Consider the following 57,365-nt stretch of genomic DNA (forward strand, 5'->3'; position numbering starts at 1 on the left):
TCGCCGCCCTCGCGGAGGCGTTCGGCTACGGCTGGGCCGATCTGCAGTGGTTCACGATCAACGCGATGAAGTCGGCGTTCATCGATTTCGACCAGCGCCTGGACCTGATCAACAACGTGATCAAACCCGGGTACGCCGCCCTGGTCTGACCCCTTCGGGCATTTTCCTTTCCCGCCGCAGCCCTGCACGCAGCGCGACAGGGCAGCGACGTCACGGCGGGTTAGGGGACGGCGGGCGCGTGGTGGTGGCGGGGGCTGGTGGGTCGCGGTGGGTGGGTGGTAATGGGTCGACGGTGACCGGTGCCGGTGAGCCGAGCTCGGCGTGCCCGTGGCGGGTCGGCCGTGGTGACCGGGGCTTGGTTTGCCGGTGATGGCGGGCCGGTGGTGGTGGGCCGGTGGTGGCGAGCGGCGGCTGGTGAGCCTGCGGATCGGTGGCGGTGGGTCGGCGGTGGTGGGCCGGTGGTGGCGCGTCGGCGGTGGCGCGTCGGCGGTGGTGGTTCGGGGGGTGGCGAGCGGCGGCTGGTGAGCCTGCGGATCGGTGGCGGTGGGCCGGTGGTGGCGAGCGGCGGCTGGTGAGTCGCGGGTCGGCTCGGTTCCTGTCGAGTCGCAGACCCGGCTCGACCGGCTACCGGCGGCCCATCCGGCGGCGGTTCGCCCCTCGCCCGTGTGAATGGCCATGCCCGCCCGCCTGGCTCCGTTCGCCCTGCCCGGCCCGGCTCCGCTCACCCCGGCCAGCTCAATCCGCCCGCTCCCGCGGGGCGCGGTGCCGTCCCAGCGCCACCCGTCGCCCTCATCGCCCGCCGCCACCCCGCGACCGCCGCCGCCTCCCGCCTGAGCCGCATCTCGGCCGGCCACCATCGCGACCACCCATCGCCCACCTCAGCAGCACCGCCACACCCGAAAACCCTTGCGGTACTTAGCACCAGTAACTAAAGTCCAAAATGTAAGAAAACCATCTCACCATACGGGACAACGATGAGCGACACCGCGACACTGGGCACGGAGAGCAAACGACGCTGGGGCATCCTCGCGCTCGGGCTCGCCGCTCAGACCGCCAGTTGCTCGTTCCTCTACGGGATCCCGTTCCTCGTCCCCCAGATGCGCGCGGCCGACGGCCTGTCGCTCGCGCAGGCGGGCACGGTCGTCGCCGCGCCGAGCATCGGGTTGTTGTTCACCCTGATCGCCTGGGGTGCGCTCGCGGACCGCTACGGCGAGCGGCTCGTGATGGCCATCGGGCTCGGGGTGTCCGGGCTGCTGTTGCTCGCGGTCGGGCTCACCAGCCCGTCGCTCGGGGTGATGTTCGGGCTGTTCCTGCTCGCGGGCGCGAGCACGGCGTCGGTCAACGCCGCCAGTGGCCGGGCGGTCATGGGCTGGTTCGCGCCGTCCGAACGCGGGGTCGCGATGGGCATCCGGCAGACCGCGCAACCCCTCGGCGTGGGCGTCGCGGCGCTGGCGCTGCCGCCGCTGGCGCAGCACTGGGGCTTCCACACCGCGATGCTGTTTCCCGCGTGCTTCGCGCTGCTCGTCGCCGGCCTGGTCGCGTGGCTCGTCCTCGACCCGCCGCGGCCCGCGAAGAAGGCCGGCGCGGCGAAGGCGCTCTCGCCCTACCGCCGGCCGACGTTGTGGCGGCTGCACGGCGCCAGCTCGCTACTGGTGGTGCCGCAGTTCGCGGTCTCGGCGTTCGCGCCGGTGTACCTGGTCACCGCGCACCACTGGAGCCCGCTGGCCGCCGGGTGGTTCCTCGCCGCGGTGCAGGCCCTGGGCGCGGCGGGACGGCTGGCTTCGGGCTGGTGGTCCGACCGCGTCGGCAGTCGCCTGCGCCCGATGCGGCAGCTGGCGGTGTTGAGCGCGGCGGTGATGTTGCTCGTCGCACTGGGCGACGTGACGTGGCTGTGGCTGGTGCTGCTGGCGCTGGTGCTCGCGGCGGTCATCACCGTCGCGGACAACGGGCTGGGCTTCACGGCCTCCGCGGAGCTGGCCGGCATCGACTGGGCGGGCCGCGCGATGGGCGCGCAGAACACCGCGCAGAACGTGGCATCATCGCTGACCCCGCCCCTGCTGGGGCTCGTCATCGGCGATTCCCGTTACGCGCTGGCGTTCTGCGTGGTCGCGGTCTTCCCGTTGCTGGCGATCGGCCTGACCCCGGTCCGCGCGGAACGGGGCTAGCGTTACTTCCCGTGCACCCGCAGGCGGTTCTCGAAGGACTCGACCAGCTTGCGCCACTCGCTCTGCTCGGTGTCGAACGGCGCGCTCGGCGCGAGCCGGTTCGGGTCGGGCCGGAGCACGAAGGACACCAGCCAGCCCAGACTCTCCGAAGAGGACAGTGCGGTGGCCACCGTGTCGTCGTCGGCCCAGTCGCCGGCGTCGGTCAGCAGTTCCACGGCCAGCTCGAGCTGCGTCGGGTCGATGGAGTCGGTGCCCTCGGCGAGGTCCTCGGCCAGCCCGGCGAGCACGTAGGTGTTGTCGGAGTCGACGTCGATCTCCAGCTCGCCCGCCGCCGCCTTCGTCAGCACTTCGTCCCAAGTGGACACCTGCGCGAGGTCGGTGTCGGTCAGCTCGCCGCTGTCCGCCAGCGCCCTGCCCAGCGCCTTGGTCGAGCCGTACACGTCGATCCGGCCCTCGCTGCCGAGGAACACCGGCTCGTCGTCGAGGTAACAACGCAGCGTGTAGTACTCGCTGTCGGACGTGACGATCTTGATCGGGTCGATGCCGACCTCGGCCCAGAAACCCGTCGGCTCTTCCTCTTCGTCCTCTTCCTCGACGTCCTCGCCGACGGTGTCGAGGTCCTCGTCCTCCGCCTCGACCCCGGCCTCCGCCTCGGCGGACTCCTCGAGGAACGCGGCGAGCTCCTCGGCGGTCTGGTCCAGGATCGCGGCGTCGACGTCGGGCACCTTCACGAGGCTGTCGATCGCGTCGAGCACGGTGTCCCACTTCTCCGACACCGCCTCGGACAGGTCTGTCCACAAGCGCTCGCCCTCGCGGCCGGTGAACGGCAGCCGGCCCTGGTCCAGCAGCGAGAAGCCCTCGGTCGCGTCGAGCACCTCGTGCACCTCGTCGAGCTCGCAGACGTCCGCGAGCGACCGCACGATGCCGACGATCTCCGCCAGCTCGCTGATCGTCCACGAGTCCGGCTCCTCGGCGACCAGCTCGGGCACGCCGACCAGGTCGTAGGAGTGGTCGTCGTCGGGGATCAGCTCGGGCACGTTCAGCGCGGGCACGACCGACCACGCCGGGTGGTCGATCAGGTCGTGCTGCTCGGCCGTGCGGACGAACGCCGCCAGGTGCGCGGCATCGGGGAAGGCGTACAGGTCCTCGTCGTCGCCGAGGAAGGCCTCCCATTCCTCACCGTCCTCCCGCCAGCGCGGGGCCCAGAGGGTGACCAGGTCCCCCTGCGGCAGCCCGAGTTCAATCGGGACGATGTCCTGTGCCATGCCAAGCCTCCGGTTTACCACCTGTGTGCAGCGAAGCCTACGGGTTTGCGGGTGAAGCCGCGATGGGCCCCATGACCTGGGCGCCGGGGATGGCACGATGGGACACATAATGACACTCGCAGATCTCCTACCAGCGGATCCTGATCCCGACGCGTTGTTCGAAGCGTTCTCCTCCTGGACGGCCGAGCGCGGCATCGAGTTGTATCCCGCACAGGAGGAGGCGCTGATCGAGGTCGTCTCGGGCGCCAACGTCATCCTCTCCACGCCCACCGGTTCCGGAAAGAGCCTGGTCGCGGTGGGTGCCCATTTCACGGCGATGGCGCACGGTAAGCGGTCTTATTACACAGCGCCGATCAAGGCACTGGTTTCGGAGAAGTTCTTCTCGCTGATCGAGATCTTCGGCGCGGACAACGTCGGGATGATGACGGGTGACTCCAGCGTCAACCCGGACGCGCCCATCATCTGCTGCACCGCGGAAATCCTGGCGAACATCGCGTTGCGGTTCGGTGCGGACGCGCCCGTCGGGCAGGTCGTGGCGGACGAGTTCCACTTCTACTCCGAACCGGACCGCGGCTGGGCCTGGCAGGTGCCGCTGATCGAGCTGCGGCACGCACAGTTCGTGCTCATGTCGGCCACGCTCGGCGACGTGTCCTTCTTCGAGAAGGACCTGACGAGGCGGACGGGCCGCCCGACGGCGGTGGTGACCTCGGCGGAACGGCCGGTCCCGCTGACCTACCGGTACGCGCTGACGCCGTTGCACGAGACGATGTCCGACCTGCTGCACGGCGGGCAGGCGCCGGTCTACGTCGTGCACTTCTCGCAGGCCGCGGCCGTCGAGCGGGCGCAGGCGCTGATGAGCATCAACGTGACCACGCGTGCCGAGAAGGACGCGATCGCGGAGGTCATCGGCGACTTCCGGTTCTCGGCCGGGTTCGGCAAGACGCTGTCCCGGCTGGTGCGCCACGGCATCGGTGTGCACCACGCGGGGATGCTGCCGAAGTACCGGCGGCTGGTCGAGCAGCTCGCGCAGTCGGGGCTGCTCAAGGTGATCTGCGGGACGGACACCCTCGGCGTGGGCATCAACGTGCCGATCCGGACGGTGGTGTTCTCGGCGCTCACGAAGTACGACGGGGTGCGCCAGCGCCACCTCAAGGCGCGCGAGTTCCACCAGATCGCCGGGCGCGCGGGTCGCGCGGGGTTCGACACCGACGGTTACGTCGTCGTGCAGGCGCCGGACCACGTGGTCGAGAACGCGAAGCTGCTGGAGAAGGCGGGCGACGACCCGAAGAAGAAGCGCAAGATCGTCCGCAAGAAGGCGCCCGAGGGGTTCGTCAACTGGACGGAGAGCACGTTCGACCGGCTGATCGCGTCGCAGCCGGAGCCGCTGACGTCCAGTTTCCGGGTGAGCCACTCGATGCTGTTGAACGTGATCTCGCGGCCGGGCAACGCTTTCGAGCACATGCGGCATCTGCTGGAGGACAACCACGAGGACCGGCCGGCGCAGCGCAGGCACATCCTGCGCGCGATCGCGATCTACCGCGCGCTGCTGGCGGCGGGCGTCGTCGAGCGGCTGGACGAGCCCGACGAGGAGGGCCGCACTGTCAGGCTCACCGTGGACCTGCAGTTCGACTTCGCGTTGAACCAGCCGTTGTCGCCGTTCGCGCTCGCGGCGATCGACCTGCTGGACGTGGAGTCGCCGTCGTACCCGCTCGACGTCGTGTCCATCATCGAGTCCACTGTGGACGACCCCCGGCCGGTGTTGTCGCAGCAGCTGTTCAAGGCGCGGGGCGAGGCCGTGGCGGCGATGAAGGCCGAGGGCATGGAGTACGACGAGCGGATGGCGCTGCTCGACGAGGTCACGTACCCGAAGCCGCTGGAGGAGCTGCTCAACGCGGCGTACGAGACCTACCGGCGCGGGCATCCCTGGGTGGCTGACTATTCGTTGTCGCCGAAGTCCGTCGTGCGCGACATGTACGAGCGCGCGATGAATTTCGTGGAGTACATCAGCTTCTATTCACTCGCCAGGTCGGAGGGCTTGGTGCTCCGCTATCTCGCGGACGGGTACGACGCCTTGCGCCACACCGTGCCGGACGAGGCGAAGACCGAGCCGCTGCAGGATCTGATCGCGTGGCTGGGCGAGCTGGTGCGGCAGGTGGACTCGAGCCTGCTGGACGAGTGGGAGGCGTTGCGGCACCCCGGGGATCCGTCGGCACACGCGCCTTCACTGCCCGAGGGGCCGCCGCCGGTCACCCGGAACGAGCGGGCCTTCCGGGTGCTGGTGCGGAACGAGCTCTTCCGGCGCGTGGAGCTGGCGGCCCGGCGTGCGTACGAGGAGCTCGGTGCGCTGGACGGGGCCTCGGGCTGGGACGCGATCGAGTGGGAGGCGGCGCTCGAGGCGTACTTCGAGGAGTACGACGAGCTGGGCATCGGCCCGGACGCACGGGGCCCGGCGCTGCTGATCATCGAGAAGGAGGCGGAGATCTGGCGCGTGCGGCAGATCTTCGACGATCCCGAGGGAAACCACGACTGGGGCATCAGCGCGGAGGTGGACCTCGCCGAGTCGGACGAGGCAGGCGCAGCAGTCGTGCGCGTCACGGCGGTGGACCAGTTGTAGGGAGCCCGCTCAACCACTTCGCGAAGGCGACCCGGCAACGGCAGCCGAGAATGCCCGCGCGCAGCCCGCTCCCTAACCCCGATCCCCGCGTCCTTCAGCGGTCGGCACGCCGGGTCAAGGCATCTTTCCCGCCTTGACCCGGTGGGCCGACCGTTGAACACTCCGCGATCGGGGTGGGATGGGGCGTTCCCCAGCCACCTGCGCGCAGCGCGGCTTTGAAGATCAAGAGAAAGCTTGCGTCGTCGCTGCCCGAAAGCAAAAGCTTGCGGCTCCACCCCGAAGTGATCCCGCGAGTTCACGCCACGGGATGACCACCCGACTCTGGGGGTTTCCGGGCAAAAAAGAAGCCGGTTCCTGCCCCGTCGGGGCAGGGCAGGAACCGGCATACTGCCACCCTCAGAACCGGCGGCGCCTCCCCTCGGGCGCGGCGCCGGTCGGCGGCGCGGTCTGTTCCGGCGGCGGGTAGTTGCCTGCCACCGCCTGTTCCGGCGGCGGATAACCACCAGCCGTCGCGTTCGGATAGATCACCGGGTTGTTCAGCGGAGTGGCGGCGTCGGCGGGCGACTGCGCCGAATACGCCGGATCCTCGTACCCCTCCGGGCGGGACGGACGGCGGGCCGGGCGCGGTTCGGGGACCACATCGGACTTCGGCGGCTTCGGTGCGCGCCGGACCAGGCCCAGCAGGCCGAGCAGCCCGAACAGGCCCAGCAGCCCCCACATCCCCTTGTTGTCGTTCGTGCTGCCCTGGTCCTGCTGCTGGTCGTTCTGCTGCGGCTCCGGCTGCGTCCCGGCGTACTGCACCACGGGCACCGCCGCGTGCAGCGGCGCCGCCTCCGCGACCACCGGTCCGAGCGGCAGGACCACACCCAGTATCGCCGCCGCCATCCACCTGCGAACGTTCATGGCACTCCTCCACCGCACGCCGGGGCTGGTCCCCGGGCACCCGGCCACGATTACCCGGGCGTGCCGTGAAAGACGCCTTCGTCACCTTTGTGAGTGCCTGAAGCCACACGTGTGAGCGACGCCTCACCCCAGGTGAAACCTGTGGGCCGAAGTACAAACCACGCCCGAGCTGCGGCTACGCGCGTGTAGCATCCGGGCATGACCGATCTTCGCTCCCGGGTGATCGGGTGGGTGGGGCGTAAATACATCGAAAGAAAGCAGAAGAAGGGCGTCGATCTGCTTTCACTGCTGCCCGAGTCCACCCTGATGCCGTTGCGCCGCACCGAGCTCGACCCGGTCGCGGAGCTGGGCGCCAAGCGCGAGACCGAACCCGTCACGCGGCTGAAGCTGCCGTTCGGGCTGCGCGCGTGGCTGGTCACCGGCTACGACGAGGCCAAGGAAGTGCTCGCCGCCGCGGGCAAGTTCAGCAACGACTACACCAATCTCGTCGGCACCGCGGCGATGTCGGCCGACCAGAACCCCGGTGGCCTCGGCTTCGCCGATCCGCCGGACCACACGCGCCTGCGCAAGCTGCTGACGCCCGAGTTCACCATGCGCAGGCTCAGCCGCCTCACCCCGCGCATCGCGGAGATCATCGAGGACCAGCTCAAGGCGATGGCCGCGAGCGAGGGCCCGGTGGACCTGATGCAGTCCTTCGCGCTGCCGATCCCGTCGCTGACGATCTGCGAGCTGCTCGGCGTCTCCTACGAGGACCGCGCGGACTTCCAGCGGCTGAGCACGGTGCGGTTCGACCTGTTCGCCGGCGCGGGCGCCTCGTTCGGGGCGATCTCCGAGTCGCTGGCCTACCTCATGGACATCGTCAAGAAGCAGCGGGAATCGCCTGGTGACGGGCTGCTCGGCATGCTCATCAAGGAGCACGGCGACGAGATCTCCGACGTCGAGCTGGCCGGGCTGGCCGACGGCGTGCTCACCGGCGGCCTCGAGACCACCGCGAGCATGCTCGCGCTCGGCGCGATCGTCCTGCTGCGGGACCGCGAGACCTTCGAGCTGGTGCGCGACGACGACGAGTCGATCAACAAGTTCGTCGAGGAGCTGCTGCGCTACCTGACCGTGGTGCAGGCGGCGTTCCCGCGGTTCGCCAAGGAGGACGTCCAGATCGGCGACGCCCGTATCGCCGAGGGCGACATCGTGTTCGTGTCGCTCAGCGGCGCGAACCGGGACGCCAAGCTGGGCGAGAACATGGAGGGCTTCGACCCGAAGCGGGACTCGTCGTCGCATCTGGCGTTCGGCTGGGGCGTGCACCGGTGCATCGGCGCGGAGCTCGCGCGGATGGAGCTGCGTGCGGCGTATCCCGCCCTGGTCCGGCGCTTTCCCGAGATGCACCTGGCCGTCGCGCCCGAGGACCTTTCCTACCGGCAGACGTCCGTCGTCTACGGGGTCGACACGCTGCCGGTGCGGCTAACGCGCTAGCCGCCGCAGCCGTTCGGCGGCCGGGGTGTCGGTGATCAGCGTCGAGACCAGGCCCGAGCGCAGCACCGCGTCGATCGCCTCCGCCTTCGGCGCAGTGTAGCCGAGCGCGATGACCTCGGGCACGCGCAGCAGCTCCTCGGTGCTGATCGCGAGCACGTGGTGGGCGAGCCCGGTCGACAGCGGCTTGCCCTCACCGTCGAACAGCCGCGCCGCCACCTCCGCCTTCGCGCCCCGCGCGGTGATCGCCTCGCGCTCGTCGGGGTGCACCGAGTCGTACACAGTGGACTCTCCCGGCAACCACGCGCCGATGCTGACCACGGCCTTCGTCAGATGCTTGAACTGCCCGAACGTCTCGGCGATCCCGGGCTGCCGCCGCAGGATCTCGGTCGTGCGGCGGTCGGGCAGCACGAGCGGGCCGTAGATGGGGTAGGCCTCCGCGCCGGAGGTGGCGGCGAGCCGGCTGACCGTCTCCACCGACCGGTCACGCGTGTCGATGCCCGCCTGCACCCCGCACAGCTGCACCACCGGGCACTTCGCGAGCTTCCGCACGGCCTCGGTGGTGACGTTCACCGAACGCGCCCACGACAGCCCGAGCACGTCGTTCTCCGTCACGATCTCCGACAGCAGCCGCGCCGCGACCGCGCCGATGCGCCGCCGGACCTCAGGGCGATCGCCATCGCTGGCCGTGCGGTCCAGCACGAAGCACTGGTCGAGCCCGTAGGCCGACCGCACGTCGTCGGACAGCTGCACGTCCACCGGCACCGGCAGGTCGAAGTCGATTTGCACCAGGCCGCTCTCGCGTGCCCAGTCGAGCACCCGCGCCACCTTGAAGCGGCTGATGCCGAACTCCTCGGCGATCTCGATCTTGGACCGGCCCGCGACGTAGAACCGGTGGGCGATGACCGCCGAGGTCATCGTGTCGCTGAGGCTCCTTCTGGTGCTCATCTGAGCAATATAGCGTGAAGACGGTTGACGAGATATGGACGAAAGACCTCTAATGCTGCTGCGTGCATCTGAACACAGCGTCGTGAAGCGCTCATTTGAGCGCGAGGAGAGGTGAGCCGAAGTGCGGGCCGCGATCGTTGACCAACCGGGTTCGATTCGGGTCGGTGAGGTGCCCGATCCCACCCCCGGGGAGCGCCAGGTGGTGATCAAGGTCGGTGCCACCGGGATCTGCGGCACGGATCTGCACATCGCCGACGGGCACTTCCCGCCCACCCCTTACCCGATCGTGCCTGGCCACGAGTTCGCGGGCGAGATCGTCGAGCTCGGGCCGGACGTGCCGGGCGGCTGGCAGGTCGGCGACCGCGTCGCGGTCGACCCGTCGCTGTTCTGCGGGTACTGCGACCCCTGCCGGGCCGGGCACGGCAACCTCTGCGAGAACTGGGGTGCGACCGGCGACACCGTCGACGGCGCCTTCGCCGAGTACGTCTCGGTCCCGTCGGCCAACTGCTACCGCCTGCCGGGCCACCTGAGCTGGCAGGAGGGTGCGCTCGTCGAGCCGGTCTCCTGTGCGGTGCACGGCGTGCGGCGGATCGGCGTCGAAGCGGGAGAGCGCTTTCTCGTCGTCGGCGCCGGCACGATGGGCCTGATCATGCAGCAGCTGCTGCAGCGTGCGGGTGCCCGCGTGACGATGGTCGACCGCAACACCGCACGCCTGCCGCGTGCCAAGGACCTCGGCGCGCACGCCGTCGCCGGCGATGTGTCCGAACTGGACGGTGAGCGGTTCGACGCCTCCGTCGACTGCACCGGCGCGGTGCCCGCGATGGAGGCGGCCTTCGACGCGCTCCGGCGCGGCGGCCGATTCCTGGTCTTCGGCGTCGCACCCGCCGAGGCGCGGATAGCGCTTTCTCCGTTCCGCATCTACAACGACGAGATCACCGTGGTCGGGTCGATGGCGGTGCTGCACAGCTACGGTGCGGCCCTCGACCTGGTCGCAACGGGCGCGGTCGACACGCACGCACTGCTCACCGATGCGCTCCCGCTCGAGAAGTTCCCGGAGGCGCTGGAGCTGATGCGCAGCGGCGCCGGGTTGAAGGTGCAGGTACTCCCGGGAGCGACCAATGGGTAAACGCCTCGCGCTACTGGCCGTCGCCGCGCTGCTCACCCTCACCGGCTGTGCCGGGGCGGGGGCGATCGGCGCGGGCGGCCGGACGCTCGTGATCGCGATCGTGTCCAACCCCCAGATGAACGACGCCGTCGCGCTGTCCGACCAGTTCGAGGCAGCGAACCCGGGCGTCAAGCTCAAGTTCGTGTCGCTGCCGGAGAACGAGGCACGCGCGAAGATCACCGCCTCGACCGCGACCCAGGGCGGCGAGTTCGACGTGGTGATGATCAGCAACTACGAGACCCCGCAGTGGGCGGCCAACGGCTGGCTGGAGAACCTGCAGCCCTACGTCGACGGCACCCCCGGTTACGACCCGAACGACTTCGTCCCGAGCATCCGCGACTCCCTGTCGTACCAGGGGTCGATGTACGCGGTGCCGTTCTACGGCGAGTCGTCGTTCCTGGCCTACCGCAAGGATCTGTTCGAGAAGGCCGGGCTGACGATGCCCGCGCATCCCACCTGGCAGCAGATCGCGGACTTCGCCGCGAAGCTCGACGACAAGAACGCCGGTGTCTCCGGGATCTGCCTGCGCGGAAAGCCGGGCTGGGGCGAGAACCTCGCGCCGTTCGACACGGTCGCGAACACCTTCGGCGCCTCGTGGTTCGACCAGAACTGGAACGCGCAGCTGACCTCCCCGCAGTTCAAGGCGGCCGCGAACTTCTACGTGAACCTGGTCCGCCAGCACGGCGAGGTCGGCGCGTCCAGCGCCGGGTTCTCCGAGTGCGGCACGCGCTACGCCCAGGGCCAGGCCGCGATGTGGTACGACTCGACAGTCATGGCCGGCACCAACGAGGACCCGTCCAGCAGCGAGGTCGTCGGCAAGTCCGGCTACGTGGCCGCGCCGGTGGAGCAGACCAAGGCCAGCGGCTGGCTCTACACCTGGTCGCTCGCGATCCCCAAGGTGGCCAAGGACAAGCAGGCCGCGTGGAGCTTCCTGAACTGGATGACCGACAAGGAGTTCGTCCAGCTGGTGGGCAAGACCGACGGCTGGAACGCGGTGCCGCCGGGCTGCCGGCTCTCGACCTACCGGATACCCGAGTACCAGCAGGCCGCGAAGGCCTACGCACAGCCGACCCTCGACAGCATCGACGCCGCGCAGTCGGCGAACGTGCGCGTCCAGCCGGTGCCCTACAGCGGCATCCAGTTCGTCGGCATCCCGGAGTTCCAGGATCTCGGCACCAGGGTGAGCCAGGAGCTCTCCGCCGCGATCGCCGGGCAGATCAGTGTCGACGAGGCACTCGACCAGTCCCAGAAGTACGCGCAAACCGTCGGCGATTCCTATCGGGAGACGAAATGACTGCGGTCGCGCCCTCTCTCCAAACAGGACGGACATCCCGGACCAGGACGACCGCGAAGCCCAAGGGCGCGGCCTGGGCCAGGCGGGCGCCGTTGCTGCCCGCGCTGCTGTTCACCATCGTGGTGACGCAGATCCCGTTCATCGTCACGGTGGTCTACTCGTTCCAGTCCTGGAACCTCGTCCGGCCCGGCTCGTCCCATTTCGTGGGGGTGCAGAACTACGTCGACGTCTTCACCGACAGCCAGTTCCGGGTGGCACTGCTCAACACGGTGCTCATCACCGTGGTCTGCGTGCTGATCGCACTGCTGCTGGGCCTGGGGCTGGCGATCCTGCTGGACCGCAAGTTCCTCGGCCGGGGCGTGGTGCGGACGCTGCTGATCACGCCGTTCCTCATCCTGCCGGCGGCGGGTGCGCTGCTGTGGAAGACCACGATGTTCGACCCGACCTACGGGCTGCTGAACTTCGTGTTCGGCGGGGACACCGACTGGCTCTCGGAGTTTCCGCTGAGCTCGGTGATGGTGCAGATCATCTGGCAGTGGACGCCGTTCATGATGCTGCTGCTACTGGCCGGCTTGCAGAGCCAGCCGAAGGACGTGCTGGAGGCGGCCTCTGTGGACGGTGCCGGCCGGTGGCGCACGTTCGCCTCGATCACGCTGCCGCACCTGTCGCGGTACATCCAGCTGTCGGTGCTGCTGGGCGCGATCTACATCGTGAACAGCTTCGACGCGATCTTCCTGATGACGCAGGGCGGCCCCGGCACCGCGAGCACGAACCTGCCGTACTACATCTACCAGCGCGCCTTCCAGGGCTTCGACGTCGGCCAGTCCTCGGCGATGGGCGTCATCGTGGTGATCATGACGCTGATCGTGGCGACCTTCGCGCTGCGGCTGATGTTCCGCACCTTCGACGTGAGCAGGGGTGTGAAATGACCACGCACACACAGCGCCGGTTCGGGCGCGCGTCGCTGACCGTCGTCACCTGGGTGATCGCGATCCTGTTCGTGTTCCCCCTGCTGTGGATGATCCTGACCTCGTTCAAGCAGGAGGCCGACGCCTACACCGACCCGCCGAAGCTGGCGTTCGGCCCGACGCTCTCGCAGTTCGCGAGCATCCTCGACCGAGGTTTCCTGCCCTACCTGGCCAACTCGGCGTTCGTGACGGTCGTGTCCACGCTGATCGTGCTGCTGGTCGGCGTGCCCGCGGCGTACGCGCTCTCGCTCGCGCCGGTGCCGAAGACCAGCAACGTGCTCGGCTTCTTCCTGTCCACGAAGATGCTGCCGATCGTCGCGGCGATCATCCCGCTGTACGTGATCTCGCAGAAGACGCAGCTGCTGGACAACGTGTGGGCGCTGATCATCCTCTACACGGCGATGAACCTGCCGCTGGCGATCTGGATGATGCGCTCGTTCTTCCTCGAGGTGCCGACGGAGATGATCGAGGCCGGCCGCGTCGACGGCGCGAAGCTGCCGTTGCTGCTGTCCAGGGTGATCCTCCCGGTGGTCGCGCCCGGGATCGCGGCGACGGCGCTGATCTGCGTGATCTTCTCGTGGACGGAGTTCTTCTACGCGGTGAACCTGACCGCGGCGCGGGCCGGCACGGTGCCGGTGTTCCTCGTCGGGTTCATCACCAGTGAGGGCCTGTACTGGGCGCAGCTGTCGGCGGCTGCGCTGCTCGCGTCGCTGCCGGTGATGATCGTCGGCTGGATCGCGCAGAACCACCTGGTGCGCGGCCTGTCGATGGGCGCGGTCAAGTAGCGGCGAGGGGACCCCGGGCTCCGGGGTCCCCGCACCGTCACTCCTCGATGGACAGCGCCTGGCTCGGGCAGATGTGCACCGCTTCCCTGGCCTTGCGCTCGTCCGCCGGATGCTCGGCGAGCACGATGACCGTCCCGTCCTCCTCGCTCTGGTCGAAGGTCTCGGGATCGGTCAGCACGCACTGGCCCGCGCCGACGCAGACGTCGGTATCGGCGATGATTCGCATGGCTTTCCCTACCAGGTCACCGGGAGCTCGTACAAGCCGTAGATGTTGGCGTCGTCCTTGAACGGCAGCTCCGCGGACGGCTTGGCGAGCCGGAGCCCCGGCACCTTCCGGAACAACGTGTCGAACACGATCTGCAGCTCCATCCGCGCGAGGTTCTGGCCGAGGCACTGGTGCGCCCCGAAGCCGAACGCGATGTGGTGTCGCGCGCCCCGCTCGACGTCGAGGTCGTCGGGTTGCTCGAACGCCTCCGGATCCCGGTTCGCGGTGTTGCCCAGCGCGATCACGCCCTCGCCCTTGCGGATCAGCACCCCGCCCAGCTCGATGTCCTCGGTGGCGACGCGCGAGGTCGCGAACTCCGCGATGGTGAAGTACCGCAACAGTTCCTCGACCGCGCTCGGCGTCTTCGCCGGGTCCTCGCGGATCGCCGCCAGTGCCTCGGGATGCTCCAGCAGCGCCACCGTGCCCAGCGAGATCATGTTCGCGGTGGTCTCGTGCCCGGCGATGAGCAGCAGGAACGCGAGGCTGACCAGCTCCTCGCGGGCGGTGGTCCGCTCGAGCTGCCGGCTGAGCAGGTCGTCGCCCGGCTCCTGCTCCTTGCGGGTGATCAGGGCGTCCAGGTAGCTCCGCAGCTCGTCGACCGCCGCCACGCGTTCGTCGCCCGGGGTGGTCCGGCGCAGCAGCGTGGACGAGCGCGTCTGGAAGAACTCGTGGTCGGCGTAGGGCACGCCGAGCAGCTCGCAGATCACGAGCGAGGGGACCGGCAGGGAAAGGGCTTGCACGAGGTCGGCCGGCTTCGGGCCGGCGAGCATCGCGTCCAGGTGCTCGTCGACGATCTGCTGGATCCGCGGGCGCAGCGCGGCCATCCGCTTGACGGTGAACTCCCCGACCACCGCGCGGCGGGCAGGCCCGTGCTCGGGTGGGTCCATGCTGATCAGCGAGGCGCGGAAGTTCGTGACCCGGCGCTGGCTGAACAGCAGCAGGGGAAAGCCGGGATTGGCCCGGTCCGAGCTGAACCGCGGATCGGCCAGCATCGTGCGGATGTGCTCGTGCCGGGCGAGCGCCCAGACCTCGCCACCGCTGGGCAGCGTCACCCTGGAGATCGGTGCCTCCTCGCGCAGCCGGACGTGCTCGTCCGGCGGCGCGTAGGGACAACTCCTGGTGATGGGAAGCGTCGAAACAGTGGTCACGGTTCCACCCCGATCCGTACTCTAAGTATGCGGACGAATACCTTCCACTTCTCTTCCGACGCTACCGAAGCGGAAGGTATTCGTCCACCTGCCTTCGGATGCGACAATCAGGGCATGACCGCTGATCCGGACGTGCGCCTGCGCGCCGATGCGCGGCGCAACCGCGACCAGATCCTCGCGGCCGCCAAGGCGATGTTCGCCGAGGAAGGCCCTGACGTGCCGATGGAGGAGATCGCCCGGCGTGCCGGGGTCGGCGTCGGCACGCTCTACCGCCGCTTCCCGGATCGGGACGCGCTGATCAAGGCTGTCGCGCAGGACAACTTCGCGCAGGTGCTCGCCGAAGCCGAGGCCGCGGAGGGGGAGGAGCCGACGGCGTGGGAGGCGCTCGTCCGGCTGCTGAGCCGGTCGCGCGCGCTGCGGCTGAGCGTCCACCTGGCGCTGCTCTCGCCCCAGGCCTGGGCGACCATCCGCGAAGACCCGCAGACCCAGCATTTCCGCGACGAGATCATGGACGTGCTCGACCGGATCGTGGCGGGCGCGCAGCGCGAAGGCCAGCTCCGGTCCGACGTGGGCGCGGGAGATGTGGCCGTGCTCGTCTCGCTGCTGCTGAAGCGGGTGCCGGCGCCGAAGGACACGGCCGACGTGGTGACCGACCGTGTCCTCGCCCTCATGCTCGACGGCCTGCGCGCCCGTCCGGGCAGCCCCTTGCCCGGACGGGTCCTCACGGCCGCGGACCTGCGGGACCGCTAGCAAGTCCGCGCCCAGCTGCACTCGAGCTGCGACGGGTCCGCAGCCGCGGAGCGGACGGCGGGAGCGGCGGCCTGACGCACGTCGGCCGTGCCGTCGTACTGCGCCAGCCGGATCGCGACGGCGTCCTCGACGGCGCGCGGGCTGCCGAGGGTCTGGTTGCTGACCATCGAGAACACCAGTTGCTCGCCGTCGGCCGCGGTGACGTAACCCGACAGCGCGCTGACCCCGGTCATCGACCCCGTCTTGGCGTGCACCTTGCCCGCCGCGGGCGTGCCCACCATGCGCGTGCTCAGCGTCCCGCCGACCATCCGGTCCGGGTTCCCCGCGACCGGCAATGCGTTGTAGAACTCCTGGAACCACGGCTTTCCCCGGACGGCCAGCAGTGCGTCCGCCAGCTCGTCCGGTGACACCTCGTCCATTCGCGACAGTCCGGAGCCGTCCACCATCAGCAGCTGGGCGGGATCGACGCCGAACGTCGGAAAGTCCTGCCGCAGCTTCGTCAGCCCCGTCGCCCAGCTGCCGCCGCCAGTCGTCTTCACGAGCGCCTCGGCGTGCATGTTGTTGGAGCGCTTGAGGAACGGCGTGAGCAGCTCGCCGACGGTGATCGAGTCGTGCCCGGCGAGGCTCGCCGCCCCCGCGGGAGTCGCCGCGAAGCGGGTCCCGCCGAGCACGCGGACGCCGTGACGCGCCAGCGCGTCCCGGAACACCGACGCGGCCAGGCCGGTCGGCTCCCACACCGCCATCCATTCCTGGTCGGGCGCCGCGCCCACCGGGATCGAGCCGCTGACCGTGATGGTGTTGCCGCCGTGCGCCCGGTCGACGGTCAGCGAACCGGGACCGGTGACCGCGGTGTTGACCACGTGCACATAGCTGTTGGGCGGGGTGAGGGTCACCGTCGGAGCGGCACCGGCCGCACCCGGCTTGACCGTCACGATGACCGAACCGGCGTCGTAGTCCGTGTCCGGCGCGATGGTCAGCGCCGAGGTCTGCGCGTCGTAGTAGTACGGCTCGTCGTCCCACGCCCAGCCCGGGGCGAGCCTGGTCTTGTCGAAGAAGCCGTCGTCCGCGACCAGCGAGCCGCTGACCGTGCGCACGCCCGACGCGGCGACCTGCGCGGCGAGCGCGTCGTAGTCGCTCGCCAGCATCGTCGGGTCGCCGCCGCCGCGCAGGTACAGGTCACCGGCCAACAGCGATCCCGCACGCCTGCCGGGCGACTGGACGGACGTGTGGAACCGGTACTGCGTGCCGAGCAGGTCGAGCGCCGCCGCCGTCGTGAGCACCTTCGCGTTGGACGCGGGCTGTCGGCGGCGGGCGCTCTGGCTGGAGTACAGCACTTCGCCGGTGTCGGCCTTGCGCACTACCAAGCCGACGTCCGCGCCCTTCAGCGAGTTCGTGGCGAGCAGCGCGTCGAGGTCCTGACCCAGTGCGCCGGACGGGGCCGCCGCCGGGCCGGACGGAGCGACGACCACGACGGCGGCGGCGAGCAGCGCCAGCAGCCCCGCGCGTCCCTTGCTGGTGAACGACATCGCGGCAGCGTATTGCCGTGAAGCACCGACGCGGTAGCGCCGAACGGCGGTTGTTCTTGGCCTAGTCGCCCATCGGGTGCCACACGGTCTTCGCCTCGAGGTACCGGCGCAGCCGCGAGATGTCCGGGCGCTGCGTCCAGTCGGGCTCCTCGGCCGGCACGGACAGCACGCGCTTCACGGTCCCGGCCGCTTCGCGTGCCAGCGCGGCGCGGTCCTCGGCTCCGGTCGGGTCGAGCGCGTTGACGTCGCCGTGCGACGCGAGCCACGGGCCCAGTTCGGCCGCGCGCCCGGTGAGGATGTTCGCCACCCCGCCCGGCAGGTCGGACGTCGCGAGCACCTCCGACAACGTGATCGCGGGCAAGGGCCGCTCCCCGCTGCTCACCACGACGGCCGTGCAGCCGGTCGCGAGCACCGGGGCGAGCACGCTCACCAGCCCCAGTAGCGAGGACTTCTGTGGCGCCAGCACGCCCACGACGCCGGTCGGCTCCGGCACGGTGAACGAGAAGTACGGCCCGGCCACCGGGTTCGCCGCGCCGAGCACACTCGCGATCTTGTCGGTCCAGCCCGCGTACCACACCCAGCGGTCGATCGCTGCGTCCACGATGGACGCGGCGCGGCGACCGCCCTCGGACGCGGTGACCTCGGCGACGAACTGGTCCCGGCGGCCTTCGAGCATCTCCGCGACCCGGTAGAGCACCTGACCGCGGTTGTACGCCGTCGCGCCGGACCAGCCCGGAAAAGCCTTGCGGGCGGCGGAAACCGCGTCCCGCACGTCCTTGCGCGAGGCGTGCGCGGCGTTGGCGAGGAACTGGCCCTTGCCGTCCTGCACCGGGTACACCCGGCCGGACTCGGAGCGGGGGAACTTCCCGCCGATGTAGAGCTTATAGGTCTTGGCGACGGAGATCCGGTCAGACATCGAGGTATCCCTCCAGGCCGATGCGGCCACCTTCACGGCCGAAGCCCGATTCCTGGTATCCGCCGAACGGTGCGGCCGGATCGAAGCGGTTGAACGTGTTCGCCCAGACGACCCCGGCGCGCAGCCGGTTCGCGATCGAGAGGATCCGCGAGCCCTTGTCGGTCCAGATTCCGGCCGACAAGCCGTACGGGGTGTTGTTCGCCTTCGCGACAGCCTCGTCCGGGGTGCGGAACGTCAGCACCGACAGCACCGGGCCGAAGATCTCCTCGCGCGCGATCCGCATCGACTGGTGCACGTCGGAGAAGACCGTGGGCGCGAAGAAGAACCCGCGGTCGGGCACCGGGCACGAGCTGGTCCAGCGGTGTGCGCCCTCGGCCTCGCCGGCCTCGACAAGGTCGCGGATCTTCGTCAGCTGCTCGGCCGAGTTGATCGCGCCGAGGTCGGTGTTCTTGTCCAGCGGGTCGCCGAGGCGCAACGTGGACACCCGGTACCGCAGCTTGTCCAGCAGCTCGTCCACAATGGACTCCTGCACGAGCAGCCGCGACCCGGCGCAGCACACGTGGCCCTGGTTGAAGAAGATGCCGTTGACGACACCCTCGACGGCCTGGTCCAGCGGGGCGTCGTCGAAGACGATGTTCGCCGCCTTGCCGCCCAGCTCCAGCGTCAGCCGCTTCGCCGTGCCGGCGACCTCGCGCTGGATCAGCTTGCCGACCTCGGTGGACCCGGTGAACGCGATCTTGTCGATGCCCTCGTGCCGCACGAGCTGCTGGCCGACGTCACCGGCGCCGGGCAGGATGTTGACCACACCCGGCGGCAGCTCGGCCTGCTGGCAGATCTCGGCGAACACCAGCGCCGTCAGCGGCGTGGTCTCCGCGGGCTTGAGCACCACGGTGTTCCCGGTCGCGAGCGCGGGCGCGATCTTCCACGCCAGCATCAGCAGCGGGAAGTTCCACGGGATGATCTGCCCGGCCACGCCCAGCGGCTTCGGGTCCGGCCCGAACCCCGCGTAGTCCAGTTTGTCGGCCCAGCCCGCGTGGTAGAAGAAGTGTGCGGCGACGGTCGGCAGGTCGGAGTCGCGGGACTCCTTGATCGGCTTGCCGTTGTCGAGCGTCTCCAGCACCGCCAGCTCCCGCGAGCGCTCCTGGATCAGCCGCGCGATGCGGAACAGGTACTTCGCCCGCTCGGCGCCCGGCATCGGCCGCCAGACCTTCTCGTAGGCGCGGCGCGCGGCCTTCACCGCGGTGTCGACATCGGACTCCGACGCGGTGCCGACCTCGGCGAGCACCTCCTCGGTGGCGGGGTTGGTCGTCTTGAGCGGCTCGCCGGAGCCGTCCACGAACTCGCCGCCGATGAACGGCCGGTAGCTCGGTTTGAGGTTCGCCAGGTCGCGCGACTCGGGCGCGGGCGCGTATTCGAAGACAGGCACTAGTCCACCGTCACGTAGTCAGGGCCACTGTAGTGGCCGTCGAGCTGGGTGCGCCGCTGCAGCACGAGGTCGTTGAGCAGGCTCGACGCGCCGAAGCGGAACAGCTTCGAGGTCAGCCACTGCTCACCGGCGACCTCGTGCACCGCGACCAGGTAGCGGATCGCGTCCTTGGTCGTGCGGATGCCGCCCGCCGCTTTGACGCCGCGCAGCTCGCCCGTCGTGGTGAACCAGTCGCGGACCGCCTGCAGCATCACGTGCGTGACCGGCAGCGTCGCGGCGGGGGAGATCTTGCCGGTGGAGGTCTTGATGAAGTCGCCGCCCGCGAGCAGCGCGAGCCAGGACGCACGCCGCACGTTGTCGTAGGTGGCGAGCTCGCCGGTCTCGAGGATGACCTTCAGATGCGCCTCGCCGCAGGCGGCCTTGACCGCCTGGACCTCCTCGAAGACCTGCCCGTAGCGGCCTTCGAGGAACGCGCCGCGGTCGATCACCATGTCGACCTCGGTCGCACCGGACTCCACGGCGAGCGTGACGTCGGCGAGCTTGACCTGGCGGCTGGAGCGACCGGACGGGAACGCGGTCGCGACGCTGGCGACGCCGATCCCCGTGCCCTTGAGGTTCTCCACCGCCGTGGCGGCGAGGTCGGGGTACACGCAGACCGCGGCGACCTGCGGGGTGTCGGGCCGGTCGGGGTCGGGGCGCTTGGCCTTCGCGGCCAGCGCACGGACCTTGCCGCGGGTGTCCGCGCCTTCGAGGGTGGTCAGGTCGACCATCGAGATCGCGGTGTCGATGGCCCAGAGTTTGGCCGCCTTCTTGATGCTGCGCGTGGCGAGCGAGGCGGCCCTGGCTTCGACGCCGACCTGGTCGACGCCCGGCAGGCCGTGCAGGAACCGGCGCAGGGAGGCGTCGTCGCGGGTCGCGTCGTCGAGCCCCGCGGGGAGAGTGGATGTGCTCACCACCCGAGTTTAGGCCGCGCGTCCCCCGGGAAGGTGCGGCTGTTGCTCGCGCGGTTTGCGGATGACCGTGACCGCGCCCCAGAACGCGAACCCGGTGATCTTGAGGACCGGCGCGCCGGGCGGCGGGATGGCACTCGCGCCGTTGCGGTCCTCGGTCTCGAACGCGCCCATGAACCCGATGCCGTTCACGTCGACCACGACGTCGTCCGGCACGATGATGTCGATCCCGCCCATGATCGCGACCGCCGTGATGGTCGAATGCCGTTCGGCGAAGCGGGCGTTGCGCAGGTCCATGTCGACCCCGCCCCAGAACGCGAAGCTGTTGTGGTTCGGCGGCACGACCCAGTTGCCCTTGCGGCTCGCGCCGGACATCACGGCGATCGAGTTCTGCGAACCGGGGATCCCGCCGATGCGGGTGTCGACCGCGCGTGGCTGGGCAGGCTGCAGCGCCCCGCTGAGGGTGACGCCGGGCAGGTCCGCGATGGGCGGCTCGAGTTCGGCGAGCGTCTTCGCGGCGTAGACGGTGTCGAGCCGTTGCTCCAGCTCCGCCACGGTGATCCGGCCCTCGGAGAGCGCGTTGTGCAGGATCTGCGCGACCCGCTCGCGATCGTCGTTGGAGGCTCGCATCGGAGGCCGTTCGGGCGTCTCTTCCGTCACAGCGCAGAGCGTAGCCGGGTGGACGGTGGCTTGCGGGTACTTTTGGACCTCATGGACACGCTCGTCGTCGATCACCCTCTGGCCAGGGACCGGCTGTCGACCATGCGGGACGCCCGTACCGACAGCGCGGCCTTCCGTGCCGCCCTGCACGAGCTGACCGTGATGCTGATCTACGAGGCGACCCGTGACGCGCCGGTGCGGGCCGAGCGGATCCACACCCCGGTGGCGCGGACGGAGGGTTACCGGCTGGCGAACCCGCCGCTGCTGGTGCCGGTGCTGCGGGCGGGGCTGGGCATGGCCGACCAGGCGCACAAGCTCATCCCGGACGCGCAGATGGGGTTCGTCGGCCTGGCGCGCGACGAGGAGACCCTGCAGCCGACGCCGTACATGGAGTCGTTGCCGGAGAGCCTGGCGGACCGGCCGGTGTTCGTGCTGGACCCGATGCTCGCGACGGGCGGTTCGATGGTCTACACGATCCGCCTGCTGACCGAGCGCGGGGCGACGGACGTGACGGCGATCTGTGCGCTGGCCGCGCCGGAGGGCCTGAAGCACCTGGAGGAGTCCGGCCTGCCGGTGCGCGTGGTGACCGCGAGCATCGACGAGCGGCTCAACGACTCGGGCTTCATCGTCCCCGGCCTCGGGGATGCGGGGGACCGGCAGTACGGGGCGCGGTAGCCGGGGTCGTTGGCCGCCACCCGGCGCCCCGCGCTGCGCGGGGACAAAAGATCAAGAGAGTCCTCGCCGGACGGGCAGGCTCAAAGATGAGCCAGGAAAAGCCCGCTCATCTCACCTTCTCGACGTGGTCGAGTCGGGAGCGTTCCCCAGCCCCCCGGGCTACTGCCCCCAGCCCCTCGCCTGCGCCCGCAGCGCCGCCTCGTACGAGGCGCCCATGTCGAACGCCGGCGGCAGGTTCCCGTTCAGCTCCAGCGACACCAAGCCGTGCACGATGCCCCACGCGCCGACCGCGATCGTCTCCGCCGCGACCGGCGCGAACTGGCCGGACTCGATCCCCGCCCGCACCACCTCCACCAGTGGCGACAACGTCCGGCGGCCCAGTTCGGTCGCTTCCGCGCCCGGCTCGAAGCCAAGCACCGCCTTGGTGAACATGATCGAGTACAGGTGCGGGTCCGCGAGCGCGCTCTGCCGGTAGGCCAGCCCGAGCCGGACCAGGTCCTCGACCGCGTCACCGCTCCTCGGCACCGCCCGCATCCGCGCCCCGAACCGCTTGAACCCCTCCGCGTACAGCGCGTTCACCAGACCCGGCTTGCCTCCGAACAGCGAGTAGACAGCCGTCGTCGAAGTGCCGGCGTCGGCGGCGAGCTTGCGCAGGCTGAGCGCCTTCGCGCCCTCGGTCGACAGCAGTTCACCGGCGCGGTCGAGCAGGCGCAGCCGGAGCGCTTCGTCGTGCGTTCGGGGACGGGCCATGTCGTCAGCGTATCGCAACACTGTTACCAAACCCGCGCGAGGATTTGACCTGGAGTGCACTCCAGGTCGTAGTGTCGGATGCCATGAGCTACTCGATAGCGGAAGCCGCCCGCCGGAGCGGGCTCTCGATCGACACGCTCCGGTACTACGAGCGCATCAAGCTGGTGGACCCGCCGGCGCGCGACACGGCGGGCCGCCGGGCCTACTCCGACGACGACCTGGCGTGGCTGGTGTTCCTGACGCACCTGCGGACCACCGGCATGCCCATCAAGATGATGCGGGAGTACGCCCAACTGCGCCGCCACGGCGACGCGAGCGCCGGCCGCCGAATGGGCATCCTGATGGAGCAGCGGAACTCGGTACGCGCCCGGATCGCGGAACTGCAGTCCTGTATGGACATTCTCGACTACAAGATCGACAACTACGACCGGATCTGCCGGGACCTCGCGGGTGCCGGTGCGACCGTGGAGGAGATTTCCGCGTGATCCCGACGAAGAAGCTGCGCGGCCTGGAGGTCGGCGCCCAGGGGCTCGGCTGCATGGGGATGAGCCAGGCCTACGGCGTGCGCGACAACGACGACGAGTCGATCGCGACCATCCACCGCGCACTCGAACTGGGTGTGACCCTGATCGACACGGCGAACGTCTACGGCCGGGGCGCCAACGAGGAGCTCGTCGGCCGCGCCATCGCCGGCCGCCGCGACCAGGTGGTGCTGGCGACCAAGTTCGGCATCGTCTTCACCGACGAAGGCCGGTCGGTCCGGGGCGACGCCGCGTACGTCAAGCAGTCCTGCGAGGAGTCGCTTCGCCGACTCGGCGTCGACCACATCGACCTCTACTACCAGCACCGCGTCGCCCCGGACGTGCCGATCGAGGAGACCTGGGGCGCGCTCGCCGAGCTCGTCGCCGAGGGCAAGGTGCGCCACCTCGGGATCTCGGAGGCGTCCGCGGAGAGCATCCGCCGCGCGAACGCGGTCCACCCGGTCACCGCCCTGCAGAGCGAATGGAGCCTCTGGACGCGCGGGATCGAGGACGAGGTCGTTCCCACCTGTCGCGAGCTGGGCATCGGCATCGTGCCGTTCTCACCGCTCGGCCGCGGCTTCCTGACCGGGACGGTGACCTCGACCGACGACCTGCCGGCCGACGACATGCGCCGCGGCATGCCGCGCTTCGAGGAGGGCAACCTCGCCAGCAACCTCGCGATCGTGGAGGCGCTGCGCAAGCTCGCGGCCGAGAAGGGCGTGACGGCGGGGCAGCTGGCGCTCGCGTGGGTGCAGCACAAGGGCGAGGACGTGGTGCCGATCCCGGGCACGAAGCGGCGCACGTACCTGGAGGAGAACGTCGCCGCCGCGACGCTCGAACTGTCCGAAGAGGACATCGAGCGGATCGAGGCCGCCGCTCCGGCCTCGGCCGTCGCCGGCGAGCGCTACCCCGCGAGCATCGCCCGCAACGTGGGCCGCTGACCGGAAGCGCCGCTCCTGTCCGGGAGCGGCGCTTTCGCTTGTCAGGCCACCAGTTCCGCCACGGCGGCCGCGGCCTCGGTCAGCGCGACCACGCGCTGCTCCCGGGTCGCGAGCGAGCGCACGGTCACGTTGCCCGCCGCCCAGTCCTCCTGGCCGACGATGACGACCGCCCGGGCGCCGGCCTTGTCGGCCCGGCTCAGCTCCTTGCCCAGCTTGCGCAGCTCGATCGGGGTGGACGTGCGCAGCCCCGCCCCGCGCAGCTCGGTCGCGACCTTGCGTGCCGCGCCGGCCAGCTCCTCGGTCACCGGGATGACCGCCACGTCGACCTCGCTGCGTGGCTTCGGCGTCAGGCCGTGCGTGTCGAGGAAGTCCATCAGGGTCACGTCGCCCATGCCGAACCCGATGCCCGGGATCTGCTGCGAGGTGAACATGCCGGCCAGGTCGCTGTAGCGGCCGCCGCCGAAGAGCGCGCGGTTGTTCTCCGGGGAGGTGTCGAAGACCTCGAACACCGTGGACGTGTAGTAGGCCAGGCCCCGCACGATCATCGGGTCGAAGCGGACCAGGCTCGCGGCCTCGCTGGAGAGCACGCGCACCAGGTTCGACGACTCCTTCACCGTGGCGGGCAGCTCGTCCAGCAGCGCCGTCCCGGCGCCGAGCACGTCGCCCAGCTTCTCGAACTGCTTGTCGGTCAGCCCGATCTCGTCGGCCTGCTCGGCGAGCTTGTCGCGGTCGTACTTCTCCCAGCGGTCGACGAGCGCGAACACCTGCGGCAGCTGCTCGCCGGTGACGCCGACCAGGTCGGTCAGCGCGGAGGAGAGCAGGTTGCGGTCGTTCGCGCGCACCACGAACATGTCGTCGGTCGCGCCGACCCCGCGCATCAGGTCGTGGATCAGCTCGAAGATCTCGATCTCGCAGTTCGCGCTGTCGGACCCGAAGACGTCCGCGTTGATCTGCCAGTGCTCGCGGACCCGACCACGCTGGGGCCGCTCGTAGCGGTGGCAGTTCGGGTGGCTGTACCAGCGCACCGGGAACTGCAGCGAGCCCGCGTTCCCGGCGATCATCCGGGCGACCGACGGGGTCATCTCCGGCCGCAGCGCGAGCCGGCGGCCGCCCCGGTCGGTCAGCGTGTAGAGCTGCTGGTCGGCGATCTCCTGCCCGGACTTCTTCTCGTAGATCTCGGCGGACTCGAGGACCGGCCCGTCGTAGCGCTGGTAGCCGTAGCGCTCGAGGACGTCGTAGAGATGGCCGAACACCTGCGTCCGGACGGACATCTCCGGGGGCAGGAAGTCCCTGGTCCCCCGGTAGGGCGCGGTCGGCAGGTACTCGGGCACGACGATCCTCACGGTCGGAAACGGAAGCGTTTCCCCAGTTTATCCAGCTAGGCCACGGCCACACCCCAGACGGTCATCAGGATGGCCGCGCCGAGCAGCGCGCCGCGGCCGGCCGTCACCCGTGCGCGAGACCGCGGCGGGGGAGCAGGTGCAGGAACAGCCCGCCGGACTGCGCGAGGACGCCGAACAGCAGCAGGAAGCAGGTGACCCAGCGCGCGGCCTCGCCGAGCCCGCCCTGACCGAGCAGCTGCAGAGCGACCAGGGCGAGGACGAGCAGCACGCCGGCGTGCGCGTGGCCGGCGCGGAAGAAGGAGCGCTGCTGCTCGGTGAGCTTCCGCTGGCGCAGCAAACCGAGCAGCGAGTACCCGCCGAACATCACGGCCGGCAGGGACACCAGTGCGATGACGCTGAACAGCTGGATAGGACCAGAGAGTGTCGTACCCTTCTGGTAACAGTGTTTTATAAGAGCGTCACGCCATTAGCCCGGCGGCCACGGTGGCGCCCAGCTCCCAGCACGATTCGAGGTCGTCCTTGCCCGGTTCACCTGTGATGGTGACGGGCGCGGCGGCCTTCTCCCAGCCCAGCCCGGTGGTGATCGACTCGATCCCGCGCACCGTCCCGGCGACGTCGCTGCCGCCGTGCACGTAGTAGCCGAACGGACGGCCGCGGGTCGCGTCGAGGCAGGGGTAATAGACCTGGTCGAAGAAGTGCTTGAGCGCGCCTGACATGTATCCGAGGTTGGCGGGGGTGCCCAGCAGGTAGCCGTCGGCCTCGAGCACGTCCGTGACGGTCGCGGCGAGTGCCGGGCGCCGGACGAGGGTCACGCCTTCGATCTCGTCGGTGCTCGCCCCGGCGACGACAGCCTCGAACATGGCCTGCACGTTCGGCGAAGGTGTGTGGTGCACGATCAGCAGAGTCGCCATGGAGGGCGAACCTACCGGCTCGGCTGTCCCAGGTCCTGCGTGCCGACGACCTTCAGCAGCTGCATCGCCTCGTGCCCGGACGAGCCGGGCTCGGCCGCGAACAGCACGATGTGCTGGTCGCGCTCGGAGACCAGCAGTAGTCCCACAGCCTGGGGCGGTCCCCGCGGAGGCGCCTAAGGCTCGCCTGCCACGCGTGACCAACGCGTTCGTCCCGCTGCTGCTGCGGCGGCCGCGTCGCGCATCGTGAACGTGTCGAGCGAGCTCGGGTCGCTCGTGCTCGCGGTCGAGGCGCCGCCGGAGCGGCCGAGGCTGCTCGCGGCGGTGAAAGCGGCCCTGCTCGGCGAGGACGCTCCGGCGGGCGAGTTGGCCGGCGCGGCCGGGATCATCCCCTGTTAGGCCGCTGAACTGCGGAAACGATCTTAAGTGACCCCCCTGCGCAGCACGGTTTCCGGCGGATGTAATCTTCTCTTCGTCGCCAGGGAGACCGGGCGGCGCGGGGATCACGAACCAAGCTCCCACGGGTTGTGGTAGAGTGGGTGGTCCTGGTCTGGACGGATGTACATCCCCCGAGTTTATCTCCGGATTTCCGGTGGGGTAGTGTTCGCCCGGCAAACAAAAAGCGTGAATGCGGTTTCGGTTGTGTGTTGTTTGAGAACTCAACAGTGTGCTAGTGAACTAAGCCAGTAGAGCTTTGTTTTTGAACCCGTTTTGGGTTCCTTTGAGATTGACTATTTTGGTGAGTCGATCGGATTTTCTGACATTGTTGGAGAGTTTGATCCTGGCTCAGGACGAACGCTGGCGGCGTGCTTAACACATGCAAGTCGAACGCTGAAGCCACTTCGGTGGTGGATGAGTGGCGAACGGGTGAGTAACACGTGGGTAATCTGTCCTGTACTTTGGGATAAGCCCTGGAAACGGGGTCTAATACCGGATACGACCATCTCAGGCATCTGGGGTGGTGGAAAGTTCTGGCGGTACAGGGTGAGCCCGCGGCCTATCAGCTTGTTGGTGGGGTGATGGCCTACCAAGGCGACGACGGGTAGCCGGCCTGAGAGGGTGACCGGCCACACTGGGACTGAGACACGGCCCAGACTCCTACGGGAGGCAGCAGTGGGGAATATTGCACAATGGGCGCAAGCCTGATGCAGCGACGCCGCGTGAGGGATGACGGCCTTCGGGTTGTAAACCTCTTTCGCCAGGGACGAAGCGCGAGTGACGGTACCTGGAGAAGAAGCACCGGCTAACTACGTGCCAGCAGCCGCGGTAATACGTAGGGTGCGAGCGTTGTCCGGAATTATTGGGCGTAAAGAGCTCGTAGGCGGTTTGTTGCGTCGGCCGTGAAAACTGGAGGCTTAACCTTCAGCTTGCGGTCGATACGGGCAGACTTGAGTTCGGTAGGGGAGACTGGAATTCCTGGTGTAGCGGTGAAATGCGCAGATATCAGGAGGAACACCGGTGGCGAAGGCGGGTCTCTGGGCCGATACTGACGCTGAGGAGCGAAAGCGTGGGGAGCGAACAGGATTAGATACCCTGGTAGTCCACGCTGTAAACGTTGGGCGCTAGGTGTGGGCGACATCCACGTTGTCCGTGCCGTAGCTAACGCATTAAGCGCCCCGCCTGGGGAGTACGGCCGCAAGGCTAAAACTCAAAGGAATTGACGGGGGCCCGCACAAGCGGCGGAGCATGTGGATTAATTCGATGCAACGCGAAGAACCTTACCTGGGCTTGACATGCACTGGAAACCGGCAGAGATGTCGGCCCCCTTGTGGCCGGTGTGCAGGTGGTGCATGGCTGTCGTCAGCTCGTGTCGTGAGATGTTGGGTTAAGTCCCGCAACGAGCGCAACCCTTATCCTGTGTTGCCAGCGCGTAATGGCGGGGACTCGCGGGAGACTGCCGGGGTCAACTCGGAGGAAGGTGGGGATGACGTCAAGTCATCATGCCCCTTATGTCCAGGGCTTCACACATGCTACAATGGCTGGTACAGAGGGTTGCGATACCGCGAGGTGGAGCGAATCCCTTAAAGCCGGTCTCAGTTCGGATCGTAGTCTGCAACTCGACTGCGTGAAGTCGGAGTCGCTAGTAATCGCAGATCAGCAACGCTGCGGTGAATACGTTCCCGGGCCTTGTACACACCGCCCGTCACGTCATGAAAGTCGGTAACACCCGAAGCCCACGGCCCAACCCCGTAAGGGGAGGGAGTGGTCGAAGGTGGGACTGGCGATTGGGACGAAGTCGTAACAAGGTAGCCGTACCGGAAGGTGCGGCTGGATCACCTCCTTTCTAAGGAGCACAACACATCCGGCATTCTCGTGTCCCCTCTTTTGGGGTCGCGGTGGTGGCGGGGTGGCCAGGCTGAACATCCGTTCGTGGTGTTGTCTGGACGCTCAAGGAATTGTGGAGCTACTGGTTGAGGTTCGTCTGCTGGCTTGCTGGCGGCTTCTAGTACTGCTCTCTTCGGGGGGTGTGGAACGGGGTGCGTTGGGGTTGGTGGGGGAATGTTCCTGGCACGCTGTTGGGTCCTGAGGCAACACGCCTCTGGGTGTGGTGTTTGAGAACTGTAGAGTGGATGCGAGCATCTTTGTGGTCAAGTTGTTATGGGCGCATGGTGGATGTCTTGGCATCAGGAGCCGATGAAGGACGTGGGAGGCTGCGATAAGCCTCGGGGAGCTGTCAACCGAGCTGTGATCCGAGGGTGTCCGAATGGGGAAACCCAGCACCTGTGATGAGGTGTTACCCGCCGTTGAATGTATAGACGGTGTGGAGGGAACGCGGGGAAGTGAAACATCTCAGTACCCGTAGGAAGAGAAAACAAAAGTGATTCCGTGAGTAGTGGCGAGCGAAAGCGGAGGAGGCTAAACCGCGTGCATGTGATACCTGTCAGGGGTTGTGTGCGTGGGGTTGTGGGACCCATCTTCCAGAGACTGACATCTCTGGCATGATGCTGCATGGTTAGTGGAACCGCCTGGGATGGTGGACCGGAGTGGGTGAGAGTCCCGTACGCGAAAACTGTGTGGGTGTTGTGTGGTGGTGTTCCCGAGTAGCAGCGAGCTCGTGGAATTTGCTGTGAATCTGCCGGGACCACCCGGTAAGCCTAAATACTTCCTGGTGACCGATAGCGGACTAGTACCGTGAGGGAAAGATGAAAAGTACCCCGGGAGGGGAGTGAAAGAGTACCTGAAACCGTGTGCCTACAAGCCGTCAGAGCCTGGCAGTCGTTTCGACGACAGGGTGATGGCGTGCCTTTTGAAGAATGAGCCTGCGAGTTAGTGCTGCGTGGCGAGGTTAACCCGGGTGGGGTAGCCGTAGCGAAAGCGAGTCCGAATAGGGCGATTGAGTCGCGTGGTCTAGACCCGAAGCGGAGTGATCTACCCATGGCCAGGGTGAAGCGCCGGTAAGACGGTGTGGAGGCCCGAACCCACCAGGGTTGAAAACCTGGGGGATGAGTTGTGGGTAGGGGTGAAAGGCCAATCAAACTCCGTGATAGCTGGTTCTCCCCGAAATGCATTTAGGTGCAGCGTCGTATGTTTCATGGTGGGGGTAGAGCTACTGGATGGCCTAGGGGCCTTACCGGGTTACCGAAGTCAACCAAACTCCGAATACCATCATGTGAGAGTACGGCAGTGAGACGGCGGGGGATAAGCTTCGTCGTCGAGAGGGAAACAGCCCAGAACACCGGCTAAGGCCCCGAAGTGTGTGCTCAGTGGGAAAGGATGTGGGATTGCCCAGACAACCAGGAGGTTGGCTTAGAAGCAGCCACCCTTGAAAGAGTGCGTAATAGCTCACTGGTCAAGTGGTCCTGCGCCGACAATGTAGCGGGGCTTAAGCACACCGCCGAAGCCGTGTCATTGACACATATAGATCGATGATCGCTCATGCAGTGATCATCCAGTCGTGTTGATGGGTAGGGGAGCGTCCTGCATCCGGGGAAGCCGTGGCGGAAGCTAGCGGTGGAGGGTGTGGGAGTGAGAATGCAGGCATGAGTAGCGAATGCAGAGTGAGAACCTCTGCCGCCGGATGACCAAGGGTTCCTGGGTCAAGTTAATCTGCCCAGGGTGAGTCGGGACCTAAGGCGAGGCCGACAGGCGTAGTCGATGGACAACGGGTTGATATTCCCGTACCCGCGTATGTTCGCCCATAGCGAGGCTGGTGATACTAACCACCCGAACTTGCCGAGACCTTCGGGTTGAGGTGAGGGAGCGTGGAGCCTGAGCCAGTAGTAGTTAAGCGATGGGGTGACGCAGGAAGGTAGCTCCGCCAGTGAGTGGTTGTACTGGTGTAAGCGTGTAGGCCGAGTGGTAGGTAAATCCGCCGCTCATGAAGGTTGAGACGTGATGCGTAGCCGTTGAGGCGAAGTAGAGTGATCCTATGCTGCCGAGAAAAGCCTCTAGCGAGAACATGTGCGGCCCGTACCCCAAACCGACACAGGTGGTCAGGTAGAGAATACCAAGGCGATCGGGTGAACTGTGGTTAAGGAACTCGGCAAAATGCCCCCGTAACTTCGGGAGAAGGGGGGCCAAAGCACTTGAAGCCCTTCGCGGGCTAGGGTGAGTTGGCCGCAGAGACCAGCGGAAAGCGACTGTTTACTAAAAACACAGGTCCATGCGAAGTCGTAAGACGATGTATATGGACTGACGCCTGCCCGGTGCTGGAACGTTAAGAGGACCGGTTAATCCCTTCGGGGGTGAAGCTGAGAATTTAAGCGCCAGTAAACGGCGGTGGTAACTATAACCATCCTAAGGTAGCGAAATTCCTTGTCGGGTAAGTTCCGACCTGCACGAATGGCGTAACGACTTTCCGGCTGTCTCAACCACAGGCCCGGCGAAATTGCATTACGAGTAAAGATGCTCGTTACGCGCGGCAGGACGGAAAGACCCCGGGACCTTTACTATAGCTTGGTATTGGTTTTCGGTTCGGTTTGTGTAGGATAGGTGGGAGACTGTGAAGCCCTCACGCTAGTGGGGGTGGAGTCGTTGTTGAAATACCACTCTGACCGGATTGGGAATCTGAACCTCGGACCGTGATCCGGTTCAGGGACAGTGCCTGGTGGGTAGTTTAACTGGGGCGGTTGCCTCCCAAAGAGTAACGGAGGCGCCCAAAGGTTCCCTCAGCCTGGTTGGCAATCAGGTGGTGAGTGTAAGTGCACAAGGGAGCTTGACTGTGAGACTGACAGGTCGAGCAGGGACGAAAGTCGGGACTAGTGATCCGGCACCTCCTGGTGGAAGGGGTGTCGCTCAACGGATAAAAGGTACCCCGGGGATAACAGGCTGATCTTGCCCAAGAGTCCATATCGACGGCATGGTTTGGCACCTCGATGTCGGCTCGTCGCATCCTGGGGCCGGAGTAGGTCCCAAGGGTTGGGCTGTTCGCCCATTAAAGCGGCACGCGAGCTGGGTTTAGAACGTCGTGAGACAGTTCGGTCCCTATCCGCCGCGCGCGTAGGAGACTTGCGGAAGGCTGTCCCTAGTACGAGAGGACCGGGACGGACGAACCTCTGGTATGCCAGTTGTCACGCCAGTGGCATGGCTGGTTAGCTACGTTCGGAAGGGATAACCGCTGAAGGCATCTAAGCGGGAAGCCTGTTCCAAGATGAGGTCTCCCACCCTTCATGGGTTAAGGCCCCCTAGAGACGATGGGGTTGATAGGCCAGAAATGGACGCACAGTAATGTGTTTTCGAGTTGACTGGTACTAATAGGCCGAGGACTTGCCCACGAAGACGCTACGCATCCACTCTACAGCTCTGAAACACCACACACCCACACCACCACCATTACCGTGGTGGGTGTGGGGCCGTGTGTGATCGCAGTGTTTCGGTGGTCATGGCGGTGGGGAAACGCCCGGTCCCATTCCGAACCCGGAAGCTAAGCCCACCAGCGCCGATGGTACTGCACCCGCCAGGGTGTGGGAGAGTAGGACACCGCCGAACTCAATTTGAGAAGCCCCGGGGCTTCGGTCGAGAATCAAAGAATTCTCCCGAAGCCCCGGGGCTTTTCTATTTCCGCCATCACATCGCCAGCTTCTGCGCGCGATCAAGGAACGGCCGCAGCGGTTTGCCTGCGGCCGGGTGTCGTAGCTCGGCGTCTTCCTACGGCTGCGTCGAGAGCAGGGCCTCGACCTCTTCGCGGAGGGCCGCCAGCCGGGTGGCGGCGATGGACCGTGCCTTCGCCAGCGCCTCCTTCTGCGAGCCCGTGACGGTGTCCGGCACCGGCTCGACCACCTGGAGGTACGTCTTCAGCTTCGGCTCGGTGCCCGACGGGCGGATGACCACGCGCAGGCCGCCACCGGAAATACGAACCGCGTCCGTGGTCGGACTCAGGTCCTCGGCCGTCACGGGGATGCCGGCCAGCGTCGTGGGCGGGGCGTTGCGGATGGCGTCCAGGACCTTGGTGCGCACACTGAGGTCCGTCACCCGTAGCGACACCTGGTCCGTCAGGTGCACGCCGTGCCGGGCAGCCAGGTCATCCAGGACATCGAGCGGCGAGCGACCCGAGGACTTCAGCGTCGCGGCGAGGTCGCATGCCATCACAGCCGCCGCGATGCCGTCCTTGTCCCGCACGAAGTCCGGGTTCACGCACAGCCCGAGCGCCTCCTCGTAGGCGAAGACCAAGCCCTCGCCGGCACGGGTGAGCCACTTGAACCCCGTCAGCGTCTCCGCATACCGCGCACCACGGGCCTCCGCGATCCGGCCCAGCATCGACGACGACACGATCGTCGTCGCGACCAGCGGATCAGCGGCGTTCGTCGTCGACAGGACGTGTTCGCCGAGCAGGACGCCCGTCTCGTCGCCGCGCAGCATCCGCCACGAGCCGTCCCGGTCGCGCAGCCCCAGCGCGCACCGGTCCGCGTCCGGGTCCAATGCGATCGCCACGTCGGCGTCGACCTCTTGCGCCAGCGCGAGCAACAGGTCCGTCGCGCCCGGCTCCTCCGGGTTCGGGAACGACACCGTCGGAAAGTCCGGGTCCGGCTTCGCCTGGTCCGCCACGAGGTGCACATCCGTGAACCCCGCCAGGGCCAGCGCGCGGCTCAGCACGTCCGCGCCCACGCCGTGCAGTGCCGTCGCCGCCACCCGCAGCCTGCGGGACGACCCGACGGGGAGCGCGGCGACTCGGGCCAGGTACTCCTCCACGATCTCGTCGCCGAGCACCGGCACCCCGGGCATGCGGGTCACCGCGGTGGCACCGGGCGCCGCCTCGATCGCCGCCTCGATCTCGCCGTCCGACGGTGGCACGATCTGCGACCCGCTGTCGTCGTAGAGCTTGTACCCGTTGTCGGCGGGGGGATTGTGCGACGCGGTGATCTGCACACCCGCCGCCGCGCCCAGGTGCTTCACGGCGAACGCGAGCACCGGCGTCGGCAACGGGCCGGGCAGGAGGCGGGCGTCGAACCCGGCGGCGTAGAGCACTTCGGCGGCGGTCATCGCGAACCGCTCCGAGCCGTGGCGGGCGTCCCGGCCGATGACGACCGGCTCACCGGTCTTGCCGTGCCGGGCGAGCCACGCGGCCACACCGGCGGTGGTCCGGACGACCACCGAGGTGTTCATCCCGTTGGGACCGGCGCGAACCGGCCCGCGCAGGCCGGCCGTGCCGAACTCGAGCGAGCCGGCCATCCGGTCGGCGAGATCGGCCGTCGCGCCGGGCTCGCCGCGCATCGCGCGCGCCAGCACCGCTTCCAGCTCTTCCCTGGACTCGGCGTCGACATCCTCGGTAATCCAGGCGAAGGCTCTGTTCCGCAGTTCCCGCGGCAGCCGGTCCCGTTCACTCACCGGCTAAGCGTACTTTTCTATGCGCGTGCCACCAGTTCCCGGAGCAGAGTGCCCATCCGGTGGGCGGCCGCGCGACCGGCCTCGAGCACCTCGACGTGGTCGAGCGGCTCACCGGTCATCCCGGCGGCCAGGTTCGTCACGAGCGACAGCCCGAACACCTCGACTCCCGCCGCGCGAGCCGCGATCGCCTCCAGCACCGTGGACATGCCCACCAGGTCCGCCCCGAGAGTGCGCAGCATCCGGATCTCCGCGGGCGTCTCGAAATGTGGCCCGGGCAGACCCGCGTACACGCCCTCTTCGAGGCCCGGGTCGATCTCCCTGGCGAGGTCGCGCAGCCGGTGCGAGTACAGGTCCACCAGGTCCACGAAGTTGGCGCCGGTGATCGGTGACGTCGCGGTCATGTTGAGGTGGTCGCAGATCAGCACGGGCTGGCCGACCTGGAAGCCCGCACGCAGGCCACCCGCGGCGTTGGTCAGCAGGACCGACCGGACGCCCGCGGCCGCCGCGGTACGGACGTTGTGCACGACCCGGCCGATGCCCTTGCCCTCGTACAGGTGCGTGCGGCCGAGGAGTACCAGCGCGCGCTTTCCGTCCACGGCGACCGACCGGACCGTGCCGCCGTGCCCGACGGCCTCGGGCTTCTCGAAACCGGGCAGCTCGGCGAGCGGGATCTCCGCGTCGCCCTCGCCGATCACGTCGGCGGCCGGGCGCCAGCCGGAGCCGAGGACCACCGCGATGTCGTGCTTGGCGTGGCCCGTGCGCTCGGCGATGGTGGCCGCCGCGGCTTCGGCCAGGTCCTGTTCACTCATGGCCATATCGTCTCAGTGCGCGAAGCGCCAGGGTGGTTCACCCCGTGATCGAGAAGGTCGGCACGATCCGCTGGTACAGCTCGGTGCGCGCGGTGTCCTCCTGCTCGGTGGGCACTGTCACGCTCACCGCCCACAGGCTCGAGTTGTGCCGGAAGATCTCCGCGAACGTGGTGCGGCTGACCTGGTCGGGGCTGTTGCTGCCCTTGTCGAACGTGCGGTAGGCCATCGTGTAGCCCTCCCGGCCGTCCGTCAGCGGCTCGGGCGGGCGCACCGGGTTGAACTCGCCGGACCCACGGCTCGTGGACAGTCCCTTGAGGTACTGGTCGATCGTGTAGTTCGGGAAGAAGCCGGCGATGTGGTCGACCGCGAGCATCTGCGACCCGTCCGGCGAAACCCATTCCACCAGCGTCGACGGCGGCAGGCCGTCCCCGACGCCCGAGCCGGTGAAGCGCGTCCAGTCCTGCGGCACCTCGACCGAGAACGTCGCGTCCTGGCCGCGCACGCTCGACGCGTCACCGGTGCGCCGCTCGAACTTCGTCGGCGGCGGTTCGACGGTCGCGGAGCTGCCGCCGCGGGCCGGCGGAGTCACCGGCTCGGCGCCGATCACCCGGGCCGCGACGAAACCGCCCGCGGCCGAGACGAGGAACAGCAGGATCGCGACGCTGGTCAGCACGGCCGTCGCGGTGACGCTGCGGCCCGCCGGCGCGGCCTTCGGCGCGGGGGAGGACGTGAACGGGAGCGGGCCCGGGTCCACCGCCAGCTCCTGGCTCACCTCGGCCGGCTTCTCCGCGGCGGGCTCGGGCTCCGGCTCGGGCCTGGCCGCCGGCGTCATCTCGCGGGTGTCGGTCGCCTCGGCGCGGCGGCCCGCCGCCTGCTGGAACATCTCGGGGCTGAACAGCACCCGCGGGGCCTTGGTGAGCAGCGGGTACAGCTGCCGGCGAACCTCGCGCAGCGAGATCCGGTCCCGCGGCTCCTTGGCCATCAGCGCGGTGATGACCGGTGCGAGCGGGCCAGGCGTCGGCCGGGGCACCTCGCCCTTGACGACCTTGCCGATCGTCTCCAGCGGGTCGCCGTCGGCGTCGTAGGGCGGATGGCCTTCCAGGGCGTTGAACAGCGTCGCGCCCAGGCCCCACAGGTCCGCGCCCGGCGTGACGGCCTTGCCCGAGGCGATCTCCGGCGCGATGTAGGCGGGGGAGCCCAGGGTCATGCCCGTGCGGGTCATCGTCGCCTCGGAGACGTTGCGCGCGATCCCGAAGTCGGTGAGCTTGATCCGCCCGTCGTCGGCGACGAGCACGTTGCCCGGCTTGACGTCGCGGTGGGTGATGCCCGCGGCGTGCGCGGCCTCCAGCGCGGCGGCGACGGCGTCGCCCACGGCGGCGGCTTGTTCCACCGTCAGCGGCCCGTGCTCCCGGATCAGCTCGGCGAGGCTGTGTGACGGCAGCAGTTCCATCACGACGAACGGCTCGCCGTCCTGCCGGGCGACGTCGTGCAGGACGATCACGTTCGGGTGAGACAGCACGGCGATGGCGCGGGCCTCGCGCAGCGTGCGTTCCCGCAGCTCCTCGGCCTGTCCGGTGGTCACGCCCGGGGGCAGCCGGATCTCCTTGACGGCTACGGGGCGTTGCAGGAACTCGTCGTAGGCCGACCAGACGGTACCCATGGAGCCAGAACCCAGCACGGACCGCAGCCGGTAGCGTCCGGCGACGACGCGGGGGTCCTCGCTGTCGGTGGGCACGGAGACATTGTGGCGGATGCGGGCGGGGGCGACCGCGAGCAGGCTCACACTTGCCCTTCCGGACAGGCCCCTACCATCGTTAGGTATGACTCAGGCAGGGACAACGGAGCCCGATGAGCTGGCGCTGGCCGCCGAGTTCGCCGCGCCGGCGCGGGCCGACTGGCAGGAGCTCGTCGCCGGGGTGCTCCGCAAGAGCGGGAGGCTGCCGGAGGACTTCGACGGCGCTCCCGAGAGCCTGCTGACCACCAGAACCTACGACGGCATCGACATCCGGCCGCTCTACACGGCGGAGGACGAGACCGTGCCCGCCGGGTTCCCCGGCCTCGCGCCGTTCGTGCGCGGCGGCAAGCCGGAAGGCGCCGTCGGCACCGGCTGGGACGTGCGCGTCCTGCACGCGAACGCCGACCCGGTCGCCGCGAACAAGGCGATTCTGGCCGACCTCGAGAACGGCGCGAGCTCGCTGTGGCTGCGAGTCGGCGGAGACTCGCTGCCGCCGTCGTCGCTGGCCGACGCGCTCAACGAGGTGTACCTCGACCTCGCCCCGGTGGTGCTCGAGCCCGGAGCGGAGTACGAGGCCGCGGCGAGCGCCCTGCTCCGGCTGCTGGCCGAACGGAACATCCCCGACAGCGAGGTCATCGGCACCATCGGTGCCGACCCGATCACCGTGCGCGCCCGCACCGGCACCGCGCACGACCTGACTCCTGCCGCCGAACTGGCCGCCCGGCTCGCCGCGAAGCACCCGAAGCTGCGCACGATCGTCGTCGACGGGCTGCCCTACCACGAGGCCGGCGGCTCGGACGCCCAAGAGCTCGGCGCGGCCGTCGCGGCGGGCGTCGCGTATCTGCGGGCGCTGACCGCCGCCGGGCTGAGCGTCGACGACGCGGCCGCGCAGCTGGAGTTCCGCTTCGCCGCGACCGCCGACCAGTTCCTGACCATCGCGAAGCTGCGCGCGGCGCGCCGCCTGTGGTCGCGGGTCACCGAGGTCTCCGGCGCCACCCCGCACGGGATGCGGCAGCACGCCGTCACCTCGACGGCGATGCTGACCCAGCGCGACCCGTGGGTGAACATGCTGCGCACGACCGTCGCCTGCTTCGCCGCCGGCGTCGGTGGCGCGGACGCGGTCACCGTCCTGCCGTTCGACGCGGCGATCGGCCAGCCCGAGGCGTTCTCCCGCCGCATCGCGCGCAACACGCAGGCGATCCTGATCGAGGAGTCGCGGCTCGCGGGCGTGATCGACCCGGCGGGCGGCTCCTGGTACGTGGAGAACCTGACCGACGCGCTGGCCAACGCCGCGTGGCGCGAGTTCACCGAGGTGGAGCGCCACGGCGGGATCGAGGCCGCGCTGGAGTCCGGTTTCCTGCGCGACCGGCTCGCCCAGACCTGGGAGAAGCGGGCCAAACGGCTGGCCACCCGCAAGGACCCGATCACCGGCGTCAGCGAGTTCCCGCACCTGGCGGAGAAACCGGTCGTCCGCGAACCGCTGCCGTCCATTGTGGAGGGCGGCGGGCTGCCGAAACGCCGGTACGCCCAGCCGTTCGAACAGCTGCGGGACCGCTCGGACGCGCACCTGGCCGAGCACGGCGAACGGCCGACGATCTTCCTCGCGACGCTCGGGCCGCTGGCCTCGCACACCGCACGAGCCATGTTCGCGTCGAACCTGTTCCAGGCCGGCGGCATCGAGCCGGTCAACCCGGGCGCGGTCGACGACCCGGTCGAGGCCTTCAAGGCGAGCGGCGCCACGGTCGCCTGCCTGTGCGGCAGCGACAAGTCCTACGGCGAGCAGGCGAACGAGGTCGCGGCCGGACTGCGTGCGGCGGGGGCGAAAGCCGTGCTCCTGGCGGGCAGGCCGGACGAGTCCTACCGTGGGATCAGCGGGTTCGCGCACACCGGCTGCGACGCGCTCGCCGTGCTGACCAGCACACTGGAAACGCTGGGAGTGAAGTGATGGCCATCCCCGACTTCGCGGGAATCGAGCTCGGCATCCCGGACCCGGCGAGCCAGGCCGACTGGGCCGAGGCGCTGCACGCGAGCACCGGCAAGGGTCCCGACGCGCTGAGCTGGGAGACCCCCGAGGGCATCGGCGTGCAGCCGGTCTACACCGCCGATGATCTGTCCGATGTGGACTTCCTCGGCACCTACCCCGGTGTCGCGCCGTTCCTGCGCGGCCCGTACCCGACGATGTACACCACCCAGCCGTGGACCATCCGGCAGTACGCCGGGTTCTCCACCGCGAGCGAGTCCAACGCCTTCTACCGGCGCAACCTCGCGGCCGGGCAGAAAGGGCTTTCCGTCGCGTTCGACCTGGCCACCCACCGCGGCTACGACTCCGACCACCCGCGGGTGGCGGGTGACGTCGGCATGGCGGGCGTGGCGATCGACTCGATCTACGACATGCGCCAGCTCTTCGACGGCATCCCGCTGGACCGGATGAGCGTGTCGATGACGATGAACGGCGCGGTGCTGCCGGTGATGGCGCTCTACATCGTCGCCGCCGAGGAACAGGGTGTCGCACCCGAGCAGCTGGCCGGGACCATCCAGAACGACATCCTCAAGGAGTTCATGGTCCGCAACACCTACATCTACCCGCCGCAGCCCTCGATGCGGATCATCTCCGACATCTTCGGCTACACCTCCCGGCGGATGCCGCGGTTCAACTCGATCTCCATCTCCGGCTACCACATGCAGGAGGCCGGGGCGACCGCCGACCTGGAGCTGGCGTACACGCTCGCGGACGGCGTCGAGTACCTCCGGGCCGGGCTGGACGCGAACCTCGACATCGACAAGTTCGCGCCGCGGCTGTCGTTCTTCTGGGCCATCGGCATGAACTTCTTCATGGAAGTCGCCAAGATGCGCGCCGCCCGGCTGCTGTGGGCGAAGCTCGTCAAGCAGTTCTCGCCGCAGAACGAGAAATCGCTCTCCCTGCGCACGCACTGCCAGACCTCCGGCTGGTCGCTGACCGCGCAGGACGTCTACAACAACGTCGTGCGCACCTGCGTCGAGGCGATGGCGGCGACCCAGGGGCACACCCAGTCCCTGCACACCAACGCACTCGACGAGGCGCTGGCCCTGCCGACCGACTTCTCCGCGCGCATCGCCCGCAACACCCAGCTGCTGCTGCAGCAGGAGACCGGCAACAACCGCGTGATCGACCCGTGGGGCGGCAGCGCGTTCGTCGAGCGGCTCACCTACGACCTCGCGCGCAAGGCGTGGGGCCACATCAGCGAGGTCGAGTCCGCGGGCGGGATGGCCCGCGCGATCGACGCGGGCATCCCGAAGCTGCGCATCGAGGAGGCGGCGGCGCGCACGCAGGCCCGCATCGACTCCGGGCGCCAGCCGGTGATCGGCGTGAACAAGTACCGCGTCGACTCCGACGAGGACGTCGAGGTGCTCAAGGTGGACAACGCGGGCGTGCGGGCCCAGCAGCTGGAGAAGCTGCGCCGGCTGCGCGAGGAGCGCGACGCGGACGCCGTCGCCGACGCCCTGCGGCGGCTCACCGCGGCCGCCGACGGGGGAGGCAACCTGCTCGAACTGGCCGTGGACGCGGCGCGGGCGAAGGCGACCGTCGGGGAGATCTCCGAGGCGCTGGAGAAGGTCTGGGGGCGCCACTCCGGCCAGATTCGTACGATCTCGGGGGTGTACCGGGACGAGGTCGGGAAGACCGAGAACGTGGACAAGGTGCGCGAGCGCGTCGAGAAGTTCGCCGAGGCCGAGGGGCGCCGTCCCCGGATCCTGGTCGCCAAGATGGGCCAGGACGGGCACGACCGCGGCCAGAAGGTGATCGCGACCGCGTTCGCCGACCTGGGCTTCGACGTGGACGTGGGCCCGCTGTTCTCCACCCCGGCCGAGGTCGCGCGCCAGGCCATCGAGGCCGACGTGCACGTGGTCGGCGTGTCCTCGCTGGCGGCCGGGCACCTCTCGCTCGTGCCCGCGCTGCGCGAGGAGCTGGCGAAGCTCGACCGCCCGGACATCATGGTCGTGGTCGGCGGCGTCATCCCGCCGCAGGACTACGAGGAGCTGCGGACGGCCGGCGCGGCGGCGATCTTCGGGCCGGGCACGGTCATCGCCGACGCGGCGCTCGGCCTGCTGGACCAGCTCGAGCAGCAACAGGCAGGCTGAGTGGCTCGCGCGATCGACGTCGGCGCCTACGCCAAAGGCGTGCTCGCGGGGGACCGGGGCACGCTGTCGAAGGCGATCACGCTCGTCGAGTCCCAGCGCGGCGACCACCGCAAGCAGGCGCAGGAGCTGCTGGTCGAGCTGCTGCCGCACGCGGGCGGGGCGCGCCGGGTGGGCATCACCGGCGTGCCCGGGGTCGGCAAGTCGACGTTCATCGACCAGCTCGGCACCGACCTCACCACCGCGGGGCACCGGGTCGCCGTGCTCGCGGTCGACCCGTCGTCCACCCGCACCGGCGGCAGCATCCTCGGCGACAAGACCCGGATGGCGCGCCTGGCGGTCGACCCGGCGGCGTTCATCCGCCCGTCGCCGACCTCCGGCACGCTCGGCGGCGTCGCCCGCGCGACCCGCGAGACGATCGTGCTGATGGAGGCCGCGGGCTACGACGTGGTGCTGGTCGAGACGGTCGGCGTCGGCCAGTCCGAGGTCACCGTGGCCAACATGGTCGACTGCTTCCTCTTCCTGACCCTGGCCCGCACCGGCGACCAGCTGCAGGGCATCAAGAAGGGGGTGCTGGAGCTCGCCGACGTCATCGCGGTGAACAAGGCCGACGGCGAGCACGAACGCGACGCGAAACGGGCCGCCCGCGAGCTCTCCGGGGCGCTGCGGATGATCTACGGGCCGGACGCCTCGTGGACGCCACCCGTGCTGACCTGCAGCGGGCTCAACGACGTCGGCCTCGACACGGTGTGGCAGCAGATCGAACGGCACCGCGAGCAACTACTCGAATCGGGCGAGCTGGACACCAAGCGCAAGCAGCAGCAGGTCGACTGGACGTGGTCGATGGTGCGGGAGCAGCTGCTGGGCAGGCTCGCCGAGCATCCCGGCGTCCGCGCGGTCGTGCCGGAGGTCGAACAGGCCGTCCGGGACGGCGAACTGACCGCCACGCTGGCGGCGCAACGTATCTTGGACGCTTTCGGAACGTGACTTCTCCTACCTCGGCAGGCAGACTGATTCGTTGTCGAGGGAGGGTGATGGACATGACGAAGCTGCGAGCCGTGCCGGCCGCGCTGGTGCTCGGCGTGCTGCTCTCGTTCGCCGTCCCAGGCGGGACCGCCGTCGCCGCGCCCGCCGCCGTCGCCGCGCCGGCCGCGGTGGCCACCTCCGCCGGACCGGTCGCCGAACAGACCACCGCGCCCATCGGGCCGGTCATCGACCCGGCCGACAACGCACGCGCGAACGCGCAGAAGACCAAGAGCAAAATCGTGGTCGGGGTCATCGCCGCATTACTCCTGGTGATCGTCCTCTGGGGACGGAGCATCCGGAAGAAGAAGCGTCAGAAGTCCTCCGACCAGGCGAAAGGTAAGTGAAACGGCACCGGTAGTACAGGTGGGCCGAAGTCCCCGGTGCCGTTCAACGCAGATCCACTACCGGCCGTCCCGAGTCCCCCACCAGAGCGGGTTTCTTGCCGCCTGCATCGTGCAATATTGCGTCAAATGGGTTACACGCTTTTTGCATTTGGAGGTTCGGTGTGACCGTGCTGGACTCACGGCGGGAGATTCCCCGCAACCGCGATGAGCGCGCGGCCTCTTTCGGGGCATTGGGCGCGCTCGTCACCGCGGACGGCGTCAGCATGGCACCCGTGGACGACCTCGGTGCGGGCAGAGGGCCGTTCTGGCTGGATGCGTGGCTCAAGCGGGGCGGCACCGATGTCGTCGCCTGGCGACGGCACATGCACGCCAACCCGGAGCTGTCCCGACACGAATACGCGACGACCGAACTGATCTGCGCCGTGTTGCGCTCGGCGGGGCTGGACCCCCAGATCCTGCCGGGCGGCACCGGTGTCATCTGTGACATCGGCAGCGGGCCCACCTGTGTGGCGCTGCGGGCCGACATCGACGCGCTTCCGCTCACCGAGGCGACCGGGTTGCCCTACTCGTCCACTGTGGAGGGCGCTGCGCACGCCTGCGGGCACGACGCGCACACCGCCATCCTGCTCGGCGCCGGTCTGGCGCTGGCTTCCGCGCCCGAGCTGCCGGGCCGCGTCCGGCTGATCTTCCAGCCCGCCGAGGAGGTCATGCCGGGCGGTGCGCTCGACGTGATCGAGGCCGGCGGGCTCGACGGCGTCGACCGCATCTTCGGGCTGCACTGCGACCCGCGGGTGCGCGTCGGCCAGGTCGGCTCCCGGATCGGCGCGCTGACCTCGGCCGCGGACCTGATCGAGCTGCAGCTGACCTCGCCCGGCGGGCACACCTCGCGGCCGCACCTGACGGCCGACCTGGTGCACGCGCTGGGCGTGATCATCACGTCGCTGCCGTCGCTGCTGTCCCGGCGCGTCGACCCCCGCTCGGGGACCGTCCTGGTCTGGGGTGCGGTGCACGCCGGCCAGGCGGCCAACGCCGTGCCGCAGGACGGTGCGCTGCGGGGCACCCTGCGCACCGCCGAGCACGAGGTGTGGAAGGCGCTCGAACCGCTCGTCGCGTCGTCCGTCGAGTCGTTGCTCGCGCCGACCGGCGTCGGGTTCAAGCTCGACTACCGGCGCGGCGTGCCGCCGCTCGTCGGCGACCAGGAAAGCACCGCGATCCTGCGTGCCGGCGTCGAAGCGGCGCTGGGCGAGCAAGCGCTGACCGGTACGGAACAGTCGTCGGGCGGCGAGGACTTCGCGTGGTACCTCGAACACGTGCCGGGCGCGTTCTTCCGGCTCGGCGTGTGGAGCGGCGAGGGTGAGATGCGCGACCTGCACCGTCCGACGTTCGAACTGGACGAGCGGGCGCTGGCCGTCGGTGTGCGGTGCATGATCCACACGGCACTGAGCGCGCTGGCCTGACCAGATAGAAAAGAGCCCGCCGGTTTCGTCCGGCGGGCTCTTTTTCGTGCGGGTCTCAGGTCGCGATGCCCCGGCAGGGCCGGGTGCGCAGGTCGTCGACGTAGTCCTGGGGCGCGCCGGCGGCCTCGGCCGCGTCCGCGAGCACGCCGAGGTAGCGGGCCGATGGTAGGCCGCCCTCGTAGGCGTCGAGGACGTAGAACCAGGCCACCACGGCACCGTCCATCGTCTGCACCCGCAGCCGGATCTTGTTGTGCAGGCCCAGCTCGCCACCTTCCCAGCGGTCGAGCAGCGCCTCGTCGAGCGGGGTGACGTCGTAGGTCACGACGAAGACCCGCGAACCGGGGTCCTCGACGATGGTGGCGAGCGCGCCTTCCCAGCCGATGTCCTCGCCGCCGAAGGTCAGCCGCCAGCCTTCCAGCCAGCCGGTGCCCGCCATCGGTGAATGGGGGGCACGCTCCATCATCTGAGCGGGCTCCATGTTGGACCCGTACGCGGCATACAACGGCACGGGCACAGACTAGCCGTCCCGCGCTCACCCGGACGGACGTACTCCAGGTGTGCCCTCCTAAGGTGGACATGAGCGGTGGTACGAGGAGGGACAGACGTGACCAGGATCGTGATCATGGGCGGCGGCCCCGCCGGCTACGAGGCTGCGCTGGTGGCCGCGCAGCACGGTGCGAACGTCACGGTCGTCGAACGGGACGGGCTCGGCGGTGCGTGCGTGCTCTACGACTGCGTCCCGTCCAAGACCTTCATCGCCTCCTCCGGCGCCCGCGCGAGCATGCACGGCCTCGGCGAGCTCGGCATCGTCACCGACATGGCCGAAACCAGCATCGACCTGCGCACCGTGCACGGCCGGGTGAAGGGCCTCGCGCTCGCACAGTCGGCCGACATCCGCGCCCGCGTGCAGCGCGAGGGTGTGCGGGTGATCATCGGCGAGGCGCGCTTCCACGACGAGGAGCCGGGCCTGGCACAGCACAAGGTCCTGGTCACGCCGCGCTCCGGCGAGCCGGAGGTGCTCGACGCCGACGTCGTGCTGATCGCGACCGGTGCCACGCCACGCGTGCTACCCGGCGCGGTGCCCGACGGCGAGCGGATCCTCGACTGGCGGCAGCTCTACGACCTGCGCGAGCTGCCCGAGCACCTCGCCGTCATCGGCTCCGGCGTCACCGGCGCCGAGTTCGCCTCCGCGTACACCGAGATGGGTGTCAAGGTGACGGTGGTGTCCAGCCGTGACCGCGTGCTGCCGCACGAGGACGCCGACGCCGCCGCGGTGCTCGAAGAGGTCTTCTCGCAGCGCGGCACCGCCGTGGCCAAGCAGGCCCGGGCGGACAAGGTCGAGCGCACCGAGAAGGGCGTGGCGGTGCATCTGACCGACGGCCGCGTCATCGAGGCCAGCCACGCGCTGATGACCGTCGGGTCTGTCCCGAACACCCACGACATCGGCCTGGAGCGGGTCGGCATCGAGCCGGGGCCGGGCGGGTTCATCACCGTCGACCGCGTGTCGCGCACGAGCGTGCCCGGGGTCTACGCGGCGGGCGACTGCACGGGTGTGCTGATGCTCGCGTCGGTCGCCAGCATGCAGGGCCGGATCGCGATGTGGCACGCGCTGGGCGAGGGCGTCGCGCCGATCAAGCTCAAGACGGTCGCGGCGAACGTGTTCACCCATCCGGAGATCGCGACCGTGGGCATCTCGCAGCAGGCGATCGACTCCGGCGAGGTGCCGGCCCGGACGATCATGCTGCCGCTCGCGACCAACGCGCGGGCGAAGATGGAGGGGCTGCGGCACGGTTTCGTGAAGCTGTTCTGCCGCCCGGCGACGGGTGTCGTCGTGGGCGGCGTGGTGGTCGCGCCGACGGCGAGCGAGCTGATCCTGCCGATCGCGCTGGCCGTGCAGAACCAGCTGACCGTGGAGCACCTGGCGCTGACGTTCTCGGTGTATCCGTCGCTCTCCGGTTCGATCACGGAGGCCGGCCGCCAGTTGATGCGGCACGACGACCTCGACTGAGCGCCCGTGGCTGTCCGGCGAGGCTGAGGGTGCCCCGAGCCGCGGTCGGCTGAACTTTTTTGTCGGTGGGTGGTGCGAGACTGTGGCCGACACCACAGACCGACGAAAGACAGGAGTTCAGCCATGACCGTTTGTGACACCCCTTGGCCCGAAGGCACCCCGTGCTGGGTCGACGTGATGGTGCCCGACACCAAGCGTGCGGCCGAGTTCTACGGCCCGCTGCTGGGCTGGGAGCTCGCCGATCAGGGCGCGGAGTTCGGCGGTTACCTGATAGCCCAGGTGGACGGCAGAGCCGCGGCCGCGGTGGGGCCGAAGCCGCCAGGCATGGAGCAGATGCCGTCCGTGTGGACGACGTACCTGGCCACCGACAACGCGGACGCCACCGCCGCGAAGATCACCCAGGGTGGCGGGCAGCTGATCATGGAGCCGGGTGACGTGGGCGCGGCCGGCCGGCTGGCGGTCGCGACCGACCCGACGGGGGCGGCGTTCGGCATCTGGCAGGCCGGGAAGACGACGGGTGTCGAAATCGCGAACGTGCCGGGGACGCTGGTGTGGAACGAGTGCATGACACGTGACCTCGAGGCCGCGAAAGCCTTCTACAGCAGCGTTTTCGGGTACGAGTACGACGACATCTCGAGTGCTGGGTTCGCCTATGTGATCGCGAAGGTGAACGGCAACATCATCGGTGGCATGGGCGGGCTGCCGGCGGAGGTACCTGCCGAGGTGCCCGCGCACTGGAGCACCTATTTCGGCGTGACGGACACCGATGCGACGGTCGCCAAGGCGGGCGAGCTGGGCGGTTCGGTCCTGCGCGCGCCGCAGGACTCGCCGTACGGCCGCTCGGCCCAGGTGGCGGACGACCAGGGGGTGCCGTTCAACGTCATCTCGGTGGAGGGCTGAGTCGGCGGGGTTCGTTGGGGTTGGTGCGTTCGCCGGGCGCGGGGTTTGACCGGCGGCGGTGAGTGGTGCGTGCATGCGCGGGCCCGGGCCCGGGCCCGGGGCGCTGCGCTTCGCGTGGCGGGGCGCTTCGCGCGGCGCGCGGGGCTTCCCGGTGCGGGGCGCGGGGCGTTTCGCCTGCCGAGGTGTGGGACTTGCCCTCACAGCGCGGCGCACGAGGGCGCTTCACGCTGCGCTGTCGCACGGCTTGCCCGAAGCGACACGCCACCACATCCGCCAAACCCTCTGCCCCACAACGAGAAGCGGCTCCGCCACCAACGAACCCTGCCTCACTCCACCCAGTCGAAGGTCTTCGTCACGGCCTTCTTCCAGTTGTGGTACTGCGCCGCCCGGGTTTCCTCACCCATCGACGGCGTCCACTCCTTGTCCTGCGCCCAGTTGTTCCGGATGTCGTCCTCGCCCGCCCAGAAACCGACGGCCAGCCCGGCCGCGTAGGCGGCGCCGAGGGCCGTGGTCTCGTTGACCACCGGCCGGATCACGGGCACGCCGAGGATGTCCGCCTGGAACTGCATCAGCAGCTCGTTCACGACCATCCCGCCGTCCACCTTCAGCGCCTTCAACGGCACGCCGGAGTCCGCGTTCATCGCCTCGATCACCTCCCGCGTCTGGAAAGCCGTCGCCTCGAGGACGGCGCGCGCGAGGTGGCCCTTGTTGACGAACCGCGTCAGGCCGACGATCGCGCCGCGGGCATCGGAGCGCCAATACGGCGCGAACAGGCCCGAGAACGCGGGCACGAAGTACGCGCCACCGTTGTCCTCGACGGTCCGCGCGTGCTCCTCGATCTCCGCGGCCGTGCTGATCATGCCCAGGTTGTCCCGCAGCCACTGCACCAGCGAACCGGTGACCGCGATCGAGCCCTCCAGCGCGTACACGGTGTCGTTCGAGCCGATCTTGTAGCAGACCGTCGTGAGCAAACCGTTCTGCGACATGACCTTCTCGGTCCCGGTGTTGAGCAACACGAAGTTGCCCGTCCCGTAGGTGTTCTTGGCCTCGCCCGGCGACAGGCACGCCTGCCCGAACGTCGCCGCCTGCTGGTCGCCCAGGATCCCGGCGATCGGGACCCCCGAGAGCGCACCCCGCTCCCGGCCCTTGGCGTACTCCTCCGACGAAGACCGGATCTCCGGCAGCATCGACAGCGGAATTCCCATGTCGGCGGCATGGCTTTCGTTCCACGACAGCGTGTCGAGGTCCATCAGCAGCGTCCGGGACGCGTTCGTCGGGTCGGTGACGTGCACCCCACCATCCGGCCCGCCGGTCATGTTCCACAGCACCCAGGTGTCCATGTTGCCGAACAGCAGCTCGCCGGCCTCGGCACGCTCGCGCACACCCTCGACGTTGTCGAGGATCCACTTGACCTTCGGGCCCGAGAAGTACGTGGCGAGCGGCAGACCGGTCTTGTCGCGGTAGCGCTCCTGCCCGCCGCCGAGCGCGCCCAGCTCGTCGACGATCTTGTCCGTCCGGGTGTCCTGCCAGACGATCGCGTTGTAGACCGGCTTGCCGGTCTTGCGGTCCCACACCAGCGCGGTCTCCCGCTGGTTCGTGATGCCGACCGCGGCGATGTCTCCCGACCGCAGGTCGGCCTTGGCGAGTGCGCCGGCGGTGACCGCGCGCGTGTTCTCCCAGATCTCCTCGGCGTTGTGCTCGACCCAGCCGGCCCTCGGGAAGATCTGTTCGTGTTCGCGCTGGTCCGCGGCGACCACCCGGCCCGAGTGGTCGAAGATCATCGCCCGGGTCGAGGTGGTGCCCTGGTCGATGGCGGCGACGTAGGAAGTCATGTGCTCTCCTTGGCTCGTTCGTGGGTGGGTACCAGGATCAGTCGCCGGCGGCCGGCTGGTCCGCGGCCGGGTTCTGGGGAACCCGGCCCGGCTCGGGCGTCGGCGCCGCCTCCGGTGCTTGCCGTACCGCCAGCACCTGCCCGATGAACAAGTCGTAGAGCAGGATCCCGACGACCCCGCCGACGAGCGGTCCGACGATCGGGATCCAGAAGTAGCCGCTGAACCAGTCGCCGTTGCCGGGGAACGCCTTGCTCCCCCAGCCTTCGAAGAAGGTGAGCAGCCGAGGACCGAGGTCACGGGCCGGGTTGATCGCGTATCCGGCGTTGGTGCCGAAGGACATCCCGATGCCTACCACGACCAGCCCCACCGTGACGGGTCCGAAGTTTCCCTTCGGCGCCTGGTTCCGTGCGTCGATCAGTGCCGCGATGATGCCCACGAGCAGGGCCGTGCCGACGATCTGGTCGACCAGTGGCCCCCAGACCCCGTTCCCGAAGTACTTGGCCGGGAAGGTGGCGAAGATCGAGAACGTCGACAGCGAGTCCGGCCGCGACACCGGCGGGTTCTGCGCCGCGTTGTAGGCGTCGATCGCATCGTGGTAGACGGCATACACCACCGCGGCGCCGGCGAAGGCGCCGACCACCTGCGCCAGCCAGTACGGGACCACTTTCCGCCACGCGAACCCCCGCCGGAGCGCGAGGGCGAGTGTCACGGCGGGGTTGAGATGTGCACCACTCACACCGCCCGCGACGTAGACCGCGAACATCACCGCAAGGCCCCAGCCCCACGCGATGATCAGCCAGTTGGCGGGGCCGAAGTCAGCGGTCTGCCTGCCCGAACCAGGCAGGCCTGCCAAAGCGACGGCCACCGAACCGCAACCGAACAGGATGATGATCGCGGTCCCGATGAACTCGGCGAGCAACTCGCCACCGGTGTTCTGCCGTAGGCGGGTCCACACCCCCGGCTCCCGATGAGAGACCTGATCGCTCATGGCGCAACCTCCGGTTCCTGGGCATCGTCGCCTCTGGATCTTCATGGTCCTGCACGTCCAGGGGTTGGACAAGTTCCCCGCAGGCCCTGTCGTGCGGTCCGTGCCATGCTGGGAACGGTATGACACCCGCGAGGAGGGAAGCCCGGAGTGACTGAGGCGGAGCTGGGACCGGCCGCGCGCGAGGAATCCTGGCGGCGGCTCACCGAGGAGACGTTCGACCTCGTGGTGATCGGTGGCGGTGTGGTCGGTGCCGGTACGGCACTCGACGCGGCGACGCGCGGTCTGCGGGTGGCCTTGGTGGAGGCCCGCGACCTGGCCTCGGGCACGTCGAGCAGGTCGAGCAAGCTGTTCCACGGCGGGCTGCGGTACCTGGAGCAGCTGGAGCTCGGCCTGGTCCGGGAAGCGCTGCGCGAGCGCGAGCTGATGCTCACGACGCTCGCGCCGCACCTGGTGAAGCCGGTCAGCTTCCTGTACCCGCTGACGCACCGCGTGTGGGAGCGCCCGTACACCGCGGCCGGGCTGTTCCTGTACGACACGATGGGCGGCGCGCGGTCCGTGCCGGGCCAGAAGCACCTGACCCGCGCCGGCGCGCTGCGGATGGTGCCGGCGCTCAAGCGCAATGCGCTGATCGGCGGTATCCGTTACTACGACGCGCAGTCCGACGACGCGCGGCACACCATGACCGTTGCCCGCACCGCCGCGCACTACGGCGCCGTGGTGCGGACCTCGACGCAGGTCGTGCGGTTCCTGCGGGAGGCCGACCGGGTGTCCGGGGTCCGGGTGCGGGACGTCGAGGACGGTCGCGAGGCCGATATCCAGGCCAATGCGGTGATCAACTGCACCGGTGTGTGGACCGACGAGCTGCAGCGGCTGTCCGGGAGCAGGGGCCGGTTCCGGGTACGGGCCAGCAAGGGCGTGCACATCGTCGTCCCGCGGGACCGGATCGTGTCCGAGTCCGGGCTGATCCTGCGGACCGAGAAGTCCGTGCTGTTCGTGATCCCGTGGCGCAACCACTGGATCGTGGGGACGACGGACACCGACTGGAACCTCGACCTGGCGCATCCGGCCGCGACGAAGCACGACATCGACTACATCCTCACGCACGTCAACGAGGTGCTGGCGACGCCGTTGACGCACGAGGACATCGAGGGCGTCTACGCCGGGTTGCGGCCGTTGCTGGCGGGGGAGAGCGAGGAGACCTCGAAGCTGTCGCGCGAGCACGCGGTGGCGCGGGTGTCGCCCGGCCTGGTCGCGATCGCGGGCGGCAAGTACACGACGTACCGCGTGATGGCCGCCGACGCCGTCGACGCCGCCGTGGTGGACCTGCCGGGGCGGCCGCAGCCGTCGATCACGGAGAAGGTGCCGCTGCTGGGCGCGGACGGGTACCACGCGCTGGTCAACCAGGCCGATCACCTGGCCGCCCAGCACGGGTTGCACCCGTACCGGGTGCGCCACCTGCTGGACCGCTACGGGTCGCTGGTGCACGAGGTGCTCGGGTGCGCCGAGGGCAGGCCGGAACTGCTGCGGCCGCTGGAGAGCGCGCCGGACTACCTCGCGGTGGAGGCGGTGTACGCGGCGAGCCACGAGGGTGCGCTGCACCTGGAGGACGTGCTCGCGCGACGGACGCGGATCTCGATCGAGTACCCGCACCGGGGTGTGGACTGCGCGCCACAGGTCGCGATGCTGATGGGGCAGGTGCTGGGCTGGTCGGACGAGACCATCGAGCACGAGGTCGAGGTCTACACGGCCAGGGTCGCGGCCGAGCGCGACTCGCAGACCGAACCCAGCGACGAGGCAGCCGACGCCCGGCGCGCGTCGGCCCCGGAAGCCCGGGCGCGGCTGACCGAGCCGGTGGGGTAGCGCTGGCGGGCACGCGCAGGTGTGGGCGGGTTTGTCGGCACGGCGTGGTTGACGGAGCCGTTTGGGTGGCGTCCGTGGGCGTGGCGCAGGTGTGGGCGGGTTTGCCGGTCCGGGTGCGGCTGACCGGGCCGTTCGGGTGGCGCTCGCGGGCACGGCGTAGGGCCAGGCGGGTTTGCCGGTCTGGGTGCGGCTGACCGGGCCGGTGGGGTAGCGCTGGCGGGCACGCGCAGGTGTGGGCGGGTTTTGTCGGCGCGGCGCGGCTGACGGAGCCGATCGGGTAGCGCTCGCGGGCACGGCGTAGGGCCAGGCGGGTTTGCCGGTCTGGGTGCGGCTGATCGAGCCGTTCGGGTGGCGCTGGCGAACCCGGCGCAGGCCCTGGCCGGGCGGGTTTCCCGGCGCGGCGCGGCTGACGGAGCCGATCGGGTAGCGCTCGCGGGCACGACGCAGGCCCGGGCCGGTTTCCCGGCCTGGGCCTGAATGCTCGTCGGGATCCTGTGGCCTTACCCCTGCGGGCTCGGCGAGCCGGCGGCACTGGGCACCGTTTCCGGGGCGCGTTCGTGCAGCACGACGGTGTCGCCGGCGAGCAGGGCCTTCACCGTGATGCGGTTCCCGATCGGGTGGGACATCGGGGCGATCAGCAGCACCCGCTGCGGCCCGTCCGGGTGAGGCTCGACCGTGCGGGCCATCTCCTCGTACTCCTCGCCGCACGACACGAGCTTCCCGCCGTCGGCCGGGAACAGCGTCTCCACCGACCGCGGCATCACGATGTCGTCCTCGGCGGCCTTCGTCCCGCGCCCGGCCACCAGCAACGGGCAGTCCGGCGCCGAGGACAGCACGTGGTCCGCCTCGACCCCGTCGCCGGAACACGACAGGTCGTCGCGGTGCAGGACTCGGGCCCCACGAAGCTGGGCCGCGATTTGTAAAAGAATAGTTTCCGGCATGTTTCCCCCGATTATCGCGACCGTTTCCCCGGGGGCTATGCCTTCGTTTTTCAGCGTGGCATGCAAACGTCGCAATGTGTCAAAGGTCTCCCGGTAGCTCATCGACCGGCTGCGGTGGGCGAAGGCGATTTTGTCGCCGCCCTCGCAGAGCACGTCGAGAATGCGGGTCAGGAACAGACTGGCGTCGCCCACGATTCCCCCGTTCGGCGCTGAAGCAAGGTTACGAATCCACATCATCACAAGATCCGGCGATCTGAAAGGAATTGTGTCACCCGGCACAGCCGGGCGAAACACTCCGGCGGGGGCGGCCGGATTCTCGGCGGGGCGGCCGACTCGGGCGTTGTGGACACGGCGTTGTCTCCTCGTTCTCACCGCCGTCAGTACCCTCCCAGCCGGACCCTAACCACCGGCTTGCAACCTCCACAGTGGACGGCCGGGGATCACGCCGCCCGCTGCAGCCAGGTCACCAGTTCCTGCCCCGGCTGGTTCGCGTCCTCGCTCAGCCCGACCTTGGTGAACCCGCAGCGCTTGGCGACCGCGGCCGACGCCGAGTTGTCCGGGTGGTGGCGGTACAGCACCTCCCGCAGCTCCAGCGCCCCGAAGCCGAACCGCACCGCGGCGTTGACCGCCACCACGCTGATCCCGCGGCCGCGCGCCGCCGGGTGGATCCACAGCGCGACCTCGGCCAGGCCGGCCTCGAGGTCCAGGTCCTTGAGCCCGATCTCGCCGAGCAGGGCGCCGGTGGTGGGCTCGGCGACCGCCCACGAGCAGCGGTCCTCGCTGAACCATTCCGCCGACCGCTGCGTCACGTACAGGTCGGCCTCGGCCAGGTTCCGCACGTTGTAGTTCACGATGTAGCGCGAGTGCTCGGGGTCGGCGAACGCCTCGACCAGCGCGGGCCGGTCGTCGAGCAGGTCATCGGCGCGCAGCTGGCGCAGGTAGTACTCGCCAGCGTTGATCTCCACCGGTTCCATGGGACTAGCGGGACCTCGCTCCGAAGATCAGCGCGACCACGACGGGCAGCAGGAACACGAACCAGAGCCCACGCGCCACGGTCAGGAACAACAGCACTGCGACGATCGCCGCGATGGGGACCGCGCCCACCCCGAAGCGGCGGGGCGGCGCGGCGGGTCGCGCGGGCGCCACGGGCCGGGCCCTCAACACGCTCGGCCGGGGTTCGGGCAGGTCCTCGAACAGGGGGGCCAGCTCGCTGCGCTTCGTGGCCGCGGTGACCCGGGCCGACCGTGTGCCGTATTCGTCGATGTCCAGGCGTCCCGTGCGGACGTGCTCGGACAGCGCCTCGATCGCCTCGTTGCGCTCAGCGTCGCTGAGCCGCATGTCCGCGCTCACGCGTCGATCCTACGGCCGTCGCCGGTCGCGGTCGTCCCGGCGCCAATCCCGGTGATCCCGGCGCCGATCCCGGTGCCCGCGCTGGGCCTGTTCCCACTCGTGGCCCCACAGCCCGCGGCCGACCGCGGTGAACACGAACGGCAGCGCGAACCACCACCAGCCGCCGACGGTGAAGAACAACGCGAACCCGGCGATCCAGCACAGCGGCACGAGCGCGGCCGCGACCCGCTGGCCCAGCGGCCGGTCCGACCAGTTCAGCTGGCCAGCCGGCATCGGCGGGGTGACGGCGGTGCTGCTCTTCGGCCGCGGGGGAGCGCCGGACGCAGGCGGGGCGCCGAACGCCGGATGCGGCACCGGCAGGTCGTCGAACAGCTCGGCGAGCTCACCGCGGGTCTTCGCGGCGGTGACCTTCGCCGATCGCTCCCCGTACTCGTCCAGGTCGATCCGTCCGGCGCTCATGTGCTCGCCGAGGGCCGTCAGCGCCGTCTCACGGTCGGCGTCGCCGATCCGCATGCCCGGTTGGGGAACGTCGTTCACGACACCGATATTAGAGCGGTTCGCCTGGTCAGTCCTTGATTTCCAGGAGCGCGGCTCCCTGGGTCACGGCGGAACCGACCTCCACGGACAAACCGGAGATCGTGCCGGCCTTGTGCGCGGTGACCGGGTTCTCCATCTTCATGGCCTCCAGCACGACGACGAGCTCGCCCGCCTCGACCTGCTGGCCCTCCTCGACGGCGACCTTCACGATGGTGCCCTGCATCGGCGCCGTCACCGCGTCGCCGCTGACGGCCGCCTTCGTGCCACCGGCCCGCTTGCGGGGCTTGGCCTTCGCGGCGCCGCCGCCGGCCGCACCGCCACCACCGCCGAGCGCGAGGTCGCCGGGCAGCGAGACCTCGAGCCGCCGGCCGCCGACCTCGACCACCACGGTCTGCCGGGGCTCGGCCTCCTCCTCGACGTCGGCGGGCGCGGTGAACGGCTCGATCTGGTTGTCGAACTCCGTCTCGATCCACCGGGTGTGCACGCTGAAGGACTCGCCGTCGCCGATGAACGCCGGGTCGCGCACGATCGCGCGGTGGAACGGCAGCACGGTCGCCATGCCGTCGGCGACCATCTCGTCCAGGGCGCGACGGCTGCGCTCGAGCGCGTTCTCGCGGTCGGAGCCGGTGACGATGAGCTTGGCCAGCATCGAGTCGAACTGGCCGCCGACGACGCTGCCGGTCTGCACGCCGGAGTCGACGCGGACGCCGGGGCCCTCGGGGAACACCAGCTTGGTGACGGTGCCCGGCGCCGGCAGGAAGTTGCGGCCGGCGTCCTCACCGTTGATGCGGAACTCGATCGAGTGACCGCGCGGCTGCGGGTCCTCGGTGAAGCGGAGCCGCTCGCCGCGGGCGATGCGGAACATCTCGCGGACCAGGTCGATGCCCGCGGTCTCCTCCGACACCGGGTGCTCGACCTGCAACCGGGTGTTGACCTCCAGGAACGAGATCGTGCCGTCGGTGCCCACGAGGTACTCGACGGTGCCGGCGCCGGAGTAGCCGGCCTCCTTGCAGATCGCCTTGGCGGAGCTGTGGATCGTGGCGCGCTGCTCGTCGGTCAGGAACGGCGCGGGCGCCTCCTCGACGAGCTTCTGGTGCCGCCGCTGCAGCGAGCAGTCGCGGGTGCCGACGACGATCGCGTTGCCGTGCTGGTCGGCCAGCACCTGCGCCTCGACGTGCCGCGGCTTGTCCAGGTAGCGCTCGACGAAGCACTCGCCGCGGCCGAAGGCGGAGACGGCCTCACGAGTGGCGGACTCGAACAGCTCGGGGATCTCCTCGATGGTCCGGGCGACCTTCAGACCCCGGCCGCCGCCACCGAACGCGGCCTTGATCGCGACCGGCAGGCCGTGCTCGTTGGCGAAGGCGATGATCTCGTCGGGACCCGCCACCGGCTCCTTGGTGCCCGGCACCAGCGGCGCGCCCGCCTTCGTGGCGATGTGCCGCGCGGTGACCTTGTCGCCGAGGTCGCGGATCGCCTGCGGGCTCGGGCCGATCCAGGTCAGGCCCGCGTCGATGACCGCCTGCGCGAAGTCGGAGTTCTCCGACAGGAAGCCGTAGCCCGGGTGCACCGAGTCCGCGCCGGCGCGCTTCGCGACGTCGATGAGCTTGTCGATGACGAGGTAGCTCTCCGCCGCGGTGGTGCCACCGAGGGCGAACGCCTCGTCGGCCAGCCGCACGTGGGGCGCGTCGCGGTCGGGATCGGCGTACACCGCGACGCTGGCGAGGCCCGCGTCCTTGGCCGCTCTGATCACCCGGACCGCGATCTCGCCACGGTTCGCGACAAGGATCTTGGTGACCGGTCCGCCGGTGGCCTGCTCGGGCACGCCCTACCTCCAGAAGATTCTCCGCCTGCACCCGCGAGCGTCCCTCTAGCAGCGCTTCCACGGGCTTCACCGCAGTTTACGGGCCGGGTGTCCCCGTGCGGTGAGAGGCGGCTCACGCTTACTCTGGGCGATGAGCAGGCCGGGGGAAGGAGTGAGCGGGTGGGTGCGAGGCGGGTTCCCCGGTCCGTGCTGCTGATGGCAGTCGTCGCCGCGCTCGTCACCGCCGCGGCGCTGGCGAGCGTCGCCTCGCTGCGGCTGCGCGACGGATCCACGCGGCTCGAAGCCGCCGCGCCCCCGGTGTCCCCGCAGGCTCCCGCTGCCGAATGCGGCGACGGGCCGTGCCGCACGCTGGCGAGCCGGACCGTCAACGGCAACCAGGTGGAGCTGCTCGCGGACGACGCGGGCGGCAACGGCCGGTTCTCCTCGGCAGGCGAGGTCGTCCAGACCAGCATCACCGAGCTCGGCGCGCGGCTCGACCCGGCCTCGCTCTCCTGCGTCGAGTCGTCGGTGCCGGCGTGTGTGGTGAGCGCGCCGCTGAGCGGCGGCCGGGTCGGCGAGGTGATGGTCGAGCGCGACGGCGACTGGCGCTCGGTGGACAAGCCGTACTTCTCGGCCGCGGGTGTGGTCGGGCTGGGCAACGTCACCGGGACGGACGCGCCGGAGGTCACCGTCGTGGACTCGTCGCCGGTGCTGGCGCGGGTCTACGCCCTTGACGGCAGCGTGGTGGGCTGCACCAGGAAGTACAGCTACCCGGTCCTGCCCCTGACCTACGCGTTGACGGGTTCGCGCTCGGGTTCCGCCTCCAGCAGCGGCGGCGCGGTTTGCGAGTGCAGGATCTCGTCGTCGAGGAGGTTCTCCGTGCGGGCGATCCAGGTCGGGATGGCGATCTGGCCGGTCACGTTCGTCGCGGTGCGCATCATGTCCAGGATCGGGTCGATCCCGTAGATCACCGCGATGCCGGTGGCGATCACCTCGGGCGGCAGGTTCAGCGTGCTCAGCGTCAGGGTGAGCATGGTGAACCAGCCCGTGACCCCGGCGGTCGCGATGGCGCCGAACACGGCCACCAGCACGATCAGCACGTAGTCCCCGAAGCCGAGGTGGATGCCGAACAGGTTCGCGATGAAGATGCTGGCGACGGCGGGGTAGACCGCGGCGCAGCCGTCCATCTTCGTCGTGGTGCCCAGCGGCACCGCGAAGCTCGCGTACCCGGGGTCGACGCCGAGGTTCACCGCGGTCTGCCTGCTCAGCGGCAGTGTCGCGCCGGAGGAACGCGACACGAAGGCGAACTGGATCGCGGTCCAGGCCTTGCGGAAGAACAGCACCGGGCTCACCTTGCCGACGAACCGCAGCAGCAGCGGGTAGACCACGAACAGCACCAGCAGCGTGCCGACGTAGACGGCGACGATCAGCGACAGCAGCGGCCGGGCGAACTGGTCGCCGTAGGTGGCGAACGCGTGCCCGATCAGGCCCAGGACGCCGATCGGGGCGAGCCGGATGATCCAGCTCAGCACCTTCTGCACCAGGTC

48 protein-coding genes, 3 rRNA genes and 1 pseudogene (2 of these 52 only partly in view) are annotated in these 57,365 nt (G+C 69.3%); 25 read left to right on the plus strand and 27 right to left on the minus strand.

Annotated features, from left to right (window positions below; translation table 11 throughout):
- From LWP59_RS03885 to LWP59_RS03895, 3 genes are all read left to right on the plus strand, one after another.
- Positions 1-149, plus strand: partial view of an adenosine deaminase gene (locus LWP59_RS03885; protein WP_144644060.1) — the final stretch only. Its footprint begins 946 nt before the window's first position; 149 of the gene's 1,095 nt are visible here — the last part of the coding sequence; its start codon lies beyond the left edge, outside the window; its stop codon occupies positions 147-149.
- Between the two features lie 220 nt (positions 150-369).
- Positions 370-525 carry a hypothetical protein gene (locus LWP59_RS03890; protein ID WP_191334878.1) on the plus strand — a complete coding sequence of 52 codons (156 nt, stop codon included), beginning with the start codon at positions 370-372 and terminating at the stop codon, positions 523-525.
- 449 nt (positions 526-974) lie between these two features.
- Positions 975-2,165, plus strand: a complete 1,191-nt coding sequence (locus LWP59_RS03895) for an MFS transporter (RefSeq protein ID WP_144646194.1) — start codon at positions 975-977, stop codon at positions 2,163-2,165.
- 2 nt (positions 2,166-2,167) lie between these two features.
- Here the strand turns inward: LWP59_RS03895 and LWP59_RS03900 are convergent, their stop codons facing one another.
- Positions 2,168-3,430, minus strand: coding sequence for a primosomal protein (locus LWP59_RS03900; RefSeq protein WP_144646191.1), 1,263 nt, complete (start codon positions 3,428-3,430; stop codon positions 2,168-2,170).
- A 109-nt stretch (positions 3,431-3,539) separates the two neighbouring features.
- Here LWP59_RS03900 and LWP59_RS03905 point away from each other — a divergent pair, with 109 nt between their 5' ends.
- Positions 3,540-6,044 (plus strand): DEAD/DEAH box helicase, encoded by a 2,505-nt coding sequence (locus LWP59_RS03905; RefSeq protein WP_144646190.1) that lies wholly within the window; start codon positions 3,540-3,542, stop codon positions 6,042-6,044.
- A gap of 396 nt (positions 6,045-6,440) precedes the next feature.
- Here LWP59_RS03905 and LWP59_RS03910 read toward each other — a convergent pair whose 3' ends face one another.
- Positions 6,441-6,947, minus strand: a complete 507-nt coding sequence (locus tag LWP59_RS03910; protein WP_144646187.1) for a WGxxGxxG family protein — start codon at positions 6,945-6,947, stop codon at positions 6,441-6,443.
- Between the two features lie 198 nt (positions 6,948-7,145).
- Between LWP59_RS03910 and LWP59_RS03915 the strand changes: the two genes are divergently transcribed.
- Positions 7,146-8,417, plus strand: a complete 1,272-nt coding sequence (locus LWP59_RS03915; protein ID WP_191334879.1) for a cytochrome P450 — start codon at positions 7,146-7,148, stop codon at positions 8,415-8,417.
- Here LWP59_RS03915 and LWP59_RS03920 read toward each other — a convergent pair.
- Complete coding sequence (locus LWP59_RS03920) at positions 8,406-9,362, minus strand: sugar-binding transcriptional regulator (RefSeq protein WP_144646369.1); 957 nt, start codon at positions 9,360-9,362, stop codon at positions 8,406-8,408. The two genes, LWP59_RS03915 and LWP59_RS03920, sit on opposite strands and share 12 nt — an antisense overlap.
- Before the next feature lie 121 nt (positions 9,363-9,483).
- On the opposite strand from LWP59_RS03920, the gene LWP59_RS03925 reads away from it, so the two are divergent.
- The 4 genes from LWP59_RS03925 to LWP59_RS03940 are packed head-to-tail and all read left to right on the plus strand — an operon-like array spanning position 9,484 to position 13,574.
- The gene (locus LWP59_RS03925) at positions 9,484-10,488 is read left to right on the plus strand and encodes a zinc-dependent alcohol dehydrogenase family protein (protein WP_191334880.1); all 1,005 of its coding nucleotides are present in this window, start codon (positions 9,484-9,486) and stop codon (positions 10,486-10,488) included.
- On the plus strand, positions 10,481-11,821 hold the full coding sequence (locus tag LWP59_RS03930) for an ABC transporter substrate-binding protein (RefSeq protein WP_144645809.1): 1,341 nt from the start codon (positions 10,481-10,483) through the stop codon (positions 11,819-11,821). The genes LWP59_RS03925 and LWP59_RS03930 overlap by 8 nt, the downstream gene beginning before the upstream one ends.
- The gene (locus tag LWP59_RS03935; protein WP_144645807.1) at positions 11,818-12,750 is read left to right on the plus strand and encodes a carbohydrate ABC transporter permease; all 933 of its coding nucleotides are present in this window, start codon (positions 11,818-11,820) and stop codon (positions 12,748-12,750) included. The genes LWP59_RS03930 and LWP59_RS03935 overlap by 4 nt, the downstream gene beginning before the upstream one ends.
- On the plus strand, positions 12,747-13,574 hold the full coding sequence (locus tag LWP59_RS03940) for a carbohydrate ABC transporter permease (RefSeq protein ID WP_144645805.1): 828 nt from the start codon (positions 12,747-12,749) through the stop codon (positions 13,572-13,574). The genes LWP59_RS03935 and LWP59_RS03940 overlap by 4 nt, the downstream gene beginning before the upstream one ends.
- Positions 13,575-13,611: 37 nt before the next feature.
- Here LWP59_RS03940 and LWP59_RS03945 read toward each other — a convergent pair whose 3' ends face one another.
- On the minus strand, positions 13,612-13,800 hold the full coding sequence (locus LWP59_RS03945) for a ferredoxin (protein WP_144645803.1): 189 nt from the start codon (positions 13,798-13,800) through the stop codon (positions 13,612-13,614).
- A gap of 8 nt (positions 13,801-13,808) precedes the next feature.
- Positions 13,809-14,987, minus strand: a complete 1,179-nt coding sequence (locus LWP59_RS03950; protein WP_229858398.1) for a cytochrome P450 — start codon at positions 14,985-14,987, stop codon at positions 13,809-13,811.
- 114 nt (positions 14,988-15,101) lie between these two features.
- On the opposite strand from LWP59_RS03950, the gene LWP59_RS03955 reads away from it, so the two are divergent.
- Positions 15,102-15,737, plus strand: a complete 636-nt coding sequence (locus tag LWP59_RS03955; protein ID WP_144645801.1) for a TetR/AcrR family transcriptional regulator — start codon at positions 15,102-15,104, stop codon at positions 15,735-15,737.
- Here the strand turns inward: LWP59_RS03955 and dacB are convergent.
- The 5 genes from dacB to LWP59_RS03980 all read right to left on the minus strand — a co-directional run bounded on the left by dacB (position 15,734) and on the right by LWP59_RS03980 (position 21,185).
- Positions 15,734-17,263, minus strand: coding sequence for a D-alanyl-D-alanine carboxypeptidase/D-alanyl-D-alanine endopeptidase (gene dacB, locus LWP59_RS03960; protein ID WP_144645799.1), 1,530 nt, complete (start codon positions 17,261-17,263; stop codon positions 15,734-15,736). The genes LWP59_RS03955 and dacB overlap by 4 nt on opposite strands.
- A 61-nt stretch (positions 17,264-17,324) precedes the next feature.
- A complete protein-coding gene (locus LWP59_RS03965; RefSeq protein ID WP_144645797.1) occupies positions 17,325-18,179 on the minus strand; it encodes an aldehyde dehydrogenase family protein in 855 nt (284 codons plus the stop codon).
- Positions 18,172-19,605 (minus strand): aldehyde dehydrogenase family protein, encoded by a 1,434-nt coding sequence (locus LWP59_RS03970; RefSeq protein WP_144645795.1) that lies wholly within the window; start codon positions 19,603-19,605, stop codon positions 18,172-18,174. The genes LWP59_RS03965 and LWP59_RS03970 overlap by 8 nt, the downstream gene beginning before the upstream one ends.
- A complete protein-coding gene (deoC, locus tag LWP59_RS03975; protein ID WP_144645793.1) occupies positions 19,605-20,558 on the minus strand; it encodes a deoxyribose-phosphate aldolase in 954 nt (317 codons plus the stop codon). Before deoC ends, LWP59_RS03970 begins: the two co-directional genes overlap by 1 nt.
- A 9-nt stretch (positions 20,559-20,567) precedes the next feature.
- Positions 20,568-21,185, minus strand: coding sequence for a DUF1707 SHOCT-like domain-containing protein (locus LWP59_RS03980; RefSeq protein WP_144645813.1), 618 nt, complete (start codon positions 21,183-21,185; stop codon positions 20,568-20,570).
- Positions 21,186-21,266: 81 nt separating this feature from the next.
- On the opposite strand from LWP59_RS03980, the gene upp reads away from it, so the two are divergent.
- On the plus strand, positions 21,267-21,890 hold the full coding sequence (gene upp / locus LWP59_RS03985; RefSeq protein ID WP_144645791.1) for a uracil phosphoribosyltransferase: 624 nt from the start codon (positions 21,267-21,269) through the stop codon (positions 21,888-21,890).
- A 159-nt stretch (positions 21,891-22,049) separates the two neighbouring features.
- On the opposite strand, the gene LWP59_RS03990 is transcribed toward upp, so the two are convergent.
- Positions 22,050-22,640 (minus strand): TetR/AcrR family transcriptional regulator, encoded by a 591-nt coding sequence (locus LWP59_RS03990; protein WP_144646238.1) that lies wholly within the window; start codon positions 22,638-22,640, stop codon positions 22,050-22,052.
- An 83-nt stretch (positions 22,641-22,723) separates the two neighbouring features.
- On the opposite strand from LWP59_RS03990, the gene LWP59_RS03995 reads away from it, so the two are divergent.
- Positions 22,724-23,125, plus strand: a complete 402-nt coding sequence (locus tag LWP59_RS03995) for a MerR family transcriptional regulator (RefSeq protein ID WP_144646235.1) — start codon at positions 22,724-22,726, stop codon at positions 23,123-23,125.
- Positions 23,122-24,102 carry an aldo/keto reductase gene (locus LWP59_RS04000; protein ID WP_186383659.1) on the plus strand — a complete coding sequence of 327 codons (981 nt, stop codon included), beginning with the start codon at positions 23,122-23,124 and terminating at the stop codon, positions 24,100-24,102. Before LWP59_RS03995 ends, LWP59_RS04000 begins: the two co-directional genes overlap by 4 nt.
- Before the next feature lie 41 nt (positions 24,103-24,143).
- Here LWP59_RS04000 and hisS read toward each other — a convergent pair whose 3' ends face one another.
- The 4 genes and pseudogenes from hisS to LWP59_RS40275 all read right to left on the minus strand — a co-directional run bounded on the left by hisS (position 24,144) and on the right by LWP59_RS40275 (position 26,502).
- Positions 24,144-25,433, minus strand: a complete 1,290-nt coding sequence (gene hisS / locus LWP59_RS04005; protein WP_144646240.1) for a histidine--tRNA ligase — start codon at positions 25,431-25,433, stop codon at positions 24,144-24,146.
- A gap of 47 nt (positions 25,434-25,480) precedes the next feature.
- A pseudogene (locus LWP59_RS04010) lies at positions 25,481-25,809 on the minus strand (hypothetical protein).
- A gap of 94 nt (positions 25,810-25,903) precedes the next feature.
- A complete protein-coding gene (locus tag LWP59_RS04015; RefSeq protein WP_144646233.1) occupies positions 25,904-26,356 on the minus strand; it encodes a flavodoxin family protein in 453 nt (150 codons plus the stop codon).
- An 11-nt stretch (positions 26,357-26,367) separates the two neighbouring features.
- Entirely contained in the window at positions 26,368-26,502 is a 135-nt protein-coding gene (locus LWP59_RS40275) for a hypothetical protein (protein WP_267903859.1), read from the minus strand.
- A 97-nt stretch (positions 26,503-26,599) separates the two neighbouring features.
- Here LWP59_RS40275 and LWP59_RS04020 point away from each other — a divergent pair, with 97 nt between their 5' ends.
- The 4 genes from LWP59_RS04020 to rrf all read left to right on the plus strand — a co-directional run bounded on the left by LWP59_RS04020 (position 26,600) and on the right by rrf (position 32,281).
- Positions 26,600-26,752 (plus strand): hypothetical protein, encoded by a 153-nt coding sequence (locus LWP59_RS04020; protein WP_229858401.1) that lies wholly within the window; start codon positions 26,600-26,602, stop codon positions 26,750-26,752.
- Between the two features lie 364 nt (positions 26,753-27,116).
- Positions 27,117-28,637 (plus strand): 16S ribosomal RNA (locus tag LWP59_RS04025).
- 302 nt (positions 28,638-28,939) lie between these two features.
- Positions 28,940-32,067 (plus strand): 23S ribosomal RNA (locus tag LWP59_RS04030).
- Between the two features lie 97 nt (positions 32,068-32,164).
- A 5S ribosomal RNA gene (gene rrf, locus LWP59_RS04035) occupies positions 32,165-32,281 on the plus strand.
- The 16S, 23S and 5S rRNA genes sit together here, the layout of an rRNA operon.
- A gap of 159 nt (positions 32,282-32,440) precedes the next feature.
- On the opposite strand, the gene LWP59_RS04040 is transcribed toward rrf, so the two are convergent.
- The 3 genes from LWP59_RS04040 to LWP59_RS04050 are packed head-to-tail and all read right to left on the minus strand — an operon-like array spanning position 32,441 to position 36,661.
- Entirely contained in the window at positions 32,441-34,117 is a 1,677-nt protein-coding gene (locus LWP59_RS04040) for a phospho-sugar mutase (RefSeq protein WP_229858416.1), read from the minus strand.
- A gap of 17 nt (positions 34,118-34,134) precedes the next feature.
- Positions 34,135-34,926 carry a purine-nucleoside phosphorylase gene (locus tag LWP59_RS04045; RefSeq protein ID WP_144643906.1) on the minus strand — a complete coding sequence of 264 codons (792 nt, stop codon included), beginning with the start codon at positions 34,924-34,926 and terminating at the stop codon, positions 34,135-34,137.
- Between the two features lie 37 nt (positions 34,927-34,963).
- Positions 34,964-36,661 carry a serine/threonine-protein kinase gene (locus LWP59_RS04050; RefSeq protein ID WP_144643904.1) on the minus strand — a complete coding sequence of 566 codons (1,698 nt, stop codon included), beginning with the start codon at positions 36,659-36,661 and terminating at the stop codon, positions 34,964-34,966.
- Between the two features lie 85 nt (positions 36,662-36,746).
- Here LWP59_RS04050 and mutA point away from each other — a divergent pair, with 85 nt between their 5' ends.
- The 5 genes from mutA (at position 36,747) to LWP59_RS04075 (ending at position 43,601) form a co-directional block, all read left to right on the plus strand.
- Positions 36,747-38,606, plus strand: coding sequence for a methylmalonyl-CoA mutase small subunit (gene mutA, locus LWP59_RS04055; protein WP_144643902.1), 1,860 nt, complete (start codon positions 36,747-36,749; stop codon positions 38,604-38,606).
- Positions 38,606-40,777: a methylmalonyl-CoA mutase gene (scpA, locus tag LWP59_RS04060; protein WP_144643900.1), complete on the plus strand. Its 2,172-nt coding sequence runs from the start codon at positions 38,606-38,608 to the stop codon at positions 40,775-40,777. Before mutA ends, scpA begins: the two co-directional genes overlap by 1 nt.
- Positions 40,778-41,761, plus strand: coding sequence for a methylmalonyl Co-A mutase-associated GTPase MeaB (meaB, locus tag LWP59_RS04065; protein ID WP_144643898.1), 984 nt, complete (start codon positions 40,778-40,780; stop codon positions 41,759-41,761).
- Between the two features lie 53 nt (positions 41,762-41,814).
- A complete protein-coding gene (locus LWP59_RS04070) occupies positions 41,815-42,144 on the plus strand; it encodes a hypothetical protein (protein WP_144643896.1) in 330 nt (109 codons plus the stop codon).
- Between the two features lie 161 nt (positions 42,145-42,305).
- Complete coding sequence (locus LWP59_RS04075) at positions 42,306-43,601, plus strand: M20 family metallopeptidase (RefSeq protein ID WP_144643894.1); 1,296 nt, start codon at positions 42,306-42,308, stop codon at positions 43,599-43,601.
- Between the two features lie 55 nt (positions 43,602-43,656).
- Here the strand turns inward: LWP59_RS04075 and LWP59_RS04080 are convergent, their stop codons facing one another.
- On the minus strand, positions 43,657-44,109 hold the full coding sequence (locus tag LWP59_RS04080) for a gamma-glutamylcyclotransferase (protein WP_186383542.1): 453 nt from the start codon (positions 44,107-44,109) through the stop codon (positions 43,657-43,659).
- A 96-nt stretch (positions 44,110-44,205) separates the two neighbouring features.
- Here LWP59_RS04080 and LWP59_RS04085 point away from each other — a divergent pair, with 96 nt between their 5' ends.
- Positions 44,206-45,609, plus strand: a complete 1,404-nt coding sequence (locus LWP59_RS04085; RefSeq protein ID WP_144643892.1) for an NAD(P)H-quinone dehydrogenase — start codon at positions 44,206-44,208, stop codon at positions 45,607-45,609.
- A gap of 123 nt (positions 45,610-45,732) precedes the next feature.
- The gene (locus LWP59_RS04090; RefSeq protein WP_144643890.1) at positions 45,733-46,509 is read left to right on the plus strand and encodes a VOC family protein; all 777 of its coding nucleotides are present in this window, start codon (positions 45,733-45,735) and stop codon (positions 46,507-46,509) included.
- Positions 46,510-46,835: 326 nt separating this feature from the next.
- Here LWP59_RS04090 and glpK read toward each other — a convergent pair whose 3' ends face one another.
- The gene (gene glpK, locus LWP59_RS04095; protein ID WP_144643888.1) at positions 46,836-48,341 is read right to left on the minus strand and encodes a glycerol kinase GlpK; all 1,506 of its coding nucleotides are present in this window, start codon (positions 48,339-48,341) and stop codon (positions 46,836-46,838) included.
- Between the two features lie 37 nt (positions 48,342-48,378).
- Positions 48,379-49,329 carry an MIP/aquaporin family protein gene (locus LWP59_RS04100; RefSeq protein WP_144643886.1) on the minus strand — a complete coding sequence of 317 codons (951 nt, stop codon included), beginning with the start codon at positions 49,327-49,329 and terminating at the stop codon, positions 48,379-48,381.
- Between the two features lie 147 nt (positions 49,330-49,476).
- Here LWP59_RS04100 and LWP59_RS04105 point away from each other — a divergent pair, with 147 nt between their 5' ends.
- Entirely contained in the window at positions 49,477-51,189 is a 1,713-nt protein-coding gene (locus tag LWP59_RS04105; RefSeq protein WP_144643884.1) for a glycerol-3-phosphate dehydrogenase/oxidase, read from the plus strand.
- 500 nt (positions 51,190-51,689) lie between these two features.
- On the opposite strand, the gene LWP59_RS04110 is transcribed toward LWP59_RS04105, so the two are convergent.
- The 6 genes from LWP59_RS04110 to LWP59_RS04135 all read right to left on the minus strand — a co-directional run.
- A complete protein-coding gene (locus LWP59_RS04110; RefSeq protein WP_186383541.1) occupies positions 51,690-52,322 on the minus strand; it encodes an AMP-binding protein in 633 nt (210 codons plus the stop codon).
- A gap of 248 nt (positions 52,323-52,570) precedes the next feature.
- Positions 52,571-53,104 (minus strand): GNAT family N-acetyltransferase, encoded by a 534-nt coding sequence (locus tag LWP59_RS04115; RefSeq protein WP_144643880.1) that lies wholly within the window; start codon positions 53,102-53,104, stop codon positions 52,571-52,573.
- 4 nt (positions 53,105-53,108) lie between these two features.
- Positions 53,109-53,468 carry a DUF1707 SHOCT-like domain-containing protein gene (locus LWP59_RS04120; RefSeq protein ID WP_144643910.1) on the minus strand — a complete coding sequence of 120 codons (360 nt, stop codon included), beginning with the start codon at positions 53,466-53,468 and terminating at the stop codon, positions 53,109-53,111.
- 21 nt (positions 53,469-53,489) lie between these two features.
- Positions 53,490-54,017, minus strand: a complete 528-nt coding sequence (locus LWP59_RS04125) for a DUF1707 SHOCT-like domain-containing protein (protein WP_144643878.1) — start codon at positions 54,015-54,017, stop codon at positions 53,490-53,492.
- Between the two features lie 28 nt (positions 54,018-54,045).
- Complete coding sequence (locus LWP59_RS04130) at positions 54,046-55,839, minus strand: acetyl/propionyl/methylcrotonyl-CoA carboxylase subunit alpha (RefSeq protein WP_144643876.1); 1,794 nt, start codon at positions 55,837-55,839, stop codon at positions 54,046-54,048.
- 767 nt (positions 55,840-56,606) lie between these two features.
- Positions 56,607-57,365, minus strand: partial view of a dicarboxylate/amino acid:cation symporter gene (locus LWP59_RS04135; RefSeq protein ID WP_144643873.1) — the 3' portion only. The gene runs 570 nt beyond the window's last position; only the last 759 of its 1,329 coding nucleotides appear in the window; its start codon lies off the right edge, out of view; its stop codon occupies positions 56,607-56,609.

This window comes from Amycolatopsis acidiphila, assembly GCF_021391495.1.
Taxonomy (GTDB): domain Bacteria; phylum Actinomycetota; class Actinomycetes; order Mycobacteriales; family Pseudonocardiaceae; genus Amycolatopsis_E; species Amycolatopsis_E acidiphila.

Excerpts from the sequence above, each read along its gene's own strand:
- LWP59_RS03990 (WP_144646238.1), bottom strand. The coding sequence starts at position 22,640 with ATGGCCCGTCCCCGAACGCACGACGAAGCGCTCCGGCTGCGCCTGCTC.
- LWP59_RS03930 (WP_144645809.1), top strand. The coding sequence starts at position 10,481 with ATGGGTAAACGCCTCGCGCTACTGGCCGTCGCCGCGCTGCTCACCCTC.
- LWP59_RS03920 (WP_144646369.1), bottom strand. The coding sequence starts at position 9,362 with ATGAGCACCAGAAGGAGCCTCAGCGACACGATGACCTCGGCGGTCATC.
- LWP59_RS04100 (WP_144643886.1), bottom strand. The coding sequence starts at position 49,329 with ATGAGCGATCAGGTCTCTCATCGGGAGCCGGGGGTGTGGACCCGCCTA.
- LWP59_RS03900 (WP_144646191.1), bottom strand. The coding sequence starts at position 3,430 with ATGGCACAGGACATCGTCCCGATTGAACTCGGGCTGCCGCAGGGGGAC.
- LWP59_RS04120 (WP_144643910.1), bottom strand. The coding sequence starts at position 53,468 with ATGCGGCTCAGCGACGCTGAGCGCAACGAGGCGATCGAGGCGCTGTCC.
- dacB (WP_144645799.1), bottom strand. The coding sequence starts at position 17,263 with ATGTCGTTCACCAGCAAGGGACGCGCGGGGCTGCTGGCGCTGCTCGCC.
- LWP59_RS04090 (WP_144643890.1), top strand. The coding sequence starts at position 45,733 with ATGACCGTTTGTGACACCCCTTGGCCCGAAGGCACCCCGTGCTGGGTC.
- LWP59_RS04015 (WP_144646233.1), bottom strand. The coding sequence starts at position 26,356 with ATGGCGACTCTGCTGATCGTGCACCACACACCTTCGCCGAACGTGCAG.
- LWP59_RS03965 (WP_144645797.1), bottom strand. The coding sequence starts at position 18,179 with ATGTCTGACCGGATCTCCGTCGCCAAGACCTATAAGCTCTACATCGGC.
- upp (WP_144645791.1), top strand. The coding sequence starts at position 21,267 with ATGGACACGCTCGTCGTCGATCACCCTCTGGCCAGGGACCGGCTGTCG.
- LWP59_RS03895 (WP_144646194.1), top strand. The coding sequence starts at position 975 with ATGAGCGACACCGCGACACTGGGCACGGAGAGCAAACGACGCTGGGGC.
- LWP59_RS03905 (WP_144646190.1), top strand. The coding sequence starts at position 3,540 with ATGACACTCGCAGATCTCCTACCAGCGGATCCTGATCCCGACGCGTTG.
- LWP59_RS04070 (WP_144643896.1), top strand. The coding sequence starts at position 41,815 with ATGACGAAGCTGCGAGCCGTGCCGGCCGCGCTGGTGCTCGGCGTGCTG.
- LWP59_RS03935 (WP_144645807.1), top strand. The coding sequence starts at position 11,818 with ATGACTGCGGTCGCGCCCTCTCTCCAAACAGGACGGACATCCCGGACC.
- LWP59_RS03915 (WP_191334879.1), top strand. The coding sequence starts at position 7,146 with ATGACCGATCTTCGCTCCCGGGTGATCGGGTGGGTGGGGCGTAAATAC.
- mutA (WP_144643902.1), top strand. The coding sequence starts at position 36,747 with ATGACTCAGGCAGGGACAACGGAGCCCGATGAGCTGGCGCTGGCCGCC.
- LWP59_RS03890 (WP_191334878.1), top strand. The coding sequence starts at position 370 with ATGGCGGGCCGGTGGTGGTGGGCCGGTGGTGGCGAGCGGCGGCTGGTG.
- LWP59_RS03910 (WP_144646187.1), bottom strand. The coding sequence starts at position 6,947 with ATGAACGTTCGCAGGTGGATGGCGGCGGCGATACTGGGTGTGGTCCTG.
- glpK (WP_144643888.1), bottom strand. The coding sequence starts at position 48,341 with ATGACTTCCTACGTCGCCGCCATCGACCAGGGCACCACCTCGACCCGG.
- LWP59_RS03940 (WP_144645805.1), top strand. The coding sequence starts at position 12,747 with ATGACCACGCACACACAGCGCCGGTTCGGGCGCGCGTCGCTGACCGTC.
- LWP59_RS03995 (WP_144646235.1), top strand. The coding sequence starts at position 22,724 with ATGAGCTACTCGATAGCGGAAGCCGCCCGCCGGAGCGGGCTCTCGATC.
- LWP59_RS03945 (WP_144645803.1), bottom strand. The coding sequence starts at position 13,800 with ATGCGAATCATCGCCGATACCGACGTCTGCGTCGGCGCGGGCCAGTGC.
- LWP59_RS03955 (WP_144645801.1), top strand. The coding sequence starts at position 15,102 with ATGACCGCTGATCCGGACGTGCGCCTGCGCGCCGATGCGCGGCGCAAC.
- LWP59_RS03980 (WP_144645813.1), bottom strand. The coding sequence starts at position 21,185 with ATGCGAGCCTCCAACGACGATCGCGAGCGGGTCGCGCAGATCCTGCAC.
- LWP59_RS04045 (WP_144643906.1), bottom strand. The coding sequence starts at position 34,926 with ATGAGTGAACAGGACCTGGCCGAAGCCGCGGCGGCCACCATCGCCGAG.
- LWP59_RS04115 (WP_144643880.1), bottom strand. The coding sequence starts at position 53,104 with ATGGAACCGGTGGAGATCAACGCTGGCGAGTACTACCTGCGCCAGCTG.
- scpA (WP_144643900.1), top strand. The coding sequence starts at position 38,606 with ATGGCCATCCCCGACTTCGCGGGAATCGAGCTCGGCATCCCGGACCCG.